Origin of the sequence: Exiguobacterium sp. s78, assembly GCF_018618985.1 — a bacterium.
GTDB lineage: Bacteria > Bacillota > Bacilli > Exiguobacteriales > Exiguobacteriaceae > Exiguobacterium_A > Exiguobacterium_A abrahamii.
Window position 1 is genome coordinate 1 of record NZ_JACSNB010000006.1, and the last position, 54,404, is coordinate 54,404.

Here is a 54,404-nt window from a genome sequence, read left to right on the forward strand (position 1 = left end):
GTTAAGCACTTGAACGCCGAAAGTAGTTGGGGGCTTCCCCCTGTGAGGATAGGACGTTGCCAGGCACTTGACCGATCTGCAGATTGCAGATCGGTCTTTTTGTGTTTTCTAAAAAGCCTTATCAGTTGCATTTCTTTTTTTAGATGATTACTATTAAATCAAACAATAGTCAAAGATGGTCAGAGAGGTGGTGCCAATGCAAAACATCACAGATATCATCGAAGCCTATTTAAAGCAAATTTTACACGACGAAAAGACGATTGAAATCAAACGTCAAGAAATTGCACAACGTTTTGACTGTGTTCCATCACAAATCAACTACGTCATCAATACTCGTTTTACGGTCGAAAAGGGTTATTTTGTTGAAAGTAAACGGGGTGGCGGTGGATACATTCGGATTCAAAAAATCGTTGTGCTCGATAGTCACGATCTATTAGACGAAGTCAGTTCATGGATTGGTGATCATTTGACGGAACAAGCTGCAGAAGATTATTTGATTCGTTTGATGAACGAACAATTATTGACGCGGCGGGAAGCTATTTTGATTCAATCGCTGTTGCAAAAAGAGAGTTTGCCAATGGCGGTCGAAGATCAACACCGGATGCGTGCCCACTTGATGCGGACGCTTCTTCAAACCATGAAGCGACTCTAGTCGTCGGACATTGGAGGAATGCATGATGCGTTGTCAACGATGTGGCGAACGAGAAGCAATCGTCCGTGTCAAACTTCCACAAGAATCGGAAACCGATGAGAAGTTCTTATGCTCGGTTTGTGTGCGGGAGTTAGCACGTGAATATCAAGGGACGGCGTGTCCGTCTTGCGGTATGACCCGTCAACAATTGCTTCATCTTCGTAAAGTCGGTTGCCCGACTTGTTATTCATTTTTTAAAGACGAAGTCGACGGCATGGTTCGTCAGTTCCAACACGGTCATACGCAACATTATGGCTCACGGCCTGATGAGGAATCCGTTGAAAAACGATTGAACCAGCAACTCAGTCGACTCAAAGAACAACTTAACCGCAAAATCTTAGCAGAAGATTATGAAGAAGCAGAAATCATAAAACAACAGATTGAGAGTGTCGAGGAGGATTTGCGTCATGTTTGAAGAGTTGCTCCAACACCCTTTAAGCGAATCGATGAATCAATCTTCTCCCTTTGACGACATCGTCGTTTCGACACGGATCCGGTTGGCGCGTAATACGACACGTTATCCGTTCTCAACGATGTTATCAGAAGCACAAGCTAATGCGCTCATTGAAGAGACCGAACGTCAACTAAACGGGATGAAAGGGTTCCGGTTTGGTCGCGTCGATCAAGCAGATGTCCTGACTCGAACCGCTTTAGTAGAAAAGCATCTGATCAGTCCAGCGTTAGCCAGTCATCCGCGGACAGGACTCTTCATTAGTGAGGATGAGCAGATCAGTGTCATGGTAAACGAAGAGGATCATTTCCGAATCCAGACGTTACTACCCGGACTTCAACTTGAAGAAGCGTTTCGGATCGCAAAACAAGTCGATCGCTTGATCAGTGAACGATTTAAAATTGCTTTTGATGATACGCTTGGTTATTTAACGACGTGTCCGAGTAACGTCGGAACAGGTCTTCGTGCTTCCGTGATGTTGCACTTACCGGGACTGGTCCTGACGAATCAGATTCAAGGCTATATCAAACACTTACGACAGCTCGGATTCGCGATTCGTGGGCGTTACGGCGAGGGAAGCGATGCTTCTGGTCGTATGTTCCAACTTTCGAACCAACGGACGCTTGGAGCAAGTGAGGATATGCTGATTACGGACTATCAATTTGCGGTCGAAGCATTAATTGAAGCAGAACAGGCAGCACGAAAAGGATTATTGGAGATGTATCAAGAAGAACTAGAGGACAGACTATATCGTTCCTATGGCATCCTGACATCAGCTCGACTGATTACAGCGCGGGAAGCAACGGAACGGTTATCGGATGTTCGCTTAGCGGACAGTCTGGGACTAGAGGTCAATCTACCTCCAAATCTTTTTCACCAACTGCTCGTCTCGCTACAAACAGGTTTTCTACAAAAGCATTTCGGGAAACAATTAACATCTAGAGAACGGGACATCGAACGGGCGAAACGAATCCGGACGATGTTAACCGAACAAACAAACAGGGATCACACACAAGGAGGTTTTGCATAATGATGTTTGGACGATTCACAGAACGTGCACAACGTGTATTGGCACTTGCTCAAGAAGAGGCAGTACGGTTGGGGCACCACAATATCGGAACAGAACACATTTTACTCGGACTTGTACGTGAAGGAGACGGAATTGCTGCGAAAGCATTAACAGCACTCGGTCTCAGTTCAGATAAAATTCAAATGGAAGTCGAAGCATTGATCGGTCGCGGACAAGATGGTGCAACGACGATTCACTATACACCACGTGCGAAAAAGGTCATTGAGTTATCAATGGATGAGGCACGTAAACTTGGTCACTCTTACGTTGGGACAGAACACCTCTTGCTCGGATTGATCCGAGAAGGAGAGGGCGTTGCTGCTCGTGTCTTAAATAACTTAGGCATCAGTCTTTCAAAAGCCCGTCAGCAAGTACTCCAGTTGCTCGGGAACAGTGAAACAACAGCAAACGCGTCGCAAGCAGGTTCAGGTGTCGCAACACCAACACTTGATGGTCTTGCTCGTGATTTGACACAACAAGCGCGTGAAACACGTCTTGATCCAGTTATCGGTCGTGCGAAAGAAATTCAACGCGTCATCGAAGTCTTGAGCCGCCGGACGAAAAATAACCCAGTCTTGATCGGGGAACCAGGGGTCGGTAAAACGGCTGTCGTCGAAGGTCTCGCTCAACAAATCATCAATAACGAAGTACCGGAGACGTTACGCAATAAACGTGTCATGGTACTCGACATGGGAACACTCGTTGCCGGTACGAAATACCGTGGTGAATTCGAAGATCGTTTGAAAAAGGTCATGGATGAGATTCGTCAAGCGGGTAACATCATTCTCTTCATCGATGAGTTGCATACATTGATTGGAGCGGGTGGAGCAGAAGGTGCGATCGATGCATCGAACATCCTTAAACCATCGCTCGCACGAGGTGAACTCCAGTGTATCGGAGCAACGACTCTTGATGAGTACCGGAAATACATCGAAAAAGATGCGGCACTCGAACGTCGTTTCCAACCGATTCAAGTCGCAGAGCCAACAACGGATGAAGCAACACAAATCCTATTTGGTCTTCGCGATCGTTATGAAGCACACCACCGTGTGACGATCACAGACGAAGCGATTCAAGAAGCGGTCACATTGTCAGATCGATACATTTCGGATCGTTTCCTTCCGGATAAAGCGATCGATTTGATCGATGAAGCGGCATCGAAAGTTCGGTTGCGTTCATACACAGCACCACCGAACTTAAAAGAAGTCGAAGCAAAACTCGAAGGTATCCGTAAAGACAAGGACGAAGCTGTCCAAAGCCAAGAGTTCGAAAAAGCAGCAAGCCTCCGCGATACGGAACAAAAATTACGCGATGAGCTTGAGCGTTTGAAAGAGGAATGGCAGAATAAACAAGGCAACGAAAAACTTGAAGTCACAAAAGATGACATCGCACAAGTTGTTGCCAACTGGACAGGTGTACCGGTCACGAAGATCGCGGAAGAAGAGACGGATCGTCTCCTTCGCCTCGAAGAAATCCTTCACGATCGTGTCATCGGTCAAAACGAAGCCGTTAAATCAATTTCAAAAGCCATCCGTCGGGCACGTGCTGGACTGAAAGATCCAAAACGTCCGATTGGTTCGTTCATCTTCCTCGGTCCTACTGGGGTTGGTAAGACAGAACTCGCACGTGCGGTTGCCGAGGCGATGTTCGGAGATGAGGATGCAATCATCCGGATCGACATGTCAGAGTACATGGAGAAACATGCAACGAGCCGTCTCGTCGGTTCACCTCCAGGATATGTCGGTTACGAAGAAGGCGGTCAATTGACTGAAAAAGTTCGCCGGAAACCATACTCGGTCATCTTACTTGATGAAATCGAGAAGGCGCACCCGGAAGTCTTCAACATTCTCTTGCAAGTACTTGATGATGGACGCTTAACAGACTCGAAAGGGCGGACGGTTGATTTCCGTAACACGATCATCGTCATGACATCGAACGTCGGTGCAAGTGCCCTTAAACGGAATAAATATGTCGGATTCGCTGTTTCGGAAGATACGGATCGCGAATACAAAGACATGAAAGATAAAGTTATGGAAGAACTCAAACGGGCGTTCCGTCCAGAGTTCTTGAACCGGATTGATGAAACGATCGTCTTCCACTCACTCGAGAAACAACACATCGAAGAGATCGTGAAGTTGATGGCGAAAACCCTTGAAAAACGTTTGGCTGAACAGGAAATTCATTTCGAATTGACACCAGCTGCCCTCTCGAAGATTGCCGATATCGGATACGATCCAGAGTACGGCGCACGTCCAATCCGTCGTGCCCTTCAACGGGAAGCGGAAGACCGGTTGTCAGAAGCATTGCTCGCAGGCGATATCCAAAAAGGAGAACGTGTTGCGCTTGATGTCGAAGAGAACGAATTCATCGTTCGCCGGAATCACGTGAGTTCTGCCGCAACGGAATAAGCACTGAGCACAGGGCCAGCTTTCGCACTTTCTGAGCGAAGCTGGTTCTTTTTTTGAAATAGAAAGGATGAATCGATTGGCTAAGTTAAAAACAAAATTCGTTTGTCAAAGCTGTGGGACCGAATCCCCGAAATGGATGGGACGTTGTTCAGGATGCGGGGAATGGAATACGATGGTCGAAGAAGTCGTCGAAGAAAAAAAAGGACGGCGCGGTGCCGCTTTCGTTCATACGACGACAAAACAATTGAAGCCAGAGCGCCTCGCGAACATCGTCTCGCAAGAAGAGAGTCGTGTCTTTACCGGAAGTGGTGAATTCGACCGTGTCCTCGGAGGCGGTATCGTTCCAGGTTCGATGGTGCTTGTTGGAGGAGATCCGGGGATCGGGAAGTCGACGATCTTACTGCAGACGAGCGCACGTCTTGCCCAACGTGGCGAAAAAGTACTCTACATCTCAGGGGAAGAATCGCTCAAACAAACGAAATTGCGTGCGGAACGGCTTGGCTTACCGACACAGGATTTGTTCGTCCTGAGTGAGACGGATATGAACATGATTGAACGTGTCGTCGATGAAGAACAGCCACGTTTTTTAATCATCGACTCGATTCAAACCGTCTACATTGATGAAATCCAGTCCGCACCCGGGAGCGTGACACAGGTACGTGAATGTACGGCGATGCTGATGAAAATTGCGAAGAGTCGCGGTATTGCGATCTTCATCGTCGGTCACGTCACGAAACAGGGTTCGATTGCTGGACCACGTTTACTGGAGCACATGGTGGATGCTGTCTTGTATTTCGAAGGCGAACGTCACCATACGTTCCGGATTCTGCGTGCCGTCAAAAACCGATTTGGTTCAACGAATGAGATCGGAATTTTTGAGATGCGGGAGTCTGGTCTTGAAGAGGTCTTGAATCCGTCAGAAATTTTCCTCGAGGAGCGGACGTCCGGTGTATCCGGTTCAACGATTGTTGCTTCGATGGAAGGGACACGGACGGTCCTCGTCGAACTGCAAGCACTGATTTCACCGACGTCATTCGGGAATCCTAGACGGATGGCGACCGGAATCGATCAAAACAAGGTTGCCTTATTGATGGCGGTCCTTGAGAAACGGTCGGGTCTTCTCCTTCAGACACAAGATGCCTACCTCAAGGCAGCCGGGGGTGTGAAGCTGGATGAACCCGCGATTGACTTGGCGGTTTGTGTTGCGATTGCTTCCAGTTTCCGTGACAAGCCGACGCGTCCGACGGATGTCGTGATTGGTGAAGTCGGATTGACAGGTGAGGTTCGTCGTGTATCGCGGATTGAACAACGTGTAGCAGAAGCAGCCAAACTCGGTTTCACACGGGCAATCATTCCGAAAAACAACTTAGGGGGTTGGACGTATCCGGACGGGATTACGGTCGTCGGTGTCGAGAGTGTGGACGAAGCATTACGTGAAACCATTCCGTTTTAAGCTGGAATGACGCAAAAAATGGGGGAACTGTAATGGATATGTAAACAGTTTCCCCTCCTTCCGGCGTAGGTAGTTCAAATCAGTACATGTTACAATGAACTTAAAATAAGCAAAGGAGGTGAGAAGATTGAAAATCGTCATTCGGGTATTTTTTGCATTACTCGGACTTGCCCTCGGGATCTTGTTGCTTCCTCAGTTCTTCCAATTAATTGAAACGGCAACGAATACGACATTCCCCGCGTGGTTGATGAGCGAATACGTAACTGGAACGATTGGTGCACTCATATTCTTATTAATTGGATTATTCATTACGGATTCGGTAATTCGACTTCTCCGATTTTTAGAAGAACGGCTCGTCAAAGCCCCAGTGGCAGATCTCTTTTTTGGAACATTTGGTTTGTTGATTGGGTTGGTACTGGCTTTCCTCGTCAGTACATTGATTGATTTGGTAGGTATTCCTGTCCTCAGTAACGTCTTAACGATCTTCGTGACCGCGTTATTCGGATATCTCGGCTTTACAGTCGGGTATCGTAAACGTCATGAATTGACGAAAATCTTCTTACGTAGCAACCAAAGTGAGAAAAAGACGGCACCTGAAGTCGTCGCCCCAGTTAAGTCAAACAGTAAGGTACTCGATACGAGCGTCATCATCGACGGGCGGATCACGGATATCACAAAAACCGGCTTCGTCGAAGGAAAGCTGATCGTTCCGCAATTCGTCATTGGGGAGTTGCAGTACATCGCGGATTCTTCCGATACGTTGAAACGAAACCGTGGACGTCGTGGACTCGATGTCTTAAAAGAGTTACAAGAGATTCCCGGTGTTGAGGTCGAAATTTACGATGGCGACTTCGAGGATGTACCGGAAGTCGATATCAAACTGATTAAACTCGCGGAACTCGTCAAAGGGATCGTCGTCACGAACGACTATAACTTGAACAAAGTCTGTGAAGTCCGACATGTTCCTGTTCTTAACATCAATGATCTGGCGAATGCCGTCAAACAAGTCGTCATTCCAGGTGAAGAGATGACCGTCCTTGTCATCAAGGAAGGAAAAGAACAAAAACAGGGCATCGCCTATCTCGAAGATGGGACGATGGTCGTCGTCGAAGGTGGAAAACACCTGATCTCGAAAACAATCGGCGTTGTCGTCACGAGCGTCTTGCAGACATCAGCTGGACGAATGATTTTTGCGAAACCACAAGAAAAATGAGACACTATGCCTAGAGAGACATCGAGAGGCATTCGGATAGACCCCGTAACGGATTCGATTTCATGATCGAGTCCGTTTTCGGTGTGATGGAATGGATCACGATGATCAGTGAGAGAGAAAAGAGGGAATGGGATGTCTACAGCCACATATCGCGTCGTCATCCCCGCTGCCGGTGCCGGTAAGCGGATGGGCGCAGATCGTAATAAATTGATGCTTGAACTAAGAGACCGTCCAATCATCGCTTGGACACTGGATGTCTTCGAGGCAGATCCGGCATGTACGGAAATCATCCTCGCGATCAATCCACTAGAACAAGAATGGTTTACAAGTATTATCGCGTCTTATAAGACATCGATTAGACTTGTCGCGGGTGGTGCCGAACGTCAGGAAAGTGTTCTCCGTGGTCTTGAGGCGTTAGAAGGCGAAGGGATCGTTCTGATCCATGATGGTGCCCGACCGTTCATTTCACAAGCAGCGATTCATGCGGTCGTCCAAGCGGCAGTCTTAGACAAAGCAGCGATTCTTGCCGTGCCGATTAAAGACACGGTCAAACGGATTGAAGCGAACCACATCAGCGAGACCGTCCCGCGGGAACACCTGATGGCAGCCCAGACACCACAAGCGTTTGATCTTGCGACGATTCGCATGGTTCATGAAAAAGCGGCAACGAAATACCTAGGAACCGATGATGCAAGTTTGATAGAATGGGACGGAGGAAAAGTAACGATCGTCCACGGTCACTACGAAAATATCAAGATGACGACACCGGACGATCTTTGGTTCGGTGAAGCGATTCTAATGAAACGAGGGAAATGATCATGATTCGAATTGGACAAGGTTTTGATGTACATGCCTTTGCAGAGGATCGGAAATTGATTTTAGGCGGTATCGAGATTCCGCATACGAAAGGATTGCTCGGTCATTCGGATGCAGACGTCTTGTTACATACGATTGCCGACGCGGCACTTGGTGCGATCGCAGCGGGGGATATCGGAAAACATTTTCCGGACACGGATCCGGAATTCAAGGATGCCGATTCAGCAAAATTGTTGCAGCATGTCTACGCGCTCGTTAAACAACAAGGGTATGAGCTTGGCAACCTAGATGCGACAGTCATCGCACAGGCACCAAAGCTTCGTCCGTACATCGACACGATGCGTGCGCGGATCGCGGAATTACTCGAAGCGGACATTGAACAGATCAATGTCAAGGCAACGACGACGGAATGGTTAGGTTTTACGGGACGAGAAGAGGGAATCGCTTGTCAAGCAGTGATTCTACTGAAACGAATCGAAGAATAAGGTATACTAGATAAGCGAATTTTAGTCGAAGGAGTGATTGGCAATGGCAGAAGTACGAGTACGTTATGCCCCAAGTCCAACAGGACACTTGCATATCGGGAATGCCCGGACTGCATTATTTAACTATCTGTTTGCGCGCCACTTAGGCGGTAAGATGGTATTACGAATCGAGGATACGGACCAAAAGCGGAACATCGCAGGCGGTGTCGAGAGTCAAATGAAGAACCTCGAGTGGCTCGGTGTCGATTGGGACGAAGGTCCAGGTCGCGGTGGCGAGTACGGTCCTTATTCACAAATGGAGCGTCTCGATATCTATCAAAAGTACACGGACGAGTTACTTGAAAAAGGACTTGCTTACCGTTGCTACATGACATCGGAAGAGCTCGAAGCAGAACGCGAAGCGCAAATAGCACGCGGAGAAGCACCACGTTATTCAGGGGCACACCGTAACCTGACAGCAGAACAAGAAGAAGCGTTCCGCGCAGAAGGTCGCACACCGTCAATTCGGATTCGTGTACCGGAAGATGTCACGTATACATGGAATGATATCGTCAAAGACGACGTCTCATTCGAATCAAAAGACTTCGGTGACTGGGTCATCGTCAAAAAAGATGGCATTCCGACGTACAACTTTGCCGTCGTCATCGACGATCACTTGATGGCGATCAGTCATGTCCTTCGTGGGGATGATCATATTTCGAACACACCGAAACAGATGATGATCTATGATGCGTTCGGTTGGGAATACCCGACGTTCGGTCACATGACATTGATCGTCAACGAATCACACAAGAAGCTCTCGAAACGTGATCACTCGATCATTCAGTACATCGAGCAGTATAAAGAGCTCGGTTATCTCCCGGAAGCATTGCTCAACTTCATCACGCTTCTCGGTTGGTCACCAGTCGGCGAACAAGAGATCTTCACGAAAGAAGAGTTCATCGAGATCTTTGACGCGGATCGTCTCTCGAAGAGTCCAGCTGTCTTCGACCAAAACAAACTAGCTTGGATCAACAGCCAGTACATGAAACATCAATCGTTCGAAGAAGTATTCGAAGCAAGTCTTCCGTTCCTACAAGAAGCAGGTCGCGTCGAAGCGTCACCTTCAGAAGAAGAGCTCGCTTGGGCACGTGATCTCGTTGCGTTATACCGCGAACAGATGACGCATGGCGCGGAAATCGTCAAGCTTTCAGAGATGTTCTTTGAGGACGAAGTGGTGTATGATGAAGAGGCAAACACTGTCTTGAGTGGCGAGACGGTTCCGACTGTACTTGCAGAATTCGCGAACCAATTACGTGCTCTCGAAGAGTGGACACCAGAAGCGATTAAAGCATCGATCAAAGCGACGCAAAAAGCGACTGGTCAAAAAGGAAAAAACTTGTTCATGCCAATTCGTGTCGCGACGACAGGACAGACGCATGGTCCAGAACTCCCGAACACGATTCAATTACTAGGAAAAGACCGTGTGCTTGCACGGCTTGAAGCAGAATAACGAAAGCGTAGACGAGGAAAGTAACGATGCGTCTTCTTCTCCAGAGACAAGCTCGAATGGTGCGAGGGCTTGAAGAAGCGAATCATGAAATGCCCCTCTGAGTGCTGCCCGAAATCCGTGAAAGTAGGCGCAGACGTATCTCCGGCGTTAACGGACGTCGAGAGGGATGAGTCAATCGTCCAAACAGAGTGGGACCGCGCTTCGTTAGCGTCTCTGTGCAGCAATGCATAGAGGCGCTTTTTCTTATGGAGAGGAGAACGTATATGACACGGATACGAGAAGATATCCGCAATGTGTTTGAGCAAGATCCAGCTGCCCGCAGCACGTTAGAAGTCATTTTGACATACCCGGGCTTACATGCGATTTGGATGCATCGCCTGGCCCATCGGCTCTGGAACGCAAAGTTTCGCTTGCTCGGTCGATTGATTTCGCAATTCAGTCGCTTTTTGACAGGCATCGAGATTCATCCAGGAGCGACGATTGGACGCCGATTCTTTATTGACCATGGGATGGGTGTCGTCATTGGTGAGACGACGATCATTGGCGATGACGTCACGTTGTTTCAAGGCGTGACACTCGGCGGAACGGGGAAAGAAACAGGAAAGCGTCATCCGACGATTGAAGACGGCGTACTTGTCTCTGCCGGTGCTCGTGTCCTAGGTGATATCACGATCGGGGCATACTCAAAAATCGGTGCCAGTTCCGTCGTCTTAAAACACGTTCCTCCAAATGCGACCGTCGTCGGCATTCCGGGACGTGTCGTCATTCAAGACGGCATGAAGGTCGAAGCACCACTTGATCATCGTTTCCCGGATCCGGTCAGCGATTGCCAAGAGCGGATTGAAATGGAACTAGAAGTATTAAAACAAGAAATTGAACGGATTAAAGGAGGGCGACGTCATGATTCAACTGTACAACAGCATGACCGGAAAAAAGGAACTATTTAAACCATTAGAAGAAGGAAAGGTCAAGATGTATGTCTGTGGCCCGACGGTTTACAACTACATTCATATCGGGAACGCGCGTCCAGCAATCGTTTTCGATACGGTCCGTCGCTACTTCACATACCGCGGATACGAAGTTAAATATGTCTCGAACTTCACGGACGTCGATGATAAGATCATCCGGACAGCGAACGAACTCGGAGAAGACTATCATGCGTTGACGAAACGTTTCATCGAGGCGTATCACGCGGATACGGGCGCCTTGAATGTCCAAAAAGCGGATATCCATCCACTCGTCACGGAAACGATGGACGATATCATCGCCTTCATCGAAGTCCTCGTCGAAAAAGGCAATGCCTACGCATCAAGCGGGGATGTCTACTTCCGGACGCGTAGTTTCAAGGATTATGGTCAATTGAGCCAACAGTCGATCGATGAATTGCGCGCAGGCGCACGAATCGAAGTCGGAGAGAAAAAAGAAGATCCGCTTGATTTCGTGCTCTGGAAAGCAGCAAAACCAGGTGAGCCGGCATGGACGAGTCCATGGGGCGAAGGACGACCAGGCTGGCACATCGAGTGCTCGGCGATGGCAAAGAAATACCTTGGAGAGACGATTGACATTCATGCTGGTGGACAAGACTTAAAGTTCCCGCACCATGAGAATGAGATCGCCCAGTCAGAAGCATGCAACTCACAGAAGTTCGCAAACTACTGGATGCATAACGGGTTCTTAAACATCGAAAACGAGAAGATGTCGAAGTCGCTCGGTAACTTCTTGACGGTTCATGAAGCAATCCAAGCGGTCGATCCGATGGTATTACGATTCTTCATGTTATCGGTTCAGTATCGTCACCCGATCAACTACAGTCGTGAACTGATCGATCAAGCAGCGAATGGTCTCGCACGGATTCGGGAATCGGTCGCAAACATCGAACACCGCCTTGAAATGACGGCCGATCTCGGAACAGGTGACGAGAAGTGGTTGAATCGTCTAGCGGCGATCAAGGAACATTTCATCACATCGATGGATGATGATTTCAATACAGCGAACGCTGTGACGGATTTATTCGATCTCTCGAAAGAAGCCAACTTGTACCTCGGAGAAGCACATGTGTCGAAACAGGTGCTCGAACAGTTCCTCGCACTCTTCTCGGAATTATCAGATGTCCTCGGTGTCACGTTGACAGTCGACAAAGGCTTACTCGATGAAGAAGTCGAACAGTTGATCGAAGAGCGGAACACAGCCCGTCAAAATCGTGACTTCGCACGAGCGGACGCAATCCGCGATCAGCTACGTGATCAAGGGATCTTGCTGGAAGACACAGCGCAAGGGATGCGGTGGAAGCGCGGATGAAGAACTACAAACAACTGAATGCACTCGCGTTAGCGTACATGGGCGATGTCGTCTATGAGATTCGTGTGCGGGAGCGATTGCTCGAACAAGGTTATGTGAAGCCGGGCGAGTTGCATAAAGCAGCTGTCCGGTACGTTCGGGCACAAGCACAAGCGACGGTCGTGACGCACTGGTTGAACACGGATGCGTTGACGGAAGAAGAGGCAGCGGTTGTCCGGCGCGGAAAGAACGCGAAATCCGGTTCTGTCCCGAAGAGCACGGACGTCCATACGTATCGCTACGCGACAGCATTTGAAGCATTACTCGGTTATATTTATCTTTCAGAAGGAGGGGATCGCCTTGAAGAACTCATCGGACAAGCGTTCGAACTACTCGAAGCCGAAAAAACAGACGAATCCTAAGGCTACCGGTGCGAAGCCGAAAACGAAGGCACAACGTCCAGCACAAGAGAAACGAAAAGCCGCTCCAGTCAAGGAACAGCCCATCGCGATCGAACCACTCGAAGAAGGACAAGATTTCTTGTCAGGTCGTAATCCGGTCCTAGAGGCATTGCGGAGTGGACGAGAGATGAACAAGCTGTTCTTGCAGGAAGGACAACAAAAAGGACCGCTCGCCGTCATCCATGCGATGGCGCAGGAAGCGGGCATTCAAATCCAGCTCGTCCCGCGTTCGCGGTTAACCGGTTTAGCTGGAACGGAAAATCACCAAGGTGTCGTCGCAGCGGTTGCTGCGTATGAATACGCCGAGATGGAAGACATCTTCGAGCTTGCACGTCAAAAGGATGAAACACCGCTCTTGATCATGCTTGATGAGCTCGAGGATCCACATAACCTCGGATCAATCTTGCGGACAGCAGATGCTGTCGGAGCACACGGGATCATCATTCCGAAGCGTCGCTCAGTCGGATTGACGCAAGTCGTCGCGAAGGCATCAACAGGCGCAATCGAACATATCCCGGTCGTTCGTGTGACGAACCTCGCTCGGACGATGGAGGATCTAAAGAAACAAGGCATCTGGTTCGTCGGAACGGATGCACGTGAAAGTGACGACTACCGGACACTCGATGGTACGATGCCGCTCGGAATCGTCATTGGAAGTGAAGGAAAAGGAATGAGCCGGCTCGTCCGTGAGAAATGTGACTTCCTCGTCCACCTCCCGATGGCAGGACATGTCACGTCGCTCAACGCATCGGTCGCGGCTTCGCTATTATTATATGAAGTCTACCGGACTAGAAAGCCGTATGCGCGATGAAATATGATCGCCTCATCGTAGATGGCTACAATATCATTGGCGCATGGCCAGAATTTCGGACGTTGCGGGAGCAAGACTTTGAATTAGCACGGGAACGGTTGATTCATGCGATGGCGGAGTACCAAGCCGTCACAGGGATCAGCGTTACGATCGTCTTTGATGCCTATCTGCAACCAGGGCGTGAGTCTCGGATGCTAAAAAGCGGAATCGATATCGTCTATACACGAGAAAACGAGACGGCGGACGAGTGGATTGAGAAAACGGCCGCTGACTGGCTGCAGGATATCCGGGTCAAGCTGACGGTAGCGACGAACGACTACACGGAGCAATGGGTCATCTTCACGCTTGGAGCACTCCGTATATCAGCGCAGGAACTCCGGCGTGAGTGGAAAGCAGCAGTTGCCGTCATCAAGCAACAAACGACGTCTGCGAAGACGACGGCTCAACCGCGCTCGAAGATTGATTTACCGGAAGATGTCGTCGCGCGCCTCGAAGCGATTCGTCGACGAAAGAATTCAGATACATGATATGAACCATTCGTATGAGCAATCCGCCGTTCTCCTTCATTCGAGAGCGGTGGATTTTTTTGTAGAAAAGATACATTTTGGATACAACAAAAGAGGTCATGCCAATTTTCATTGTCGTGCGACAGGTAATTATTGTATAATTAAAAACAATTGAACTATTCGTCAATGATGCTTGGAGGGATACAGGATGAGTTTGGTTTCGTTCGACCAGTTTGAGTGCATGACCGATGAAGCGCTTGTAGAACAAGCGAAAGAGTTCGATAACAGCGATGCGCTCGAATTTTTGATCGAGCGGTATCGAAATTTCGTACGTGCCAAAGCCCGTTCTTACTTTTTGATCGGGGCAGACCGCGAAGACATCATTCAAGAAGGAATGATCGGTCTCTATAAGGCGGTACGGGATTACCGAACGGATAAGCTCGCCTCGTTTAAAGGATTTGCCGAATTATGCATCACGCGACAGATGATCACTGCGATCAAGACGGCGACACGTCAGAAACATATCCCGTTGAACTCGTACATCTCGCTCGATAAACCGATCTATGACGATGAATCGGAGCGGACGTTACTTGATATCATCACGTCGACAGCACCTTCTGATCCACAAATCTTGATCATCAACCGGGAAGAATACGCAGACATCGAATCGAAGATGGATGAGATTCTGAGCGACCTCGAACGGAAGGTCCTCGCGCTCTATCTCGACGGACGGACGTATCAGGAAATCTCTGACGACCTCGATCGTCACGTCAAATCGATCGATAATGCCTTGCAACGCGTCAAGCGTAAGCTTGAGCGTTATCTCGAAGCACGAAAGATGACGGTCTAACAGAGAGGTAGATTGACCGTAATCCCTTCCTATGCTACTGTATAACTAGCGCCTTACTAGCGAGACGCCGCTCATAGGCGTTTTTTTTTACGCTCTTTTTCGGAAGGAAAGTACCTTAACAGAAGAGAAGAGTGGCAAAGAAGGAGGACTTTGAGATGGCGAAGAAAGTAGGCCTTGCTTGTGATAATTGCGGTGCCCGCGACTATACGACGATGAAAAAAGAGGACGTCACTGTCCGCTTGGAATTGAAGAAATTCTGCCGTCGTTGTAACGCGCATACGATTCATAAAGAAGCGAAATAAGGCTTCATCTGTCCCGATTTATTACATCCTGGAGGGAAAGTACGATGAAATTTTTGCGTGACGTATGGAATGAATTGAAAAAGACGAGCTGGCCAAAACGGAAAGAGCTGACGAAATACACATTGACGGTCATCGGTATGGTGATCTTCATGGGTGTCTTCATCTTCGGCGTCGATTCAGGGCTTAGCGCATTGATGAGCTGGTTGATTAAGTAAAAAGAAGAGGTGGCCTACCATGGAGAAACAATGGTTTGTCGTCCAAACGTATTCCGGATTTGAAAACAACGTCAAGGCGAACCTTGAACGTCGGATTGAATCCATGAACATGGACGAAAAAATCTTCCGTGTACTCGTTCCGATTGAAACGGTACAAGAAGAAGTAACGAACAAAAAGGGAGAAACGAAAATCAAGGAACGTGAAGTCAAGATCTTCCCGGGGTATGTCCTCGTCGAGATGGTCATGACGGATGATTCTTGGTATGTCGTCCGGAATACTCCGAACGTCACGGGCTTCCTCGGATCAGTCGGCGGCGGTTCAAAACCGACACCACTCCTTCCGGAAGAAGCAGAAAACATCCTTGGATCAATGGGTCTCGTCGATCTGAAGAGCCGTTACGACTTCTCACTCGGACAAATCGTCCGAATCAAAGAAGGAGCTTTCGAGAATCTCGAAGGTACGATCGAGGAGCTTGATACAGATGCTGAGAAAATGAAAGTCTCTGTTGATATGTTCGGTCGCGAAACGAAGGTCGAGCTTGATTTCGCACAGGTCGATAAAATCGATTAAGTTTCCTATTGCGAATGTTTTGTTTTAATGATACAATTTTTCGTGTTTGATGTTGTGCTTATTTCGATAAATAACTCGTCGAATAGAATGAGTGGGAGGACGCGCAACGTCCAATTAAACCACATTAAAGAATTAAGGAGGTGTGTCTCGTGGCGAAGAAGGTTATGAAACTCGTAAAACTTCAAATTCCTGCGGGCAAAGCAAACCCAGCTCCACCAGTTGGACCGGCACTCGGTCAAGCAGGTGTGAACATCATGGGCTTCTGTAAAGAGTTCAACGCTCGTACACAAGACCAAGCCGGCTTGATTATCCCTGTAGTCATCACGGTTTTTGAAGATCGTTCATTCACATTCATCACTAAAACTCCTCCAGCAGCAGTTCTCTTGAAGAAAGCAGCTGGAATTGAGAGTGGTTCAGGTGAACCGAACCGTAAGAAAGTAGCGACTGTCAAACGTGACAAAGTTCGTGAAATCGCTGAAACAAAAATGCCAGACCTTAACGCATCATCTGTTGAAACAGCAATGTTGATGGTTGAAGGTACTGCACGTTCTATGGGTATCGTAATCGAAGACTAATGTCTTTTTGATTACCATGAACAACGATGAGGGTCGCAGGCGGATAGTTTCTTGAAGCCTGCTACCCTTTCATTATGTGGGAGGATTTTCCGCACAACCACAAAGGAGGAACCTAAAATGGGTAAGAAGTACAAAGAAGCTGCTAAGCTTATCGATCGTACGGTTTCATACGAACTCGCAGAAGCTGTAGATTTGACTAAAAAATCTGCAACTGCGAAATTCGATGAGACTATCGAATTGGCTGTTCGTCTCGGAGTAGATCCGAAGAAAGCAGACCAACAAATCCGTGGAGCAGTCGTATTGCCACACGGTACTGGTAAAACACAAAAAGTTCTCGTCTTCGCGAAAGGTGAGAAATTAAAAGAAGCGGAAGCTGCTGGAGCAGATTACGCTGGTGATGCTGAGTACATCAACAAAATCCAACAAGGATGGTTTGATTTCGACGTTATCGTCGCGACACCAGACATGATGGGTGAAGTTGGTAAACTTGGTCGCGTTCTCGGACCAAAAGGCCTCATGCCAAACCCGAAAACAGGTACAGTTACATTTGACGTCACAAAAGCAATCAACGATATCAAAGCTGGTAAAGTTGAGTACCGTGTCGACAAATCAGGTAACATCCACGTTCCTGTCGGTAAAAAATCATTCGATAACGAGAAACTCGTTGAGAACATCAACACAGTTATCGAAACTCTCGTAAAAGTTAAGCCTGCTACTGCTAAAGGTGTATACCTTAAGAACATCGCGATCGCTTCTACAATGGGTCCTGGTGTAAAAGTATCTTCAGCTGACTTCGCGAAATAATTTCGTCTAAAACGAACTTGACAACGTTCTAAGAACGCTGTTACAGTATAAAACGTTGATATATTTCGACATACCGTAGACAGAAGGTGCTCACATGGGCATAAATCCTTCCGAGGTGTTCTTGCTCAGAGAGCCTGTTTGTTCAGGTATCCTTTTTGACGATTACGCCTCCTCTGCTCTGCAGACGGAGGCTTTTTATTTGAAATCGAGCAGCCCCTCGCACCGGTACATTTCATCTACCAGGAGGTGCAACAGAAATGGCAAACGAAAAAGTTATCGCTGTCAAAGCGGATCTCGTATCTGAGATCGCTGAGAAACTCCAAGCGAGCGCAGGAACAGTTGTCGTCGACTACCGTGGTCTCACAGTAGAAGAAGTCACTGAACTTCGTAAACAACTCCGCGAAGCGGGCGTTGAATTCAAAGTTTACAAAAACGGTCTCCTGCGCCGCGCGGCAGTTCAAAGCAACCTCGAAGGTCTTGATGAAGTCTTCACAGGTCCTAGTGCGATCGCCTTCAGCAATGAAGACGTTATCGCGCCAGCTAAGATCTTGAACGACTTCGCTAAAACGCACAAGGCTCTCGAACTTAAAGGTGGTATCATCGAAGGCAAAGTCACTTCAGTAGAAGATGTCAAAGCCCTTGCGGAACTTCCATCACGCGAAGGTCTCCTTTCGATGCTCCTCAGCGTGCTTCAAGCGCCAATCCGTGGACTCGCGGTGGCAACGAACGCAATCGCAGAGCAAAAAGAAGAACAATCTGCTTAATTTCTGCTTAGCGGGATAGGCAACCAACACAATTTTCACACCCCAACGTGGGCTAAATCAAAGGAGGAAAACCATAATGGCTTTCAACAAAGAGCAATTTATCGAAGACCTCAAGGGCATGACTGTTCTTGAACTTAACGAACTCGTAAAAACAATCGAAGAAGAATTCGGCGTATCAGCAGCAGCTCCAGTAGCAGTTGCAGGTGCTGGCGCAGGCGCAGCAGCTGAAGAGCAAACTGAATTCGACGTTATCCTTACTAACGCTGGATCTGGTAAAATCAACGTCATCAAAGCAGTTCGCGAATTGACTGGTCTCGGTCTTAAAGAAGCGAAAGCTCTCGTAGACGGAACTCCAGCACCAGTTAAAGAAGGCGTTTCGAAAGAAGACGCTGAAGCAATGAAAGCTAAGCTTGAAGAAGCTGGCGCTACTGTAGAAGTTAAGTAATTTTCTTCTTCCGTAGAAACAAAAGAAGCTCGCATTGCGAGCTTCTTTTGTTTTCATCTTTTACATGAGAGGGGAAGGAAGCATGGCGGATCATTATTATACGAATGACCCTTCATCGAAACGAGATCCGAAGACGTGGGAATATGTTCTGCGTGGTCAGACGCTCCGCTTTACATCGGATCATGGTGTCTTTTCGAAGAACGGAATCGATTTTGGTTCCCGTCTGTTGATCGAGGCATTCACGGAACCGGCTGTAGCGGGAGACATCTTGGATGTCGGTTGCGGATACGGACCGATGGGTATTGCGCTTTCGAAGTCGACTGGTCGTCCGGCACACTTGATCGATGTCAATGAACGGGCGCTCGAACTAGCGGCAGACAATGCGCGCGCGAACGGTGTTTCCGTGACGACCGGTGTGAGTGACGGGTATGATGGGGTAGGCGAATCGACATTCGCAGCGATCGTGACGAATCCACCGATTCGGGCGGGGAAAACGGTCGTTCATCGTATCCTCCGGGAAGCGTATGACCACCTCGTCGTTGGCGGCGAGCTTTGGGTTGTCATTCAAAAGAAACAAGGTGGACCATCTGCGAAGAAGTTGATGGAAGACGTATTCGGTATGTGTGAGACAGTTACCCGCGATAAAGGGTACTCGATATTTAAATCAATTCGGTCTTGACAAATCGAAGGATTTGTCGTTGACCGCATGTTGTGTCTATGATAGTATTATAAAATGCCATTGGAGTGATTTTTGGATAAGATGTTTGAAAGCAGCTGGCGTTCTCGACTACAGATGATTGAGTAGACAAGACGTCGCTTTTTTGCGCTTATCAATCAAAAAATGGCTTCAATGTTCGATATTACACCCGTCCTTCTCTATAAGAAGAAGTGGGTCTGAGAGGTGAATCAGTTGACTGGTCAACTTGTTCAGTACGGTCGTCACCGTCAGAGAAGAAGCTATGCACGTATCAGCGAAGTATTGGAACTTCCAAACTTAATCGAGATTCAAACGAATTCGTATGAGTGGTTCCTGCGGGAAGGTCTTCGTGAGATGTTTCATGACATTTCGCCGATTTCCGATTTCACAGGGAATCTCGTATTAGAATTCATCGACTACTCGCTCGGAGAGCCGAAGTATTCGATCGATGAATCGAAAGAGCGCGACGTGACCTATTCGGCACCACTACGCGTTAAAGTCCGTCTTCAAAATAAAGAGACGGGTGAATTGAAAGAACAAGAAGTCTTCATGGGTGACTTCCCGCTTATGACGGAGTCGGGAACATTCATCATCAATGGAGCGGAGCGCGTAATCGTTTCGCAGCTTGTTCGTTCGCCAAGTGTTTATTACAACAATAAGTTAGATAAGAACGGTAAGCGTGGATTCTCCGCGACAGTCATCCCAAACCGTGGTGCATGGCTCGAGCTCGAGACAGACGCGAAAGACATCGTTTATGTTCGCATTGATCGCACGCGTAAGATTCCAGTAACGGTTCTTTTACGTGCTCTTGGTTTCGGTACGGATCAGGAAATCATCGATCTTCTCGGTGATGATGAGTACCTCCGGAATTCACTTGAAAAAGATAATACGGAATCAACGGAAAAAGCCCTCATCGAGATTTATGAGCGTCTACGTCCGGGAGAGCCGCCGACAGTCGAAAACGCAAAAGCGTTACTCGTGTCGCGCTTCTTTGACCCGAAACGTTATGATTTGGCAAACGTTGGTCGTTATAAAATCAATAAAAAGCTTCATCTTAAGAACCGTCTCTTCGGTCAAAAACTTGCGGAAACGCTTGTTGATCCTGAGACAGGTGAAGTCATCGCGGAAGCAGGAACGGTCCTTGATCGTCGTATGCTCGATAAAGTCCTTCCATTCCTCGAAGGATCCGTTGGTTACATCGAAGCGACGCCTACAGGCGGCGTGACGCAAGGTGAGGCTTTCAACTTACAGTCAATCAAGGTGTTCGCACCGGACGATGCTGAAGGTGAACGCATCATCAATATCATCGGTAACGGTAACATCGATCGTGACATCAAGCACATCACGCCTGCTGACATGATTGCTGCCATCAACTACTTCTTCAACTTGTTGCATGAAGTCGGTACGACAGACGATATCGACCACCTCGGTAACCGTCGTCTCCGTTCAGTCGGTGAGCTGCTCCAGAACCAATTCCGGATCGGTCTCTCACGGATGGAACGTGTCGTTAAGGAACGGATGTCGATTCAGGATCAGAATGCGATCACGCCACAGGCATTGATCAACATTCGTCCAGTTATCGCATCGATTAAAGAGTTCTTCGGTAGCTCGCAGTTGTCTCAGTTCATGGACCAAACGAACCCGCTTGCAGAATTGACGCACAAACGTCGTCTTTCAGCACTAGGACCTGGTGGTTTGACACGTGAGCGCGCTGGTTTCGAAGTTCGTGACGTACACTACTCGCACTATTCCCGTATGTGTCCGATCGAAACGCCAGAGGGACCAAACATCGGTTTGATCAACTCGTTGTCTTCGTACGCGAAGGTCAATGAGTACGGCTTCATCGAAGCACCATATCGTCGTGTCGATCCGGAAACGGGTGTCGTCACGAATGAAATCCACTACATGACTGCAGACGAAGAGGATCTCTACGTCGTCGCACAGGCAAACATGTTGTTGACGGAAGAAAAGACATTCAAAGATTCACACGTCCTTTCACGTTTCCGTGGACAAAACTTGTCTGTTGAACCAGCACGTGTCGATTACATGGACGTTTCGCCGAAGCAGGTCGTATCTGCCGCAACGGCTTGTATCCCGTTCCTTGAGAACGATGACTCGAACCGTGCCCTCATGGGAGCGAACATGCAACGTCAGGCCGTCCCACTTCTGAACCCGGAATCTCCGATTGTCGGTACAGGAATGGAGTACGTGTCTGCGAAAGACTCAGGAGCCGCTGTCGTTGCGAAGCACGCAGGGATCGCTGAGCGTGTTACGGCGCGTGAAATCCTTGTCCGTCGTACGACGGAAGTCGATGGCAACATCGTTGAAGGTGAACTCGACCGTTACAAGATTCAAAAATTCATCCGTTCTAACCAAGGAACGTGTTATAACCAAAAACCAATCATCAAAGCAGGCGACCCAGTCGATAAAGGCGAGATCCTTGCAGATGGTCCATCGATGGACGGTGGGGAACTTGCGCTTGGTCGCAACGTACTCGTCGGTTTCATGACATGGGATGGTTACAACTATGAGGATGCTGTCATCATGAGTGAGCGTCTTGTCAAAGATGACGTCTACACATCGATCCACATCGAAGAATACGAATGTGAGTCGCGTGATACGAAACTCGGACCGGAAGAAATCACACGTGATATTCCGAACGTCGGTGATGATGCCTTGAAAAACCTCGACGATCGCGGAATCATCCGCGTCGGTGCGGAAGTCAAGGACGGCGATATCCTCGTCGGTAAAGTTACGCCGAAGGGTGTAACGGAATTGACAGCGGAAGAACGTCTTCTTCATGCGATCTTCGGTGAAAAAGCACGTGAAGTCCGTGATACATCGCTCCGTGTACCACACGGTGGTGATGGAATCATCCTCGACGTCAAAATCTTCGACCGCGATAATGGGGACGAGCTCTCACCTGGTGTCAACCAGTTGATCCGTGCTTACATCGTTCAGAAGCGTAAGATTCACGAGGGTGACAAAATGGCGGGTCGTCACGGTAACAAAGGTGTTATCTCGCGTATCCTTCCAGAAGAAGACATGCCGTACATGCCAGACGGTACGCCAATTGACATCATGTTGAACCCACTTGGGGTTCCATCACGGATGAACATCGGGCAGTTGCTCGAGCTTCACCTCGGGATGGCAGCACGTCAACTCGGCATCAAAGTCGCATCACCGGTATTCGATGGTGCGCGTGAGGAAGATGTTTGGGCAACGATTGAAGAAGCAGGTATGGATCGCGACGCGAAGACTGTCCTTTACGATGGTCGTTCGGGTGAAGCGTTCGATAACCGCATCTCTGTCGGTGTCATGTATATGATTAAACTTGCTCACATGGTCGATGATAAACTTCACGCACGTTCGACAGGACCATACTCACTCGTCACACAACAACCACTCGGTGGTAAAGCCCAGTTCGGTGGTCAGCGTTTCGGTGAGATGGAAGTATGGGCACTTGAAGCATACGGCGCAGCCTACACGCTCCAAGAGATCCTTACAATCAAGTCGGATGACACGATCGGTCGTGTCAAAGCGTATGAAGCAATCGTCAAAGGTGAGAATGTACCACAACCGGGCGTACCGGAATCGTTCCGAGTCCTCATTAAAGAGCTTCAATCCCTCGGTATGGACGTCAAGATGATGTCTGCTGATGATGAAGAAATCGAAATGCGCGACGAAGACGAGGACAATATCCCGAACGCGACTCCAGCACTCGAAGAAGTTCAAGCGCCTGTCGCACCAGTTGTTACTGAAGAGGAATAAGCGAAAGGGAGGTCCACCCCTTGGTAGATGTTAATAGATTTGAATATATGCAAATCGGCCTCGCTTCCCCCGAAAAGATCCGTTCATGGTCTTTCGGGGAAGTGAAAAAGCCGGAGACGATCAACTATCGTACACTCAAACCGGAGAAAGACGGTTTGTTCTGTGAACGTATCTTTGGTCCAACGAAAGACTGGGAATGTTACTGTGGTAAATACAAACGGATCCGCTATAAAGGAATCATTTGTGACCGCTGTGGCGTTGAAGTCACGAAGTCGAAAGTCCGTCGTGAGCGCATGGGTCACATCGAGCTCGCAGCACCGGTTTCGCACATCTGGTACTTCAAAGGAATTCCTAGCCGTATGGGACTCGTCCTCGACATGTCACCGCGTGCGTTAGAAGAGATCATCTACTTCGCGTCGTACGTCGTCACAGATCCAGGCGAATCGACACTTGAGAAGAAGCAACTCCTTTCAGAGAAAGAATACCGTGCCTATCGTGAGAAGTTCGGTCGTTCGTTCACTGCTGAAATGGGTGCGGAAGCAGTTCGTAAATTGCTCCGTGACGTGGAACTCGATAAAGAAGTCGCTGCATTACGTGAAGAGCTTCGTATGATTCAAGGACAACGTCGTACTCGTGCGATCAAACGCCTTGAAGTCCTCGATGCGTTCCGTAACTCAGGCAACAATCCAGAGTGGATGGTGCTTGAAGTACTTCCAGTCATCCCACCGGAACTTCGTCCGATGGTTCAACTCGATGGCGGACGTTTCGCAACGTCTGACTTGAACGACTTGTACCGCCGCGTCATCAACCGTAACAACCGTCTCAAGCGTCTTCTTGACCTTGGCGCTCCGAACATCATCGTTCAGAACGAAAAACGGATGCTTCAAGAAGCAGTCGATGCCTTGATCGATAATGGTCGTCGCGGTCGTCCAGTCACTGGACCAGGTAACCGTCCACTTAAATCACTTTCACACATGTTGAAAGGGAAACAAGGACGTTTCCGTCAAAACTTGCTCGGTAAACGTGTCGACTACTCTGGTCGTTCGGTTATCGTCGTTGGTCCAAACCTGAAGATGTATCAATGTGGTCTTCCAAAAGAAATGGCCCTTGAGCTCTTCAAACCGTTCGTCATGAAAGAACTCGTCTCTCGTGGCATCGCACCGAACATCAAGAGTGCGAAACGGAAAATCGAGCGCGTTCAACCTGAAATCTGGGATGTCCTCGAAGAAGTCATCCGTGAGCATCCGGTTCTCTTGAACCGTGCACCGACACTTCACCGTCTCGGTATCCAGGCGTTCGAACCAACGCTCGTCGAAGGACGCGCGATTCGCCTTCACCCACTCGTATGTACGGCATACAACGCCGATTTCGATGGTGACCAAATGGCGGTTCACGTACCACTTTCGGCAGAAGCACAAGCAGAAGCGCGTCTTCTCATGCTCGCTGCACAAAACATCTTGAACCCGAAAGACGGTAAACCTGTTGTTACACCATCGCAGGATATGGTCCTCGGTAACTACTACCTCACGCTCGAGCGCGAAAACGCGATCGGCGAAGGTAAAATCTTCTCGACAGTGAACGAAGCGCTCATCGCTTACCAAAATGGTTATGCGCACTTCCATACACGTGTTGCGATTCCAGCCGGCGTTCTGAAAAACCCGACATTCACGGAAGAGCAAAACGAGAAATTATTGATTACAACAGTCGGTAAGTTGATCTTCAACGAGATCCTCCCAACGACGTTCCCTTACTTGAACGAACCAACGATGACGAACCTTCAAGAAGCGACGCCAGACAAGTACTTCCTTGAAAAAGGAACAGATGTCGCGGCAGAACTGAAGAACCGTCCGATCATCGACCCGTTCAAAAAAGGATTCCTTGGAAATGTCATCGCGGAAGTCTTCAAACGGTTTGAGACAACAGAAACAAGCCGCATGCTCGACCGCATGAAAAACCTCGGATTCAAACACTCGACTCGTGCCGGTATCACGGTAGGGATCGCGGACATCATCGTTCTTCCGGATAAACAAGAAATTCTTGTTGAAGCGCAGGACAATGTCGACCGCGTCATGAAATCGTACCGTCGTGGTCTCATCACAGAAGACGAGCGCTATGAGCGCGTCGTTAAATCGTGGAATGATGCGAAGGATGAAATTCAGTCTCGTCTGATGAAATCCCTCAACCGTCTCAACCCGATCTTCATGATGAGTGACTCCGGTGCCCGTGGTAACGCGTCGAACTTCACGCAGCTCGCTGGTATGCGTGGACTCATGGCCGCTCCAAGTGGACGGATCATCGAGCTCCCGATCAAATCATCGTTCCGTGAGGGTCTAACGGTACAGGAATACTTCATCTCAACACACGGTGCGCGTAAAGGTCTTGCCGATACAGCCTTGAAAACGGCTGACTCAGGTTACCTGACTCGTCGTCTCGTTGACGTCGCTCAAGACGTCATCATCCGTGAAGATGATTGTGGAACGGATCGTGGTATCCGCGTCACAGCACTCCGTGAAGGAACGGAAGAGATCGAAAGCCTCTACGACCGCCTCGTCGGCCGTACTGCATTCGAAAACGTCGTTCACCCAGAAACAGGAGAAGTCCTCGTTTCAACGAACGAACTCATCGATGAAGACATCGCTCGTGCAATCACGGACGCAGGTGTCGATAACGTTGAGATCCGCACTGCCTTCACATGTAACACAAGCCATGGTGTCTGTAAGAAATGTTACGGACGCAACTTGGCAACAGGCAACGACGTCGAAGTCGGCGAAGCTGTCGGTATCATCGCGGCACAATCAATCGGTGAGCCAGGAACGCAGCTTACGATGCGTACCTTCCACACAGGTGGGGTTGCCGGGGATGATATCACACAAGGTCTTCCGCGTATCCAAGAGTTGTTCGAAGCGCGTAACCCGAAAGGTCAAGCGGTCATCTCGGAAATCGATGGTCAAGTCATCGACTTCACGGAATCGCGTGACAAACGTGAATTGACGGTCCAAGGACTCAGCGAAACACGCACATACACGATCCCATTCGGTTCGCGTCTACGTGTTCAGCTCGGGGACGAGGTCAAAGCCGGTCAAGTCTTCACGGAAGGTTCGATCGATCCGAAAGAACTCTTGAACGTTAAAGGTGTATCCGGCGTTCAGAACTACTTGCTCCAAGAAGTTCAAAAAGTATACCGGATGCAAGGGGTTGAGATCGGTGACAAACACGTCGAGGTCATGGTTCGCCAAATGATCCGTCGCGTACGTGTCATCGAGTCTGGTGAGACTTCACTCTTACCAGGTTCGCTCGTCGATATCAGCACGTTCAAGGAAGCTTGTAAAGAAGCGCTCCGTAACGGGAAAGCCCTCGCTTCGGCGAAACCAGTTCTTCTCGGTATCACGAAAGCGTCACTTGAAACAGATTCATTCCTATCGGCTGCGTCGTTCCAAGAAACGACTCGTGTCCTTACGGATGCAGCGATTAAAGGGAAGAGCGACTACCTTCGCGGCTTGAAAGAGAACGTCATCATCGGTAAGTTGGTTCCAGCTGGTACTGGGATGGCACGTTACCGTCAGATCGATCTCGAAGTAGCTGGCGAAGCACCTGTAGAAGCCGATTCTCCGGTAGAATAAAACGCCTTGACACGCCGGTATGGCGGTGCTACTATGATATAGTGTTGCCAACCGGCTGTGTTATTTTGGAGGATATCTTCATGTCTTACAAAAAAGTAGTCGGCGCAGATTTGAAGTTTGTCGGTCAAAAGCAAACGCTCAAAGCATTGCGATCTGGCAAGGCGTCGGAAGTGATCATTGCGGATGACGCAGATGAACACGTAAAACAAGCATTGCTCGATGCGGCGAAACAAGCTAACGTTCCAGTCGTGAATGTTCCTTCTAAGCAAGAGCTTGGAAAAGCTTGTGGAATCGATGTCGCAGCAACCGCTGTTGCCATTAAGAAAGTTTGATAATGCGTTTTGTGTGGCGATGGAATGCCTGAGCCACGCAAAACGTTTCATTATGACTTTCGATGAACCACCCGGCTCGGTGGTTTTGAAATTTGTCATGAATTCAGGAAGGGAGGATCTCAAAGATGCCTACTATCAACCAATTAGTCCGTAAAGGACGTCAATCAAAAGTTGTGAAATCAGATTCGCCAGCGCTGAACAAAGGGTACAACAGCTTCATTAAAGCTCGTACTGACATCAGCTCACCACAAAAACGTGGTGTTTGTACTCGTGTAGGTACAATGACTCCGAAGAAACCGAACTCGGCTCTTCGTAAATACGCACGTGTACGTTTGACGAACACAATGGAAGTAACAGCTTACATCCCAGGTATCGGCCACAACCTTCAAGAGCACAGTGTTGTTCTTATCCGCGGCGGCCGCGTAAAAGACTTACCAGGGGTACGTTACCACATCGTTCGTGGTGCGCTTGATACAGCTGGTGTTGACGGCCGTATGCAAGGTCGTTCGAAATACGGTACTAAACGTCCTAAAGTTAAAAAATAATCTAGATATCTTAAGATATCACCTCACTATATGAAAGGAGGGACTCGGAATGCCACGTAAAGGTCAAGCAGAACGTCGTGATGTAATGGCTGATCCGATCTACAACTCTAAACTCGTTACCCGCCTTATCAACCGTCTTATGTTAGATGGTAAAAAAGGTACTGCTCAACAAATCTTATACAAAGCTTTCGAAACTATCGCTGAACGTTCAGGTCGCGATGCAATGGAAGTCTTTGAAGAAGCGATGAACAACATCATGCCAGTTCTTGAAGTTAAAGCACGCCGTGTAGGTGGAGCTAACTATCAAGTTCCTGTCGAAGTTCGCCCAGAGCGTCGTACGACACTCGCACTTCGTTACCTCGTGAACTACTCACGTCTCCGTAACGAAAAAACTATGGATGCGCGCCTTGCTAACGAAATCATGGACGCTGCAAACAACACTGGTGCTTCTGTTAAGAAGCGCGAAGATATGCACAAAATGGCGGAAGCGAACAAAGCGTTTGCTCACTACCGCTGGTAATTCCGAAAATCACCACCTCATGCATGCCATTTTTAATGGAATTATGAGGTGGCTTTCGGGTATAGTCATGACGTGTGGCAACACACGACCACTAAACTAAAATGCGAAAGGAGAATGTTTAAAGATGGCAAGAGAATTCTCCCTTAAGAACACTCGTAACATCGGGATCATGGCTCACATCGATGCTGGTAAAACAACAACGACTGAGCGTATCCTGTATTACACGGGTCGTATCCACAAGATTGGTGAAACGCACGAAGGTGCTTCACAAATGGACTGGATGGAGCAAGAGCAAGAGCGTGGGATCACGATTACATCGGCAGCAACAACTGCTCAATGGAAAGGTAACCGCGTAAACATCATCGATACACCTGGACACGTAGACTTCACAGTTGAGGTTGAACGTTCACTTCGCGTACTTGATGGTGCGGTAGCAGTACTTGACGCTCAGTCTGGTGTTGAGCCACAAACTGAGACAGTATGGCGCCAAGCTACAACTTACGGCGTACCACGTATCGTTTTCGTTAACAAAATGGATAAAATCGGTGCAGACTTCTTGTACTCGGTCGGAACGCTTCGCGAACGCCTTCAAGCGAACGCACACGCGATCCAAATTCCAATCGGTGCGGAAGATGAATTCAAAGGAATCATCGACCTCGTCGAACAGAAAACATACATGTACGGTAACGATCTCGGAACTGACATCGAAGTGACTGACGGTTTCCCAGCTGATCTCGCTGATCAAGCTGAAGAACTCCGTGGATCATTAATCGAAGCAGTTGCGGATTACGAAGAAGAATTGATGATGAAATACCTCGAGGGTGAAGAAATCACAATCGACGAGTTGAAAGCGGCTATCCGTAAAGCAACTCTGACAGTTGACTTCTATCCTGTACTCGTAGGTTCGGCATTCAAGAACAAAGGTGTTCAGCTTATGCTTGACGCAGTTCTCGATTACCTCCCATCACCAATCGACGTAAAAGCGATCTCAGGTATCGACATGGATACGGATGAAGAAATCGTGCGTGAGTCTTCGGACGAAGCACCATTCTCTGCACTCGCGTTCAAAGTCATGACTGACCCTTACGTCGGTAAATTGACATTCTTCCGTGTGTACTCTGGTACAGCTTCGGCAGGATCGTACGTTAAAAACTCAACAAAAGGCAAACGTGAGCGTCTTGGACGTATCCTTCAAATGCACGCAAACAGCCGTGAAGAGATCCCGATGGTATACGCGGGTGACATCGCTGCAGCTGTAGGTTTGAAAGATACAACTACTGGAGATACGCTTTGTGCAGAGAAAGACAACGTCGTTCTCGAATCAATGACATTCCCAGAACCAGTTATCTCGGTCGCTATCGAACCAAAAACGAAAGCTGACCAAGATAAAATGGGTCAAGCCCTCGCTAAGCTTGCTGAAGAGGATCCAACGTTCCGCACTGAAACAAACCCAGAGACTGGTCAAACGATCATCTCAGGTATGGGTGAGCTTCACCTCGACATCATCGTTGACCGTATGCGTCGCGAGTTCAAAGTCGAAGCAAACGTTGGTGCTCCACAAGTAGCTTACCGTGAAACGATCCGCCAAGCGGCGAAGATCGATTCGAAGTTCGCTCGTCAATCTGGTGGTCGTGGTCAGTATGGTCACGTCGTCGTAGAATTCGAGCCGAACGAAGAAGGCGCTGGCTTCGAGTTCAACAACAAAATCGTCGGTGGTGTTGTTCCACGTGAATACATCCCAGCGGTTGAGCACGGAATCGAAGAAGCACTTCAAAACGGTATCCTTGCTGGTTACCCGGTCGTTGACGTAAAAGCTTCACTCGTCTTCGGATCGTACCACGATGTCGACTCAAACGAGATGGCATTTAAAGTTGCGGCTTCAATGGCAGTCAAACAACTCAAAGATAAGAGCGGCGCTGTTATCCTTGAGCCAATGATGAAAGTTGAAATCGTCATCCCAGACGAATACATGGGAGACATCATGGGTGATGTTACATCACGCCGTGGTCGCGTAGAAGGTATGGAAGCACGCGGTAACGCTCAAGTTGTCCGTTCAATGATTCCACTTTCTGAAATGTTCGGATACGCTACTGGTCTTCGTTCACGCACACAAGGTCGCGGAACGTACTCGATGCACTTCGATCACTACGAAGAAGTACCGAAATCAGTTGCAGAAGAAATCATCAAAAAAGCGAACGGCTAATCCTTCACAGGTTGTCACGCTTTTATGATTAGTGTAAGCTAAGGAAGGTGTACGTTATCTTACGACTCACCTTCCTAGTTATAAAAAATTATTAGACACATAGAGGAGGAATTCAGAATGGGTAAGGAAAAATTCGACCGTTCTAAACCGCACGTTAACGTTGGTACAATCGGCCACGTCGACCACGGTAAAACAACTTTAACAGCAGCTATCTCAGCTGTACTTGCAAAAGCACAAGGTAAAGCTGCAACTAAGTTTGACCAAATCGATGGTGCTCCAGAAGAGCGCGAGCGCGGTATCACAATCGCAACAGCTCACATCGAGTACGAAACAGAAAAACGCCACTATGCACACGTTGACTGCCCAGGTCACGCTGACTATGTTAAAAACATGATCACTGGTGCTGCACAAATGGACGGCGCGATCCTCGTTGTTTCTGCAACAGATGGTCCAATGCCACAAACACGTGAGCACATCTTGCTTTCACGTCAAGTAGGTGTTCCTTTCATCGTAGTATTCATGAACAAAGTTGACATGGTTGACGACGAAGAGCTTCTTGAGCTCGTCGAAATGGAAATCCGTGAGCTTCTTTCTGAGTACGACTTCCCAGGTGATGACCTCCCAGTTATCCAAGGTTCTGCTCTTGGCGCGCTTAACGGCGAAGCTAAATGGGAAGAAAAAATCATGGAACTCATGGCAGCTGTCGATGAGTACATCCCAGAACCAACTCGTGACACTGAAAAAGACTTCATGATGCCAGTTGAGGATGTCTTCTCAATCACTGGTCGTGGTACAGTTGCTACTGGCCGCGTTGAGCGTGGAGTTCTTAAAGTCAACGACGAGATCGAAATCGTTGGTCTTCACGAAGAAACTAAAAAATCAGTATGTACTGGTGTAGAGATGTTCCGTAAGCTTCTTGACTATGCTGAAGCTGGCGACAACATCGGTGCTCTTCTCCGTGGTGTATCACGTGACGACATCGAGCGTGGACAAGTTCTCGCGAAACCAAACACAATCACACCACACAAAAAGTTCAAAGCGCAAGTTTACGTTCTTTCTAAAGAAGAGGGTGGCCGTCACACGCCATTCTTCGCGAACTACCGCCCGCAGTTCTACTTCCGTACAACTGACGTAACTGGTATGGTTCAACTTCCAGAAGGTACTGAAATGGTTATGCCTGGGGACAACATCGAAATGACTGTTGAACTCATCGCACCAATCGCTCTTGAAAAAGAAACTCGTTTCTCAATCCGTGAAGGTGGCCGTACAGTAGGCGCTGGATCAGTTACAGAAATCGTTGAGTAATTTTTAAGACAAAGGTCTTCCGTCTCCCGTGGCGGAAGACCTTTTTTCATTTCTTTGAAAACAGTCTTGCAACATGGTCTGACATCTTATATACTGAGGAAAGTGTTTGTGCGAGTGGTGAGAGACTTGAATACATATTCTATTTTATTAGTGCTTGCATTCTTGCTGGTGATTCAGTATGATAGAATATGTTGGTCACAAACACAACGCGATGAAGCGGGAGGTTATGACACACCAGGCGGCATTGCCATGGCTAGTGTGGAAATTTCCGCGGAGAATGTCTATTTACAAAATAGGCGAAAAGGAGGGAAATAACATGGCAAATGAAAAAATTCGGATCCGTTTGAAAGCATACGATCACCGCGTGCTTGATCAATCGGCTGAGAAAATTGTCGACACAGCAAAACGTTCAGGTGCTACTGTATCTGGTCCGATCCCACTCCCAACGGAGAAAGCGGTCTACACAGTACTTCGTGCCGTTCACAAGTACAAAGATGCTCGTGAGCAGTTCGAAATGCGTACACACAAACGTTTGATCGACATCGTTAACCCAACACCGAAAACTGTTGATGCGCTTATGCGTCTCGAACTTCCATCGGGCGTTGACATCGAAATCAAACTTTAATTTTTCTTCTATAGATAGTTGATACTAGCCAGAAGATCAAAATCATTCAATATTAGGAGGTGTATCTCATGGCTAAAGGAATCTTAGGAACTAAACTCGGTATGACACAAATCTTCAACGAGTCAGGCGAAGTCGTCCCTGTTACTGTCGTTTCAGTCGAAGGTAACGTTGTTCTTCAATTGAAAACAACGGAAGTTGACGGTTACGAAGCAGTTCAACTCGGCTTTGGTGATATCAAAGAAGGTCGTCAAAACAAACCGCAAAAAGGTCACGCTGCGAAAGCAAACGCGACACCTAAGCGCTTCATTAAAGAAATCCGTACATCAGTAGCAGATTTCGAAATCGGTCAAGAGATTAAAGCAGATACTTTCGCTGCAGGCGAAATGGTTGATGTAACAGGTACGTCGAAAGGTAAAGGTTTCGCTGGTGCAATCAAGCGTCACAACCAATCACGTGGTCCAATGGCTCACGGTTCGCGTTACCACCGTCGCCCAGGTTCAATGGGTCCTGTTGCTCCTAACCGTGTATTCAAAGGGAAATTGCTCCCTGGACGCATGGGTGGAGAGCAAATCACTGTTCAAAACCTTGAAATCGTAAAAGTTGATGCAGAACGCGGCTTACTCCTCGTCAAGGGTGCTATCCCAGGCGCACGTAAGAGCCAAGTTGTCATCAAAACTGCGGTTAAAGGCAACTAATCCGTTTGCAAGGAAAGGAGGAATAACGAATGCCTAAAGTAGCTTTGCTTAACCAAACAGGTACACAAGTTGGAGACATCGAGCTCGCAGATGCCGTTTTCGGAATCGAGCCAAATGAAGCAGTCGTATACGATGCAATCGTCATGCAACAAGCTTCACGTCGCCAAGGTACACATGATACAAAAGGTCGCTCGGAAGTTCGCGGTGGCGGCCGTAAACCATGGAAACAAAAAGGTACTGGTCGTGCACGCCAAGGTTCGATCCGTTCGCCACAATGGGTTGGCGGTGGAACAGTCTTCGGTCCAACACCACGTTCGTACGCTTACAAACTTCCTAAAAAGGTTCGTCGTCTCGCACTTCGTTCAGCACTTTCTTCGAAAGTCGCTAACAACGAGTTCATCGTTCTTGAAGGATTGACAATCGATGCTCCTAAAACTAAGGACATGATCGCAGTATTCGCTGCTCTTTCAATCGAACGTAAAGTTCTCGTCGTTACTGCTGATTACAACGAGTCAGTCGTTCTTTCAACACGCAACATCCCAGGTGTCACAGTCGTTGACGCTGCAGGTGTAAACGTCCTTGATCTTGTCGCTCATGACAAAGTCATCATTACGAAGGACGCTGTTGCGAGAGTAGAGGAGGTGCTTGCATAATGGCACACACACACGACATTATCAAACGTCCTGTCATTACTGAACGTTCAGTAAACCAAATGGCTGAGAAAAAGTACACATTCGAAGTAGACGTGAAGGCATCTAAGACTCAAATCAAAGATGCAGTTGAAGCGATCTTCGGAGTGAAAGTTGACAAAGTCAACACATTGATCTCAAAACCAAAAGCAAAACGCGTAGGTCGTCACGCTGGTTACACAGCACGCCGCAAAAAAGCGGTCGTCACGCTTACTGCAGATAGCAAAGAACTCGATTACCTCGGTTAATCGGAACTCTGTAGAAAAGGAGGGAACTCTCGATGGGAATTAAAAAGTTTAAACCGACCACTAACGGTCGTCGTAATATGACTGCACTTGACTTTGCTGAGATTACGGCTTCACGTCCTGAAAAATCGTTAACTGAAAAGCTTTCGAAAAAGGGCGGACGTAACAACCAAGGTCGCTTGACAGTACGTCACCAAGGTGGCGGACACAAACGTAAATATCGTATCATCGACTTCAAACGGAACAAGGATGGCATCGCTGGTCGTGTCGCTACAATTGAGTACGATCCAAACCGCTCTGCTAACATCGCATTGATCCACTACATCGATGGTGAAAAACGCTACATCCTCGCACCGAAAGGCTTGAAAGTAGACATGCAAGTCATGGCTGGACCAGAAGCTGACATTAAAGTCGGTAATGCTCTTCCACTTTCAAACATCCCAGTCGGTACGTTGATCCACAACATCGAACTTAAGCCAGGTAAAGGTGGTCAGCTCGTTCGCGCAGCTGGTACTTCTGCTCAGCTTCTCGGTAAAGATGGTAAATACGCGATCGTTCGTCTTCAATCAGGCGAAACTCGTATGATCCTTGCTACTTGCCGTGCAACAGTCGGCGCTGTCGGTAATGAAGAGCACGAGCTCGTCAATATCGGTAAAGCTGGTCGTTCACGCTGGCTCGGAAAACGTCCTACAGTTCGTGGTTCTGTCATGAACCCAGTCGATCACCCACACGGTGGTGGTGAAGGACGTGCTCCAATCGGTCGTTCGGGCCCACTTACTCCTTGGGGTAAACCGGCACTCGGATACAAAACTCGTAAGAAAAACAAAGCGAGCGATAAATATATCGTCCGTCGTTCTAAAAAATAATTACATGATTTCTGGACGGTTCGTAGGAACCGTTCCTGAATCATGCCAAAGGGAGGTACAACTATGGGTCGCAGCTTGAAAAAAGGTCCATTCGCAGATCACCATCTGCTCGCTAAGGTTGATAAAGCCAACGAAGCTGGTGACAAACATGTCATCAAAACTTGGTCACGCCGCTCGACAATCTTCCCAGAGTTCATCGGTCACACGATCGCTGTCTACGATGGTCGTAAACACGTACCGGTTTACGTGACAGAAGATATGGTCGGTCACAAACTTGGTGAATTCGCTCCAACACGTTCTTACAAAGGACATGCTGGAAACGATAAGAAAACGAAACGTTAATCTGAGGGGAGGTACTCATTATGCAATCAAAAGCATCGGCTAATATGGTTCGCATTGCTCCTCGTAAGGCACGTCTCGTAGTAGACTTAATCCGCGGGAAGCAAATCGGCGAAGCACTTTCGATTCTTGCTTACACGAACAAGGCAGCAACGCCAATCGTTGAGAAAGTATTGAAATCGGCAATCGCGAACGCTGAGCACAACTTCGACATGAACATCGAAAACCTCGTAGTCACTGAGGCTTACGTAAACGAAGGTCCAACGCTCAAACGTTTCCGCCCACGTGCAATGGGTCGCGCAAGCCGCATCAACAAACGTACGAGCCACGTTCACATCGTGGTATCTGAAAAATAAGGAGGGATTACCGTGGGTCAGAAGATTAACCCAACTGGTCTTCGCGTAGGTATCATCAAAGACTGGGAATCACGTTGGTTCGCAGATAAAGACTATGCTGATCTCCTTCATGAAGACTACGTAGTTCGTGAATATATCGAAAAACGTCTTAAAGACGCTAGTGTCTCTAAAGTAGAAATCGAGCGCGCAGCTAACCGCTTGAACATCTCACTTCACACTGCTAAGCCTGGTATGGTTATCGGTAAAGGCGGTTCTGAAATCGAAACACTTCGTAAAGACATCACTAACCTTGCAAAAGGCAAACGCGTTCACGTTAACGTCGTTGAAGTGAAAAACCCGGATGCAGTTGCTAAGCTCGTCGCTGAGAACATCGCTCGCCAACTTGAAGGTCGCGTATCGTTCCGTCGTGCTATGAAGCAATCAATCCAACGCTCAATGCGTTCTGGTATCAAAGGAATCAAGACTGAAGTTTCTGGTCGTCTTGGTGGCGCTGATATCGCTCGTTCTGAGAAGTATTCGGAAGGAACAGTTCCACTTCATACACTCCGTGCAGACATCGATTACGGTACTGCAGAAGCTGATACAACTTACGGCAAAATTGGCGTAAAAGTATGGCTCCACCACGGTGAAGTGCTTCCTACGAAAAAAGCAGCAGCAAACGAAGAATAATCCACATCCGTCTAGGGAAGGAGGCAACACAACATGTTGTTACCAAAACGTGTAAAATATCGTCGTGTTCACCGCGGCAACATGCGTGGTAAAGCGAAACGTGGTACTACAGTACACTTCGGCGAGTTCGGTATCCAAGCTCAAGAAGCTAGCTGGATCACTAGCCGTCAAATCGAATCAGCGCGTATCGCGATGACTCGTTATATGAAACGTGGTGGTAAAGTGTGGATCAAGATCTTCCCACACAAGCCATACACTAAAAAACCTCTTGAAGTCCGAATGGGTTCAGGTAAAGGTGCTCCGGAGGGCTGGGTAGCAGTCGTCAAACCGGGTAAAGTAATGTTCGAAATCGCAGGAGTATCGGAAGAGATCGCACGCGAAGCTCTCCGTCTTGCATCACACAAACTTCCAGTAAAATGTAAGTTCGTAAAACGTGAAGAAAATGGTGGTGATACGAATGAAAGCAACTGATCTCCGTCAGCAAACAACTGAAGAGCTTAACGGTAAAGTCGGTTCGTGGAAAGAAGAGTTGTTCAACCTTCGTTTCCAACTCGCGACTGGTCAGCTTGAGAACCCTGCTCGTATCCGTGAAGTGCGCAAGTCGATTGCACGCGCGAAAACCGTTCTTCGTGAACGCGAACTCGGCATCAACAACGCATAATTCACTCGGATTCTGAGAGGAGGAACACTCAATGGAACGCACTAACAACCGCAAAGTGTTAACTGGACGCGTCGTTTCTGACAAAATGGACAAAACGATCGTAGTTACAGTTGAAACAAAAGTAAAGCACAAGCTTTACGGCAAACGCGTAAACTACTCTAAAAAGTACAAAGCGCATGATGAAAACAACACAGCTAAAATCGGTGATGTTGTACGCATTCAAGAAACACGTCCATTATCTAAGGACAAACGTTTCCGTCTCGTAGAAGTCATTGAAGAAGCAGTAATCATCTAAACTCTAATTAGTTCGGGTGAATAAACATCCGGAGGGAGGTACAATCGTATGATTCAACAAGAATCTCGCTTAAAAGTAGCAGACAACTCAGGAGCTCGTGAAGTCTTGACGATCAAAGTCCTCGGTGGTTCTGGTCGTAAAACTGCTAACATCGGTGACGTTATTGTTTGTACAGTAAAACAAGCAACACCAGGTGGCGTTGTCAAAAAAGGTGAAGTTGTACGCGCAGTAGTCGTTCGTACTAAACGTGGCGTTCGTCGTAAAGACGGTTCGTACATCCGTTTTGACGAAAACGCAGCAGTCATCATCAAAGATGACAAAAGCCCACGTGGCACACGTATCTTCGGACCAGTCGCACGCGAACTTCGTGAAAAAGACTTCATGAAGATCGTCTCGTTGGCACCGGAAGTACTTTAATTCCAAAGAATTCCTACAAGGAGGTGCTCTAACGATGCATGTCAAAAAAGGTGATAAAGTTCAGGTTATGACTGGTAAAGACAAAGGCAAACAAGGCGTTGTCCTTACAGCTATGCCTAAAAAAGATCGCGTAATCGTCGAAGGCGTTAACATGATCAAAAAACACTCAAAGCCTTCTCAACTCAACCCGCAAGGCGGAATTGTCGAGAAAGAAGCACCGATTCACGTATCGAACGTTATGCTCATCGACCCTAAGACAGGTAACCCAACACGCGTTGGTTTCACTGTGGTTGACGGCAAGAAAGTACGTATCGCTAAAAAATCGGGCGAAGCTTTAGATAAATAAGAAGATTTAAAGAAAGGAGGTCCACTTTCTGATGAACCGTTTAAAAGCGAAATACCAAGACGAAATCGTCAAAGTAATGATGGAGAAATTCAACTACAGTTCTGTAATGCAAGCGCCGAAAGTCGATAAAATCGTAATCAACATGGGTGTTGGTGACGCTGTTACGAACTCTAAGGCACTTGACATGGCAGTCGAAGAGCTTCAGCTCCTCACTGGTCAGAAGCCACTCATCACGAAAGCTAAGAAATCAATCGCTGGTTTCAAACTTCGTGAAGGTATGCCAATCGGTGCGAAGGTTACACTTCGTGGCGAGCGCATGTACGAATTCCTCGACAAGTTGATCAACGTGTCACTTCCACGTGTACGTGACTTCCGTGGCGTATCGAAAAAATCTTTCGATGGCCGTGGTAACTACACGCTAGGCGTGAAGGAACAATTGATCTTCCCAGAGATCGACTACGATCGCGTATCGAAAGTCCGTGGTATGGACATCGTTATCGTAACTACTGCTAACACGGATGAAGAGTCACGTGAGCTTCTCACAGCACTCGGCATGCCATTCCAAAAATAAGGGAGGTCGACAACATGGCTAAGAAATCAATGATCGCACGTGAAGTAAAACGTCAAGCACTCGTTGAGCGCTACGCTGAAAAACGCGCAGAATTGAAAGCACAAGGCGACTACATCGGCTTGAGCAAACTCCCACGTAACTCTTCAGCGGTTCGTTTACACAACCGTTGTAGTATCACTGGCCGTCCACACGGTTACATTGGTAAATTCGGTATCAGCCGTATTAAGTTCCGTGATCTTGCTCATAAAGGTCAAATCCCTGGTGTTAAAAAAGCAAGCTGGTAATTCATTAAAGTTGTGAAAGGAGGTACATCGCATGGTTATGACAGATCCGATTGCAGATATGCTTACACGCATTCGTAATGCAAACATGGTTCGCCATGAGAAGTTGGAAATGCCAGCTTCTACAATCAAACGTGAAGTCGCTGAAATCCTCAAACGTGAAGGTTTCATCCGCGATGTTGAATATCTCGAGGACAGCAAACAAGGTACGCTCCGCGTATTCCTTAAATACGGCGCAAGCAACGAGCGCGTCATCACTGGACTCAAACGTATCTCGAAACCAGGTCTTCGCGTTTACGCGAAAGCTGATGAAATCCCGAAAGTACTCGGTGGTCTCGGAATCGCTATCGTTTCAACATCTAAAGGTGTAATGACTGATAAAGAAGCTCGCCAACAAAAAGTCGGCGGCGAAGTGATCGCATACATCTGGTAATACACGCATAAAAAGAACGGAGGTGTCTTAAATGTCACGTATTGGTAAAAAGCCAGTCGTCATCCCAGCAGGCGTTACAGTAACAGTTGAAAACAACACGGTTACGGTAAAAGGTCCTAAAGGGGAACTCTCACGCGAGTTCAGCCCAGCTATGGCGATCAACGTAGAAGGTAATGAATTGACTGTCACTCGTCCGAACGACGAGAAAGCAAGCCGTACGATCCACGGAACGACTCGTGCGCTTATCGCGAACATGGTCGAAGGTGTAAACAACGGTTTCGCTAAGACACTCGATATCCAAGGTGTTGGTTACCGTGCACAAAAGCAAGGTAACAAAATCGTACTCAACCTCGGTTACTCACACCCAATCGAGTACACTCCGGAACAAGGCATCGAAGTCGAAGTTCCTACGAATACGCAACTCATCGTTCGCGGAATCAGCAAAGAACGTGTTGGTCACGTCGCTGCATTGATCCGTTCGTACCGTCAGCCTGAGCCGTACAAAGGTAAAGGTATTCGTTACAGTGATGAAGTCGTTCGTCGTAAAGAAGGTAAAACAGGTAAGTAATTCGCGAATGCGAATTGACCGGAAAGGAGTGGCATAAATGATCTCAAAGGCAGATAAAAACGCTACGCGTAAAAAACGTCATGGTCGTGTCCGTCGTACAATCATCGGGACAGCAACACGTCCACGTATGAACGTATTCCGTTCGAACAAGAACATTTACGTACAAGTCATTGACGATGCAACACATGCAACACTCGCATCTGCATCATCACTCGACCTTGAAAAAGGCAACACGACTGACGCTGCAACAGCAGTTGGTAAGCTTGCAGCTGAGCGCGCTCTTGAAAAGGGTATCGAAACAGTCGTTTTCGACCGTGGAGGATATCTCTATCATGGACGTATTAAAGCTGTAGCTGAAGCAGCTCGTGAAGCTGGTCTCAAATTCTAATAGAAAAGGAGGGAACCTCTACATGCGCCAGTTAGAAATTAACATGGATCAACTCGAAGAACGCGTTGTTACCGTAAACCGCGTCGCGAAAGTAGTAAAAGGTGGCCGTCGCTTCCGTTTTGCTGCACTCGTCGTCGTTGGTGACAAGAATGGTCACGTAGGTTTCGGTACGGGTAAAGCTCAGGAAGTGCCTGAAGCGATCCGTAAAGCAATCGAAGATGCTAAGAAAAACATGGTTAACGTCCCAATCGTTAACACAACAATTCCACACGAAGTCAACGGTGTATTCGGTGCAGGTCACGTCTTCTTGAAGCCTGCTTCTGAAGGTACTGGAGTCATCGCTGGTGGTCCAGTTCGTGCGGTTCTCGAATTAGCGGGAATCAACGACATTCTTTCAAAATCACTTGGATCAAGCACTCCAATCAACATGGTTCGTGCGACTGTTCAAGGTCTCACATCACTCAAACGTGCTGAAGAAGTTGCGAAACTCCGCGGTAAAACCGTCGAAGAACTTCGCGGTTAAGAAAGGGAGGGAAAACAGATGGCGAAACTCGCAGTTACCCTCACACGCAGCATGATCGGTCGTCCGGAGAACCAACGCGTTACTACTCGTACGCTTGGTCTCCGTAAGATGCACCAGACTGTTGTCGTACCTGACAACGCTGCTATGCGTGGGATGATTAACCACGTGTCACACTTAGTGACAGTTAAAGAAATTCAAGAGTAATAGTTCGATATAATTTTATGAGGAGGTGCCCCACTATGAAACTCCATGAATTGAAACCAGCTGCTGGTTCACGTTCAGAACGCAACCGTGTAGGTCGCGGTATGTCTTCTGGTAACGGTAAGACTTCTGGCCGTGGTCACAAAGGTCAAAAAGCTCGTTCAGGCGGTGGTGTTCGTCCAGGTTTCGAAGGTGGACAAAACCCACTTTACCGTCGTTTACCAAAACGCGGCTTCAACAACCCAACTCGTAAAGAGTTCGCGGTCATTAACCTTGACACACTCAACCGTTTTGAAGAAGGAACTGAAATCACTCCAGAACTTCTTGTCGAGACTCGTACAGTCAAAGGCATGAAAGACGGCGTTAAGATCCTTTCTAACGGTAAGATCGAAAAGAAACTAACAGTTAAAGCTCATAAGTTCTCCGAAGCTGCGAAGCAAGCGATCGAAGCTGCCGGCGGTACGGTTGAGGTGATCTAATGTTTCAAGCGATCTCCAATATGTGGCGCGTAGCTGACATTCGTCGGCGCATTCTCTTTACCTTGGCATTGGTCATCGTGTTCCGGATCGGAGCACATATCCCAGTGCCGATGGTAAACACGGAAGTGTTCAAGATCGACCAGAATGGTATTCTTGGTTTCTTGAACTCGTTCGGTGGGAATGCTTTGCAGAATTTCTCACTCTTTGCGATGGGAATCATGCCGTATATCACGGCCTCGATCGTTGTCCAACTCTTACAGATGGACGTTGTTCCAAAGTTTGCCGAATGGGCAAAACAAGGAGAGGCGGGCCGTAAGAAGTTAGCAACGGTAACGCGCTATGGAACGATCGTACTCGGCTTAGTCCAAGCGTTTGGAATCGCGCTTGGATTTAACCGTATCTACCCAGGTCTTGTCGACGAACAGTTCGGCACCTGGACATACGTTATGATTGCACTCGTATTGACAGCGGGAACAGCATTCTTGATGTTCATCGGTGAACTCATCACGGAGAAGGGCATTGGTAACGGGATATCAATGATCATCTTCGCTGGGATCGTCGCGGGCTTCCCGAATGCATTCCGCCAGATTTACGAAACGAAGCTCCAAAATGCAGGGGATGCTTTGTTTGTAAACGTGCTTTATATCGTACTCTTGCTTTTAATCATCATCGCGGTCATCGTCGGAGTCATCTATGTACAGCAAGCTGCACGTAAGATTCCGATTCAGTACGCTAAGCGTACGGTGAACCGGACACCAGTTGGCGGTCAATCGGCACACTTACCGATCAAATTGAACGCTGCCGGTGTTATTCCAGTCATCTTCGCGGTGTCGTTCATGGTGACGCCACCAACGATTGCGAGTTTCTTTGCAAGTCCGGAAACGGCAACGAAGATCCGTGACATCTTCGACTACACGAGTCCAATCGGTATGTCGATCTATGTGGCACTGATCATCGCGTTCTCGTACTTCTATACATTCGTTCAGGTTAACCCGGAACAAATGGCAGAGAACCTTCAAAAACAAGGCGGATACATTCCTGGTATTCGTCCTGGTAAGCAAACGGAGCAGTACATCACGAAGATTCTATACCGTCTGACATTCTTCGGTTCACTATTCCTCGCTGTCATCGCGGTGACGCCGACATTCTTCATTAAGTTTGCTGGCTTACCGAACTCGGTGCAGATTGGTGGAACGAGCTTGTTGATCGTCATCGGTGTAGGACTAGAGACGATGAAACAGATTGAAAGCCAATTGGTTAAACGACACTACAAAGGCTTTATCCGATAAGGCGGGAGGAAGGGGACCATCCCTTTCCTTTCTGTTGTGTCTATAGAGCTATAGAAGTGGAGGCTACCGACATGAATCTAGTATTGATGGGTTTGCCGGGTGCTGGTAAAGGAACGCAGGCTGCGAAAATCATCGAAGACTATGCGATCCCCCACATCTCGACAGGCGACATGTTCCGTGCGGCGATCAAAGATTCAACGCCACTCGGACAAGAAGCGAAATCATACATGGATAAAGGGGAACTCGTTCCGGACGAAGTCACAATCGGCATCGTACGTGAGCGTCTCGCCAAAGAAGACTGTGCAAATGGTTTTCTCCTTGACGGTTTCCCACGCACAGTGAAACAAGCAGATGCTCTTGAAGCATTACTTGAAGATCTGGGCAAACAAATTGATCACGTCATCCACATCGGTGTAGACCCGGAGAAACTTGTCCCTCGTTTGACAGGTCGCCGGATTTGCCCAACTTGCGGAGCAACGTATCATGTTCTCTACAACCCACCAAAAGTGGAGGGGATCTGTGATATCGACGGATCAGCACTTGTACAACGTGAAGATGACCAAGAGGAGACAGTACGTCGTCGCTTGGAAGTCAACGTCGCACAAGCGCAACCTTTGATTGACTTTTACGCAGAAAAAGGGTATCTTCGTAATTTGGACGGTGATCGTCCAATCAACGATGTATATTCCGATGTTCAGGCACTCCTTGGTGATCAGTAATGATCATCACGAAAGCGCCGCGTGAAATCGACATCATGCGTAAAGCAGGACAAATCGTCGCCCGGACGCATAAGGAGCTTCAAGCTCACATTCGCCCAGGTATCACGACGGGGCAACTCGACGCGATCGCTGAACGCTATATTCGAAGTCAAGGGGCAACACCATCGTTTAAAGGGTATAATGGTTTCACGGGTAGCATCTGTGCTTCCGTGAACGAAGAGCTTGTCCATGGTATTCCGGGAGATCGTGTACTTCAGGACGGTGACATCATCTCGATTGACATCGGAGCAGAGTACAATGGGTATCACGGAGATTCAGCCTGGACATATCCGGTAGGTACAATCTCTGAAGAGACGAAGCGGTTACTTGACGTAACTGAAGAATCTCTGTATAAAGGATTGGAGCGCGCCAAAGCTGGCGTGCACCTGACAGATATTTCGCATGCGATTCAGTCACATGTTGAAGCAGCGAATTTTTCTGTAGTCCGCGAATATGTGGGCCACGGCGTGGGACAAAATTTGCATGAAGATCCGCAAATTCCACATTATGGACCACCGGGGAAAGGGCCGCGCCTGAAAACCGGCATGACACTGGCAATTGAGCCAATGGTCAATGTCGGGAAACGCTATGTTCGCACACTATCCGACAATTGGACGGTAGTGACGGTGGACGGTAGCATGTGCGCCCACTTTGAGCACACCATCGCCATCACAGACGACGGCTACGAGATCTTAACGGTCGATGCAGAGTGAGCTGTGCGCGTTATTGGTGTCACCTTTCTATAAGCCAGTATCCACTCGTGTTTGTGACCGATGATCTCTCAATGGCTCTTGTAGAAAGCCCCTAGCGCTACAAATCGTCTGGGCTCCCAATCAACTTTATAGAGAAAGGGGTATAATTGATGGCGAAACAAGATGTAATCGAAGTGGAAGGTACGGTTATCGAGCCGCTTCCAAACGCGATGTTTAAGGTGGAGTTAGAAAACGGCCACACGGTCCTCGCGCACGTCTCAGGAAAAATTCGGATGCACTTCATTCGGATCTTGCCAGGAGATAAAGTAACGGTTGAGTTGTCACCATACGACTTGACTCGCGGACGGATCACATACCGTTTCAAATAAAAACTCCGATTTTTTCAGGAGGAGGTATTCACAATGAAAGTAAGACCTTCGGTTAAACCGATCTGTGAAAAATGTAAAGTTATCCGCCGTAAAGGCAAAGTAATGGTTATTTGCGAAAACCCTAAGCATAAACAAAAACAAGGGTAATTAAACAAGGAGGTGCACACATGGCACGTATTGCTGGTGTAGATATTCCACGTGAGAAACGCATCGTCATCTCACTCACTTACATCTATGGTGTTGGTAAAACGACTGCTCAAAAAGTCTTGAAAGAAACTGGTATCTCTGAAGATACTCGTACTCGCGACTTGACTGAGGAACAATTGAACCAACTTCGTGATGGTTTAGACAAAATCAAAGTTGAGGGTGACCTTCGTCGTGAAATCTCACTCAACATCAAACGTTTGATCGAAATCGGTTGCTACCGTGGTGTTCGTCACCGTCGTGGTCTTCCAGTTCGTGGTCAAAACACTAAAAACAACTCGCGTACTCGTAAAGGTCCACGCCGTACAGTAGCGAACAAGAAGAAGTAAGGGAGGGTAAACTAAGATGGCAAAACGCAAACAGAACGTTCGTAGTAAACGTAAAGTCAAAAAGAATATTGAATCTGGTATCGTGCATATCCGTTCAACATTCAACAACACGATCGTTACGATCACTGATATGCAAGGGAATGCAATCTCTTGGGCAACTGCAGGTAACATGGGCTTCAAAGGCTCACGTAAATCGACTCCTTTCGCTGCACAAATGGCATCTGAAACAGCTGCTAAAACAGCAATGGATAACGGTATGCGTACTGTAGAAGTTAACGTTAAAGGTCCTGGTGCAGGTCGTGAAGCAGCTATCCGTGCTCTTCAAGCAATCGGTCTCGAAGTCACTGCAATCCGTGACGTTACTCCAGTACCGCACAACGGTTGCCGCCCTCCAAAACGTCGTCGCGTGTAACCCGTCTTGTACTGCAGAGCGGGGATTCGAGTAGACTTTTGTTGATCGTTTGACCAAGCAAGGCAGTAGAAACGTACACAAGGCGGTTGGCGATTGAACGCGATGGCCAACATGACGATATTCAAGGAGGGGTTCAGATGATCGAAATCGAAAAACCGAAGATTGAAACGATCGAGTTAAGCGAGAACGCTACGTTTGGTAAATTCGTAGTTGAGCCGCTTGAGCGTGGATTCGGTACAACGCTTGGTAACTCATTGCGTCGTATCCTATTGTCTTCACTTCCGGGTGCTGCAGTCACTGCAGTCCAAATCGATGGCGTTCTTCATGAGTTCTCGACGATTGATGGCGTTGTAGAAGACGTTACCCAAATCATCTTGAACCTTAAGAAACTCGCCCTCAAAGTGTACTCGGAAGAAGAGAAAACGCTTGAGATCGATATTCAAGGCGCTGGTGTTGTCACTGCTGCGAACATTACGCATGACAGCGACGTCGAAATCCTCAACCCAGAACTTCACATCGCAACGCTTGCAGAAGGTGCATCACTTCATATGCGTCTTACAGCACGCCGTGGTCGTGGGTATGTTCAGGCTGAAGATAACAAACGGGACGATATGCCAATCGGTGTAATCCCAATCGACTCGATTTACACGCCAATTCAACGTGTAAATTATCAAGTTGAAAAAACACGTGTCGGTCAAGATGCGAGCTTCGATAAGTTGACGCTTGATGTTTGGACGGACGGTTCAATCCGCCCTGAAGAAGCAGTGTCACTCGGTGCGAAAATCATGACAGAACACTTAAACATCTTTGTTGGTCTTACGGACGAAGCGCTCCATGCTGAAATCATGGTCGAAAAGGAAGAAGATCAAAAAGAAAAAGTACTCGAAATGACGATCGAAGAACTCGATCTCTCAGTTCGTTCGTACAACTGTTTGAAACGCGCTGGTATCAACACGGTTCAAGAACTCGCGAACAAGAGCGAAGACGAGATGATGAAAGTCCGTAACCTCGGACGTAAATCACTCGAGGAAGTTCAAGCGAAACTCGACGAACTCGGACTAGGCTTGCGCAAAGAAGACTAATACTATTAATTGCACGAAGGAGGGAATCCATCCATGGCATACTCGAAATTAGGCCGTACAAGCTCACAACGTAAGGCACTTTTGCGTGACCTTGCGACTGATCTCATCATCAATGAGCGTATCCAAACTACAGAACAAAAAGCGAAGGAACTTCGTCCAGTCGTAGAGAAACTCATCACTTTAGGTAAACGCGGTGATCTCCACGCTCGTCGTCAAGTTGCATCGTTCGTTCGCCGTGAAGCTGCTGGTCAAAACGCAGAGGGCAAAGCACAAGACGCGATCCAAAAATTATTCGCTGATGTGGCTCCACGTTTTGCTGAGCGTCAAGGTGGTTACACACGCATCATGAAAATGGGACCACGTCGTGGTGACGGCGCAGAAATGGTCATCATCGAACTCGTTTAATCCTCATTAAATGATTCGCCATAAAAGGGCAGTGCGTATCCCGCTTCTGCCCTTTTGCTACAAAATGAAAGTATTGATTTGATGAAGGAGGAGAGATCATGGACAAGCTGATTGAACTGGAACAGGTCACCTATCGGTATCCGGAACAGGAGCAAGCAGCCTTACACGAGGTCTCTCTGACGATTCGTTCAGGTGAATGGGTCGCCATCGTTGGTCACAATGGCTCTGGAAAATCAACGCTGACGAAATTGTTTAATGGATTGTTGTTACCGGAGACAGGGACCGTTACGGTTGCTGAGCGCTTTTCAAGTGCGAATCCGGAGCAACTGTGGGAGATGCGTCGAGCAATCGGCATCGTCTTCCAAAATCCAGATAATCAATTCGTTGGCACGACCGTGCGCGACGACGTGGCATTTGCTCTAGAAAACTGGGGTGTGCCACGCGAGGAAATGGTTCGTCGTATCGACGACAGTCTAGCGCGCGTTGGCCTTACGGATTTTGTTGATCGAGAACCCCATCAACTATCCGGCGGACAGAAGCAGCGTGTCGCAATCGCTTCGGCGCTTGCGATGCGCCCTGATGTTCTCGTGCTCGATGAAGCTACATCGATGCTTGATCCATTAGCACGACAAGAGGTCATGTCGACCGTTCAAGAACTCCATGCGAGCCACCCAATGGCGGTCATCGCGATTACACACGAATTAGACGAAGTATTACGGGCTAGTCGTGTCATCGTCATGGATGCCGGGAAAATCGTATTAGAAGGATCCCCTCAGGAAGTCTTTCGTCATGCATCGTTCTTAGAAGACATCGGACTCGATGTTCCATTCGTTGTTCGGGTACAAGAACGTTTACGGGCGCAAGGTCTCTCACTCGAGGAGACGATACTAGATGAAAGAGAATTGGTGAACCGTTTATGCCAATCTTAATCCAGGAATTAAATTATACGTATCAACTCAATAGTCCGTTCGAACGAGTCGCGCTACGTGATGTGAATCTTGAGATTCCGTCAGGGGCGCTTGTTGCGTTTGTAGGGCACACCGGATCCGGGAAATCGACGCTCGTGCAGCACATCAATGGGTTGCTCAAGCCGACAGCGGGGAAGGTACAAGTCGATGACATCATCGTCGAACCGAAGAAAAAACAAGACCTCAAGCCATTAAGACGTCGCGTCGGGCTTGTTTTTCAATATCCGGAATATCAATTGTTCGAAGAGACGGTCTTAAAGGATGTCATGTTCGGTCCGATGAACTTCGGTCATGACGCCGCGACGGCTGAGCAATTAGCGAAAGAGGCATTACGGACTGTCGGACTCGATGAAGTCTTTTGGAGTCGTTCGCCGTTTGACCTGTCTGGTGGGCAAATGAGGCGTGTTGCAATTGCCGGCGTACTCGCTAGTCAACCAGACGTGTTGATCGTCGATGAGCCGACGGCAGGACTCGATCCACAAGGACGCAAGCATATGCTGAGTCTGTTTGCCCGGCTTCATGCTGAAACCGGTATGACGTTGCTCCTGATCACGCACGACATGGATCAGGTGCTTGAGTATGCCGAGCGTGTCATCGTTATGGAAGACGCCCAGGTGGCGTTTGACGGGCTACCGCTTGATCTGTTTAAAGAAGAGACTTTGCTTGAGCAATTCCATCTCGATCTTCCACATGTCTTATCGCTTGCTTGGCAAGTCGCTGATCGGCGGGGACTGGAACGACCGGACATCCGGACGGAGACCGAATTGATCGAGTGGTTGATGACGAAAGGGGTGAGCGAATGATCGTCGGACAACATATTCCCGGTCAGTCGTACTTGCATCGCTCGTCAGCACTCGCCAAGATCATCTTTGCTTTCTGCTTCATTCCGCTCGTCTTTCTCGCAAACAATGCAGCAACGAACATCTTTTTACTCATTTTTACGTTTCTCGCACTCATGAGTAGTCGCTTACCGCTTCGTTATGTTCTAAAGGGACTACGCCCGATTCTGTTCCTGATCGTCTTTACGTTCGTCATCCAACTGTTCTTCACGCGCGAAGGTGCCGTCCTCTTTGAGTTCGGCTGGCTCCGGATCTACGAAGAAGGACTTCGACTCGCGATCATCGTCTCATTACGCTTCTTCTATCTCGTCTCGATCACGACGCTCGTCACGCTGACGACCTCACCGATCGAATTGACAGATGCGATTGAATTGTTGTTGAAGCCGTTCAAGGTCGTCCGTGTCCCGACGCATGAGATCGCGCTCATGTTATCGATCTCGCTACGGTTCTTACCAACCTTAGCGGAGGAGACGGAGAAAATCATGAAGGCACAGCAAGCACGTGGTGTTGATTTATCGGCAGGACCGATCAAGGAACGTTTACGGGCGATCATTCCGTTATTGATTCCGTTGTTCATCTCCGCCTTTAAGCGGGCAGAGGATCTTGCGACAGCAATGGAAGCGCGGGGATACCGTGGAGGAGAGGGACGGACACGTCTACGGGAGTCCAAGTGGACGATGCGGGATACGGGTCTGATGATCTTGCTCGTCCTCCTGACGATCAGTTTAGTAGGATTGCGAGGGATCGGGTAATGCGTCGTTTAAAATGTACGATTCAATATGATGGAACCGGCTACGCCGGGTATCAGGTGCAACCAAACGGATTGACGATTCAAGAAGTGATTGAAACGACGCTTGCGCGGATGCACAAACATCCCGTCAAGGTCATCGGGTCGGGGCGGACGGATGCGAGAGTGCATGCCTACGGACAAGTCATTCATTTTGATACGGAACTAGCGATTCCTCCGGAGAACGTCGTCAAGGCACTGAATACGCTCTTACCAGCGGATATTCGTGTCCGGAGCTGCGAGGAGGTCGAACCGACCTTTGAAGCGCGTTACGATGTCGTAGGGAAGGAATACCGCTATTTCGTCCGCCGCGAAGAAAATGCGTTTCGTCGAAATCTATCGGTTCATATTCCGTATCCGCTCGATCTCGAGCGCATCCGTCAAGGGATGGCACATCTCGTCGGTACGCACGACTTCAGTTCGTTCTGTGTCGCGAAGACGGAAACGGATAACCGGGTCCGGACGATTTACGAGGCAGAGTTGATGACGATCGGTGACGAACTCGTCTTTCGGTTCCATGGCAGTGGTTTTCTCTATAATCAAATCCGGATCATGGTCGGGACGTTACTTGACGTCGGACGCGGTCGTTTTGCACCAGAGGACATTAAAAAAATGTTGCTGGCAAAGGACCGGAACGTTGCAGGCGTGACGGCGCCTCCTCATGGACTCTATCTATGGGAAGTTTTCTATCCGGAGTGAAAAAAGGCAATTGACATTGGCTATTAAAAAACATACAATGTTTATTGGCATTTCATTTATTATGAAACCACAATCTTAGCCCCGTACACCTAAGATTATGATAGATTCACCTAGTGAATAAATGAAAAATCAAAAACAGAACTTTTAATTCCTTAGGAGGTATTTTACATGCGCACAACTTTCATGGCGAAAGCTACTGATGTAGAACGCAAATGGCTCCTTATCGACGCTGAAGGTAAAACACTCGGTCGCCTTGCGAGCGAAGTTTCATCACTTCTCCGTGGTAAGCACAAGCCTACGTTCACACCACACGTTGACTGTGGGGATAACGTTATCCTCATCAACGTTGAGAAAATCGTTTTAACTGGTAACAAACTCGACAAAAAAGTCTACTACCGTCACTCTGGTCATCCAGGCGGCTTAAAGCAGACTGTTGCACGCGATATGCTTGCTAACAAACCTGAGCGCATGCTTGAACTCGCGATCAAAGGGATGCTTCCAAAAGGTAGCCTCGGTCGTCAAATGTTCAACAAACTCCACGTCTACGCTGGAGCTGCACACAAGCACGAAGCACAACAACCAGAAGTTTACGAACTTCGCGGTTAATACGAATTTAGGAGGAACTACACGATGGCAGATGTACGTTACTACGGCACTGGTCGCCGGAAACACGCGGCAGCGCGCGTTTTCCTCGTTGCTGGAGACGGTAAAGTCACAGTTAACGGTCGCGATATCAGCGAATACTTCGGTTATGAGACATTGATCATGACTGCAAAAGAACCACTCGTAATCACAGAAACAGAAGGCAAGTACGATGTAATCGTAACGGTCAAAGGCGGCGGCTTCACTGGTCAAGCAGGCGCTATCCGTCACGGTATCTCACGTGCTCTTCTTCAAGCGGATCCAGAATTCCGCGGCGCACTCAAAGCGAAAGGCTTCTTGACTCGTGATGCTCGTATGAAAGAGCGTAAAAAATACGGTCTTAAAGCAGCTCGTCGTGCACCACAATTCTCGAAACGTTAATTCTTTTCGAATCCCTCTCACCCTTGTGGTGGGAGGTTTTTTTATGCACTAAAAAACCGCTCTCCTGACGAGGTGTCAGAACAGCGATTCAAGTCAAGTCGATTTAGTGGAGCGTAATCGGTGCAATACCGTCAGAAGAAGATAGAGGATGACGATCGTCAGCGGGATGCTCCAAACAAAGAGAGATTGTATGAATTGGGTAGGTGTATGTGCCGTCGTTTGACCGACATGTCCCGTAAAAGAGGTTTCTTCACTTAAGACGGTTGCATTGTCCGGTAACTCCGTCTTGGTAGCGACAGTCGGTTGCAGCGTCAGATACAGGACGAAGCTAAGATGTAAGAGACAGGTGACGCCAAGTGTCCAAATGATGCGTTTTTTCATAGCATGCTCCTTTTGATATGAGTTAAAATCATTCTGCATTCCATAAGTATAGCGGATTTTGTTTTCGGGAACAGGAAACAAAGGGAGTGAGCGTAGATGGCATTATCGATCAGCTGGTTACTTGAGCGAGCGAATCGGAAATTGAATGCTTCGGGACTGTCACGAGAAGTCGCTAAACGAACGCAAGAGGTCATTCGGGAGATGCATGCACAAGGGATTTATGTGGGCGTCGCACAAGGGTACCGATCGATCGCAGAACAGAATCGGTTGTACGCACAGGGACGGACACTACCGGGACCAATCGTAACGAATGCACGCGGGGGACAATCGAATCATAACCGTGGAATTGCCGTCGACCTCTTTCAATATTCCCAAGACGGTACACAAGCGCTATTTCGAAATGACCAAAGCTTTCAAAAGATTGTTGCTGCGATGAAACGACGTGGCTTTTCTTGGGGTGGGGACTGGACGAGCTTTAAGGATTATCCACACTTTGAATTACTAGGAGTGTCTGAAGAAACGACGAATCGCTCTCGTGCGATCGTTCCGTATCCAGGTCGTCCGTTGTATCAAGGAGCAGCCAATATGAATCCACGGGATATCGAACGAATCCAGCGTGCAGTCAAAGCAACCGTGACTCGGCGCTTTGATGCAGAGACGGCTCAGAAAGTGCGTGCCTATCAAACACGTCAAGGACTTGATGTCGATGGTGTCGTGGGTCCTCGTACATGGAATCGAATGTTCTAAAACGAGCGAATGATCGAGTAAAATGATGAAAACCGACACTGGACATGGAAAAGTCATCCTTTCCGGTGTCGAAATGTGCAAGCGCTCTCTTATTTTTGTTATACTAATAAGGATTAAATCGAACGTTTTCAGGGGGAAGGCACTATGTTGAATGAACAAGAAATTCGCGAGGTAGTCGGAACGCTCGTCGATCCGACGATTGACCGCCCGCTTGCAGATACGAACGGCATTCGTGACGTCCGGATTAAAGGTGATTATGTCAGTCTGAAAATCGCTTTAGCTCAATCTGGTTCTGGGGAGCAACTCGTGCTCCAACAGCAAATCGTCAAGGAACTAAAAGAAAAAGGATTCAAGACGGTTGGACTCCGTTTTGAGGCACTTGGTGATCATGGGATTCAAGCAGCGACGACACCGTCGATCCTCAAACCAGAATCGGGTACGACGTTCATCGCGATCGCTTCTGGTAAAGGGGGCGTTGGGAAATCAACGGTTTCCGTTAACTTAGCAGTCGCCCTCGCACGAGCAGGGAAGAAAGTCGGGTTGATTGATGCCGATATCTACGGCTTTAGCGTTCCAGACATGATGGGAATCGAAACACGTCCGACTGTCGTGAACGACCGAATCGTTCCACCAGAACGCTTTGGTGTCAAAGTCATCTCAATGGGCTTCTTCGTTGAAGATAATGCACCAGTCATCTGGCGGGGACCAATGCTCGGGAAGATGCTCAACAACTTCTTCGCAGACGTCGAATGGGGCGATCTCGATTACTTGTTGCTTGATCTTCCACCGGGGACAGGAGATGTCGCACTCGACATTCATTCGATGCTCCCGAGCTGTCAGGAAGTCATCGTTACGACACCTCACGCGACTGCCGCTTTCGTTGCAGCACGAGCAGGAGCAATGGCGATCAAGACGAACCATCGTCTCCTCGGAATCGTCGAGAACATGGCGTACTTTGAAAGTAAAGTGACAGGCGAAAAAGAATATGTCTTCGGTAGTGGTGGCGGAGAGAGGTTGTCAGAAGCGTTAAAAACCGATATTCTAGCTAAGATTCCACTTGGACAACCATATGCGAACGATGCGGATTTCGCCCCATCGATCTATCGCGATGAACATCCATTTGAGACGTACTATAATGAACTCGCCACGCGTGTCATCGAAAAAGTAGAGGGATAAGAATGAAGATTAAAGGATTTTTGAAGCTGTTTTGGATGACGCTCCTAATCGGAACGCTCGCCGGCTTCGTGTTTAACTTGGTAGCGGAACCTGGATATATCCGAAATCAATCGATTAGCGGATATGTGACGGCTCTCTCCTACAGTAGTACGTGGACAGCCATCAGTTTGATGGGATTCTTCTCGTACTTGATCTTACATCGCGTCGGACTCGATTTATTCCGCGGCGCAAAGCTTTGGAATCGTGTCCAGGTCGTCTTGATCGCATTTGCACTATTTGATGGTGTTTATCTACGCGGATTAGCATACGGCTTTGATAAGACGAGCCTTTATATTGGTGAGATGGTCGTCTTGCTTGTAATAGCGTTCTTAGTCGCGCGGACGAAAGCACGGGAAACGAACTTTACAGCGTTCATTCCGACATTGTTCCTCATGACAGTGATCACGTTGATCGAATGGGTACCTGCTTTGCAGGCAACACAAGATAAGCGGATGTTATGGGCGGCGCTTGCGACACTTTTAATCTGTAATGCGTATCAGATTCTAATGCTGCATCGCTTGCAAGAAAAGCCAGCTTCTCAAGGACAATCTCAAAAACAGGCGTAACGAAAAAGACCCGCGAACGGGTAGTGTTTTACCGGTTCAAGCGGGTCTATCTTTTTTCTAAAGTTTTTTTAGAAAAACAGTTGACGAGAAAAACAAGAGTTGATATATTAATACATGTCGCTGAGGCACACGCCAAACGCGAGCGTCACAGATGAAAAAAACTTCAAAAAAGTAATTGACATCACATATTACTTTACTGTAAGATTTAAAAGTCGTCAAATGACATATTGGACTTTGAAAACTGAACGATGAGGCAAAAATCGTATTCTACGGAATACAAAAACGAATGAAGCGCAAGCTTCGTCAATCGTGACTTCGGT

The 54,404-nt window shown here is 48.1% G+C and carries 70 protein-coding genes and 2 other annotated features; of the genes, 69 read left to right on the forward strand and 1 reads right to left on the reverse strand.

Features of this window, described 5'->3' with window-relative positions; genetic code table 11:
* Window positions 1-196: 196 nt before the first annotated feature.
* From KNQ18_RS16140 to rpsI, 66 genes are all read left to right on the forward strand, one after another.
* Complete coding sequence (locus KNQ18_RS16140; RefSeq protein ID WP_023466578.1) at window positions 197-652, forward strand: CtsR family transcriptional regulator; 456 nt, start codon at window positions 197-199, stop codon at window positions 650-652.
* A 25-nt stretch (window positions 653-677) separates the two neighbouring features.
* On the forward strand, window positions 678-1,106 hold the full coding sequence (locus tag KNQ18_RS16145; RefSeq protein ID WP_029343073.1) for a hypothetical protein: 429 nt from the start codon (window positions 678-680) through the stop codon (window positions 1,104-1,106).
* The gene (locus KNQ18_RS16150; RefSeq protein ID WP_023466586.1) at window positions 1,099-2,172 is read left to right on the forward strand and encodes an ATP--guanido phosphotransferase; all 1,074 of its coding nucleotides are present in this window, start codon (window positions 1,099-1,101) and stop codon (window positions 2,170-2,172) included. Before KNQ18_RS16145 ends, KNQ18_RS16150 begins: the two co-directional genes overlap by 8 nt.
* Window positions 2,172-4,619, forward strand: a complete 2,448-nt coding sequence (gene clpC / locus KNQ18_RS16155; protein ID WP_023466588.1) for an ATP-dependent protease ATP-binding subunit ClpC — start codon at window positions 2,172-2,174, stop codon at window positions 4,617-4,619. Before KNQ18_RS16150 ends, clpC begins: the two co-directional genes overlap by 1 nt.
* A gap of 76 nt (window positions 4,620-4,695) precedes the next feature.
* Window positions 4,696-6,072: a DNA repair protein RadA gene (gene radA, locus KNQ18_RS16160; protein ID WP_029343076.1), complete on the forward strand. Its 1,377-nt coding sequence runs from the start codon at window positions 4,696-4,698 to the stop codon at window positions 6,070-6,072.
* Window positions 6,073-6,199: 127 nt separating this feature from the next.
* On the forward strand, window positions 6,200-7,285 hold the full coding sequence (locus KNQ18_RS16165) for a PIN/TRAM domain-containing protein (protein ID WP_050677148.1): 1,086 nt from the start codon (window positions 6,200-6,202) through the stop codon (window positions 7,283-7,285).
* 132 nt (window positions 7,286-7,417) lie between these two features.
* Window positions 7,418-8,101 carry a 2-C-methyl-D-erythritol 4-phosphate cytidylyltransferase gene (gene ispD, locus KNQ18_RS16170; RefSeq protein ID WP_215085605.1) on the forward strand — a complete coding sequence of 228 codons (684 nt, stop codon included), beginning with the start codon at window positions 7,418-7,420 and terminating at the stop codon, window positions 8,099-8,101.
* A 2-nt stretch (window positions 8,102-8,103) separates the two neighbouring features.
* Window positions 8,104-8,586, forward strand: coding sequence for a 2-C-methyl-D-erythritol 2,4-cyclodiphosphate synthase (ispF, locus tag KNQ18_RS16175; protein ID WP_029343079.1), 483 nt, complete (start codon window positions 8,104-8,106; stop codon window positions 8,584-8,586).
* Window positions 8,587-8,629: 43 nt separating this feature from the next.
* Window positions 8,630-10,078 (forward strand): glutamate--tRNA ligase, encoded by a 1,449-nt coding sequence (gene gltX / locus KNQ18_RS16180; RefSeq protein ID WP_023466595.1) that lies wholly within the window; start codon window positions 8,630-8,632, stop codon window positions 10,076-10,078.
* Window positions 10,078-10,296: a binding site (T-box leader), on the forward strand. (Overlaps the previous gene by 1 nt.)
* Window positions 10,297-10,305: 9 nt before the next feature.
* Entirely contained in the window at window positions 10,306-11,025 is a 720-nt protein-coding gene (epsC, locus tag KNQ18_RS16185; RefSeq protein ID WP_353049779.1) for a serine O-acetyltransferase EpsC, read from the forward strand.
* Entirely contained in the window at window positions 10,979-12,376 is a 1,398-nt protein-coding gene (cysS, locus tag KNQ18_RS16190) for a cysteine--tRNA ligase (protein ID WP_215085607.1), read from the forward strand. Before epsC ends, cysS begins: the two co-directional genes overlap by 47 nt.
* Complete coding sequence (locus KNQ18_RS16195; protein ID WP_023466600.1) at window positions 12,373-12,777, forward strand: Mini-ribonuclease 3; 405 nt, start codon at window positions 12,373-12,375, stop codon at window positions 12,775-12,777. Before cysS ends, KNQ18_RS16195 begins: the two co-directional genes overlap by 4 nt.
* Window positions 12,778-12,943: 166 nt before the next feature.
* The gene (gene rlmB, locus KNQ18_RS16200; RefSeq protein WP_412767687.1) at window positions 12,944-13,627 is read left to right on the forward strand and encodes a 23S rRNA (guanosine(2251)-2'-O)-methyltransferase RlmB; all 684 of its coding nucleotides are present in this window, start codon (window positions 12,944-12,946) and stop codon (window positions 13,625-13,627) included.
* Window positions 13,624-14,154 (forward strand): NYN domain-containing protein, encoded by a 531-nt coding sequence (locus KNQ18_RS16205; RefSeq protein WP_050677145.1) that lies wholly within the window; start codon window positions 13,624-13,626, stop codon window positions 14,152-14,154. Before rlmB ends, KNQ18_RS16205 begins: the two co-directional genes overlap by 4 nt.
* A gap of 187 nt (window positions 14,155-14,341) precedes the next feature.
* A complete protein-coding gene (sigH, locus tag KNQ18_RS16210; RefSeq protein ID WP_029343084.1) occupies window positions 14,342-14,983 on the forward strand; it encodes an RNA polymerase sporulation sigma factor SigH in 642 nt (213 codons plus the stop codon).
* A gap of 155 nt (window positions 14,984-15,138) precedes the next feature.
* Window positions 15,139-15,285, forward strand: coding sequence for a 50S ribosomal protein L33 (rpmG, locus tag KNQ18_RS16215; protein ID WP_023466603.1), 147 nt, complete (start codon window positions 15,139-15,141; stop codon window positions 15,283-15,285).
* Window positions 15,286-15,329: 44 nt separating this feature from the next.
* Window positions 15,330-15,500, forward strand: coding sequence for a preprotein translocase subunit SecE (gene secE, locus KNQ18_RS16220; protein ID WP_023466605.1), 171 nt, complete (start codon window positions 15,330-15,332; stop codon window positions 15,498-15,500).
* A 19-nt stretch (window positions 15,501-15,519) separates the two neighbouring features.
* Entirely contained in the window at window positions 15,520-16,071 is a 552-nt protein-coding gene (gene nusG, locus KNQ18_RS16225; protein WP_023466607.1) for a transcription termination/antitermination protein NusG, read from the forward strand.
* A gap of 149 nt (window positions 16,072-16,220) precedes the next feature.
* Window positions 16,221-16,646 (forward strand): 50S ribosomal protein L11, encoded by a 426-nt coding sequence (gene rplK / locus KNQ18_RS16230; protein WP_023466609.1) that lies wholly within the window; start codon window positions 16,221-16,223, stop codon window positions 16,644-16,646.
* A 117-nt stretch (window positions 16,647-16,763) separates the two neighbouring features.
* On the forward strand, window positions 16,764-17,450 hold the full coding sequence (gene rplA, locus KNQ18_RS16235; RefSeq protein WP_023466610.1) for a 50S ribosomal protein L1: 687 nt from the start codon (window positions 16,764-16,766) through the stop codon (window positions 17,448-17,450).
* A gap of 55 nt (window positions 17,451-17,505) precedes the next feature.
* Window positions 17,506-17,657 (forward strand) — a sequence feature (ribosomal protein L10 leader region).
* A 50-nt stretch (window positions 17,658-17,707) separates the two neighbouring features.
* Window positions 17,708-18,214, forward strand: coding sequence for a 50S ribosomal protein L10 (gene rplJ / locus KNQ18_RS16240; RefSeq protein WP_023466611.1), 507 nt, complete (start codon window positions 17,708-17,710; stop codon window positions 18,212-18,214).
* A 76-nt stretch (window positions 18,215-18,290) separates the two neighbouring features.
* Window positions 18,291-18,659, forward strand: coding sequence for a 50S ribosomal protein L7/L12 (gene rplL, locus KNQ18_RS16245; RefSeq protein WP_023466613.1), 369 nt, complete (start codon window positions 18,291-18,293; stop codon window positions 18,657-18,659).
* 82 nt (window positions 18,660-18,741) lie between these two features.
* Window positions 18,742-19,338 carry a class I SAM-dependent methyltransferase gene (locus tag KNQ18_RS16250; protein ID WP_023466614.1) on the forward strand — a complete coding sequence of 199 codons (597 nt, stop codon included), beginning with the start codon at window positions 18,742-18,744 and terminating at the stop codon, window positions 19,336-19,338.
* A 231-nt stretch (window positions 19,339-19,569) separates the two neighbouring features.
* A complete protein-coding gene (rpoB, locus tag KNQ18_RS16255; protein ID WP_050677149.1) occupies window positions 19,570-23,127 on the forward strand; it encodes a DNA-directed RNA polymerase subunit beta in 3,558 nt (1,185 codons plus the stop codon).
* Between the two features lie 20 nt (window positions 23,128-23,147).
* Window positions 23,148-26,747 carry a DNA-directed RNA polymerase subunit beta' gene (gene rpoC / locus KNQ18_RS16260; protein WP_050677143.1) on the forward strand — a complete coding sequence of 1,200 codons (3,600 nt, stop codon included), beginning with the start codon at window positions 23,148-23,150 and terminating at the stop codon, window positions 26,745-26,747.
* A gap of 80 nt (window positions 26,748-26,827) precedes the next feature.
* A complete protein-coding gene (locus tag KNQ18_RS16265; RefSeq protein ID WP_023466620.1) occupies window positions 26,828-27,079 on the forward strand; it encodes a ribosomal L7Ae/L30e/S12e/Gadd45 family protein in 252 nt (83 codons plus the stop codon).
* A 125-nt stretch (window positions 27,080-27,204) separates the two neighbouring features.
* The gene (gene rpsL / locus KNQ18_RS16270; protein ID WP_023466621.1) at window positions 27,205-27,624 is read left to right on the forward strand and encodes a 30S ribosomal protein S12; all 420 of its coding nucleotides are present in this window, start codon (window positions 27,205-27,207) and stop codon (window positions 27,622-27,624) included.
* Window positions 27,625-27,673: 49 nt separating this feature from the next.
* Window positions 27,674-28,144, forward strand: coding sequence for a 30S ribosomal protein S7 (gene rpsG / locus KNQ18_RS16275; protein ID WP_023466623.1), 471 nt, complete (start codon window positions 27,674-27,676; stop codon window positions 28,142-28,144).
* Between the two features lie 124 nt (window positions 28,145-28,268).
* Entirely contained in the window at window positions 28,269-30,347 is a 2,079-nt protein-coding gene (fusA, locus tag KNQ18_RS16280; RefSeq protein ID WP_050677142.1) for an elongation factor G, read from the forward strand.
* 117 nt (window positions 30,348-30,464) lie between these two features.
* Window positions 30,465-31,652, forward strand: coding sequence for an elongation factor Tu (gene tuf / locus KNQ18_RS16285; protein ID WP_023466627.1), 1,188 nt, complete (start codon window positions 30,465-30,467; stop codon window positions 31,650-31,652).
* A gap of 316 nt (window positions 31,653-31,968) precedes the next feature.
* Window positions 31,969-32,277: a 30S ribosomal protein S10 gene (rpsJ, locus tag KNQ18_RS16290; RefSeq protein WP_029343090.1), complete on the forward strand. Its 309-nt coding sequence runs from the start codon at window positions 31,969-31,971 to the stop codon at window positions 32,275-32,277.
* A 68-nt stretch (window positions 32,278-32,345) separates the two neighbouring features.
* Entirely contained in the window at window positions 32,346-32,972 is a 627-nt protein-coding gene (gene rplC, locus KNQ18_RS16295) for a 50S ribosomal protein L3 (RefSeq protein ID WP_023466629.1), read from the forward strand.
* 29 nt (window positions 32,973-33,001) lie between these two features.
* Window positions 33,002-33,625, forward strand: coding sequence for a 50S ribosomal protein L4 (gene rplD / locus KNQ18_RS16300; RefSeq protein ID WP_023466630.1), 624 nt, complete (start codon window positions 33,002-33,004; stop codon window positions 33,623-33,625).
* On the forward strand, window positions 33,625-33,909 hold the full coding sequence (gene rplW, locus KNQ18_RS16305; protein WP_023466631.1) for a 50S ribosomal protein L23: 285 nt from the start codon (window positions 33,625-33,627) through the stop codon (window positions 33,907-33,909). Before rplD ends, rplW begins: the two co-directional genes overlap by 1 nt.
* Window positions 33,910-33,941: 32 nt before the next feature.
* On the forward strand, window positions 33,942-34,772 hold the full coding sequence (gene rplB / locus KNQ18_RS16310) for a 50S ribosomal protein L2 (protein ID WP_023466632.1): 831 nt from the start codon (window positions 33,942-33,944) through the stop codon (window positions 34,770-34,772).
* A 63-nt stretch (window positions 34,773-34,835) separates the two neighbouring features.
* Window positions 34,836-35,114 carry a 30S ribosomal protein S19 gene (gene rpsS / locus KNQ18_RS16315; RefSeq protein WP_012369013.1) on the forward strand — a complete coding sequence of 93 codons (279 nt, stop codon included), beginning with the start codon at window positions 34,836-34,838 and terminating at the stop codon, window positions 35,112-35,114.
* A gap of 20 nt (window positions 35,115-35,134) precedes the next feature.
* Window positions 35,135-35,467: a 50S ribosomal protein L22 gene (gene rplV / locus KNQ18_RS16320; RefSeq protein ID WP_012369014.1), complete on the forward strand. Its 333-nt coding sequence runs from the start codon at window positions 35,135-35,137 to the stop codon at window positions 35,465-35,467.
* A 12-nt stretch (window positions 35,468-35,479) separates the two neighbouring features.
* Window positions 35,480-36,136: a 30S ribosomal protein S3 gene (rpsC, locus tag KNQ18_RS16325; RefSeq protein WP_023466633.1), complete on the forward strand. Its 657-nt coding sequence runs from the start codon at window positions 35,480-35,482 to the stop codon at window positions 36,134-36,136.
* Between the two features lie 33 nt (window positions 36,137-36,169).
* On the forward strand, window positions 36,170-36,607 hold the full coding sequence (gene rplP / locus KNQ18_RS16330; protein ID WP_012369016.1) for a 50S ribosomal protein L16: 438 nt from the start codon (window positions 36,170-36,172) through the stop codon (window positions 36,605-36,607).
* Window positions 36,594-36,797: a 50S ribosomal protein L29 gene (gene rpmC / locus KNQ18_RS16335; protein WP_012369017.1), complete on the forward strand. Its 204-nt coding sequence runs from the start codon at window positions 36,594-36,596 to the stop codon at window positions 36,795-36,797. Before rplP ends, rpmC begins: the two co-directional genes overlap by 14 nt.
* Before the next feature lie 31 nt (window positions 36,798-36,828).
* Window positions 36,829-37,092 (forward strand): 30S ribosomal protein S17, encoded by a 264-nt coding sequence (gene rpsQ / locus KNQ18_RS16340; protein WP_023466634.1) that lies wholly within the window; start codon window positions 36,829-36,831, stop codon window positions 37,090-37,092.
* Window positions 37,093-37,140: 48 nt separating this feature from the next.
* Window positions 37,141-37,509: a 50S ribosomal protein L14 gene (gene rplN, locus KNQ18_RS16345; RefSeq protein ID WP_012369019.1), complete on the forward strand. Its 369-nt coding sequence runs from the start codon at window positions 37,141-37,143 to the stop codon at window positions 37,507-37,509.
* 34 nt (window positions 37,510-37,543) lie between these two features.
* Window positions 37,544-37,855 (forward strand): 50S ribosomal protein L24, encoded by a 312-nt coding sequence (rplX, locus tag KNQ18_RS16350; protein WP_012369020.1) that lies wholly within the window; start codon window positions 37,544-37,546, stop codon window positions 37,853-37,855.
* A 31-nt stretch (window positions 37,856-37,886) separates the two neighbouring features.
* A complete protein-coding gene (gene rplE, locus KNQ18_RS16355; RefSeq protein ID WP_023466635.1) occupies window positions 37,887-38,426 on the forward strand; it encodes a 50S ribosomal protein L5 in 540 nt (179 codons plus the stop codon).
* Between the two features lie 14 nt (window positions 38,427-38,440).
* Window positions 38,441-38,710 (forward strand): 30S ribosomal protein S14, encoded by a 270-nt coding sequence (gene rpsN / locus KNQ18_RS16360; protein ID WP_023466636.1) that lies wholly within the window; start codon window positions 38,441-38,443, stop codon window positions 38,708-38,710.
* A gap of 31 nt (window positions 38,711-38,741) precedes the next feature.
* Window positions 38,742-39,140, forward strand: a complete 399-nt coding sequence (gene rpsH / locus KNQ18_RS16365; protein WP_012369023.1) for a 30S ribosomal protein S8 — start codon at window positions 38,742-38,744, stop codon at window positions 39,138-39,140.
* Window positions 39,141-39,171: 31 nt separating this feature from the next.
* Window positions 39,172-39,708 carry a 50S ribosomal protein L6 gene (rplF, locus tag KNQ18_RS16370; protein ID WP_215085609.1) on the forward strand — a complete coding sequence of 179 codons (537 nt, stop codon included), beginning with the start codon at window positions 39,172-39,174 and terminating at the stop codon, window positions 39,706-39,708.
* 37 nt (window positions 39,709-39,745) lie between these two features.
* Window positions 39,746-40,096, forward strand: coding sequence for a 50S ribosomal protein L18 (gene rplR, locus KNQ18_RS16375; RefSeq protein WP_029343092.1), 351 nt, complete (start codon window positions 39,746-39,748; stop codon window positions 40,094-40,096).
* A gap of 22 nt (window positions 40,097-40,118) precedes the next feature.
* Entirely contained in the window at window positions 40,119-40,619 is a 501-nt protein-coding gene (gene rpsE, locus KNQ18_RS16380; RefSeq protein ID WP_050677141.1) for a 30S ribosomal protein S5, read from the forward strand.
* Between the two features lie 18 nt (window positions 40,620-40,637).
* Window positions 40,638-40,823 (forward strand): 50S ribosomal protein L30, encoded by a 186-nt coding sequence (gene rpmD / locus KNQ18_RS16385; RefSeq protein ID WP_023466640.1) that lies wholly within the window; start codon window positions 40,638-40,640, stop codon window positions 40,821-40,823.
* Window positions 40,824-40,858: 35 nt separating this feature from the next.
* Entirely contained in the window at window positions 40,859-41,299 is a 441-nt protein-coding gene (rplO, locus tag KNQ18_RS16390) for a 50S ribosomal protein L15 (RefSeq protein WP_047390602.1), read from the forward strand.
* Window positions 41,299-42,588 (forward strand): preprotein translocase subunit SecY, encoded by a 1,290-nt coding sequence (secY, locus tag KNQ18_RS16395; RefSeq protein WP_023466642.1) that lies wholly within the window; start codon window positions 41,299-41,301, stop codon window positions 42,586-42,588. The genes rplO and secY overlap by 1 nt, the downstream gene beginning before the upstream one ends.
* A gap of 71 nt (window positions 42,589-42,659) precedes the next feature.
* The gene (locus KNQ18_RS16400; protein WP_023466643.1) at window positions 42,660-43,307 is read left to right on the forward strand and encodes an adenylate kinase; all 648 of its coding nucleotides are present in this window, start codon (window positions 42,660-42,662) and stop codon (window positions 43,305-43,307) included.
* A complete protein-coding gene (gene map / locus KNQ18_RS16405) occupies window positions 43,307-44,059 on the forward strand; it encodes a type I methionyl aminopeptidase (RefSeq protein WP_023466644.1) in 753 nt (250 codons plus the stop codon). The genes KNQ18_RS16400 and map overlap by 1 nt, the downstream gene beginning before the upstream one ends.
* A gap of 149 nt (window positions 44,060-44,208) precedes the next feature.
* A complete protein-coding gene (infA, locus tag KNQ18_RS16410; RefSeq protein ID WP_012369032.1) occupies window positions 44,209-44,427 on the forward strand; it encodes a translation initiation factor IF-1 in 219 nt (72 codons plus the stop codon).
* A gap of 33 nt (window positions 44,428-44,460) precedes the next feature.
* Window positions 44,461-44,574 carry a 50S ribosomal protein L36 gene (gene rpmJ / locus KNQ18_RS16415; protein WP_003156543.1) on the forward strand — a complete coding sequence of 38 codons (114 nt, stop codon included), beginning with the start codon at window positions 44,461-44,463 and terminating at the stop codon, window positions 44,572-44,574.
* 20 nt (window positions 44,575-44,594) lie between these two features.
* Window positions 44,595-44,960: a 30S ribosomal protein S13 gene (rpsM, locus tag KNQ18_RS16420; protein ID WP_023466646.1), complete on the forward strand. Its 366-nt coding sequence runs from the start codon at window positions 44,595-44,597 to the stop codon at window positions 44,958-44,960.
* Between the two features lie 16 nt (window positions 44,961-44,976).
* Window positions 44,977-45,372, forward strand: coding sequence for a 30S ribosomal protein S11 (gene rpsK / locus KNQ18_RS16425; RefSeq protein WP_023466647.1), 396 nt, complete (start codon window positions 44,977-44,979; stop codon window positions 45,370-45,372).
* Window positions 45,373-45,509: 137 nt separating this feature from the next.
* Window positions 45,510-46,454 (forward strand): DNA-directed RNA polymerase subunit alpha, encoded by a 945-nt coding sequence (locus KNQ18_RS16430; protein ID WP_023466648.1) that lies wholly within the window; start codon window positions 45,510-45,512, stop codon window positions 46,452-46,454.
* Between the two features lie 33 nt (window positions 46,455-46,487).
* Window positions 46,488-46,859: a 50S ribosomal protein L17 gene (rplQ, locus tag KNQ18_RS16435; protein WP_023466649.1), complete on the forward strand. Its 372-nt coding sequence runs from the start codon at window positions 46,488-46,490 to the stop codon at window positions 46,857-46,859.
* A gap of 98 nt (window positions 46,860-46,957) precedes the next feature.
* On the forward strand, window positions 46,958-47,788 hold the full coding sequence (locus KNQ18_RS16440; RefSeq protein WP_215085611.1) for an energy-coupling factor ABC transporter ATP-binding protein: 831 nt from the start codon (window positions 46,958-46,960) through the stop codon (window positions 47,786-47,788).
* A complete protein-coding gene (locus KNQ18_RS16445) occupies window positions 47,776-48,630 on the forward strand; it encodes an energy-coupling factor transporter ATPase (RefSeq protein WP_215085613.1) in 855 nt (284 codons plus the stop codon). Before KNQ18_RS16440 ends, KNQ18_RS16445 begins: the two co-directional genes overlap by 13 nt.
* Window positions 48,627-49,418, forward strand: coding sequence for an energy-coupling factor transporter transmembrane component T family protein (locus KNQ18_RS16450; RefSeq protein ID WP_029343097.1), 792 nt, complete (start codon window positions 48,627-48,629; stop codon window positions 49,416-49,418). Before KNQ18_RS16445 ends, KNQ18_RS16450 begins: the two co-directional genes overlap by 4 nt.
* Entirely contained in the window at window positions 49,418-50,152 is a 735-nt protein-coding gene (gene truA, locus KNQ18_RS16455; protein WP_215085615.1) for a tRNA pseudouridine(38-40) synthase TruA, read from the forward strand. The genes KNQ18_RS16450 and truA overlap by 1 nt, the downstream gene beginning before the upstream one ends.
* A 168-nt stretch (window positions 50,153-50,320) precedes the next feature.
* Complete coding sequence (gene rplM / locus KNQ18_RS16460) at window positions 50,321-50,758, forward strand: 50S ribosomal protein L13 (RefSeq protein ID WP_023466654.1); 438 nt, start codon at window positions 50,321-50,323, stop codon at window positions 50,756-50,758.
* 24 nt (window positions 50,759-50,782) lie between these two features.
* Window positions 50,783-51,175 carry a 30S ribosomal protein S9 gene (gene rpsI, locus KNQ18_RS16465; RefSeq protein ID WP_023466655.1) on the forward strand — a complete coding sequence of 131 codons (393 nt, stop codon included), beginning with the start codon at window positions 50,783-50,785 and terminating at the stop codon, window positions 51,173-51,175.
* A 93-nt stretch (window positions 51,176-51,268) separates the two neighbouring features.
* On the opposite strand, the gene KNQ18_RS16470 is transcribed toward rpsI, so the two are convergent.
* Window positions 51,269-51,556, reverse strand: coding sequence for a hypothetical protein (locus KNQ18_RS16470; RefSeq protein ID WP_215085617.1), 288 nt, complete (start codon window positions 51,554-51,556; stop codon window positions 51,269-51,271).
* Window positions 51,557-51,652: 96 nt separating this feature from the next.
* Here KNQ18_RS16470 and KNQ18_RS16475 point away from each other — a divergent pair, with 96 nt between their 5' ends.
* The 3 genes from KNQ18_RS16475 to KNQ18_RS16485 all read left to right on the forward strand — a co-directional run bounded on the left by KNQ18_RS16475 (window position 51,653) and on the right by KNQ18_RS16485 (window position 54,084).
* Window positions 51,653-52,303 (forward strand): M15 family metallopeptidase, encoded by a 651-nt coding sequence (locus KNQ18_RS16475; protein ID WP_133208752.1) that lies wholly within the window; start codon window positions 51,653-51,655, stop codon window positions 52,301-52,303.
* Between the two features lie 144 nt (window positions 52,304-52,447).
* On the forward strand, window positions 52,448-53,479 hold the full coding sequence (locus KNQ18_RS16480; protein WP_023466657.1) for an Mrp/NBP35 family ATP-binding protein: 1,032 nt from the start codon (window positions 52,448-52,450) through the stop codon (window positions 53,477-53,479).
* 2 nt (window positions 53,480-53,481) lie between these two features.
* Window positions 53,482-54,084 (forward strand): KinB-signaling pathway activation protein, encoded by a 603-nt coding sequence (locus KNQ18_RS16485; RefSeq protein ID WP_064300977.1) that lies wholly within the window; start codon window positions 53,482-53,484, stop codon window positions 54,082-54,084.
* Window positions 54,085-54,404: the final 320 nt, after the last annotated feature.

What these genes read in the sequence shown, in the direction of transcription:
- KNQ18_RS16140 (WP_023466578.1), top strand. Translation starts at nt 197, where the DNA reads ATGCAAAACATCACAGATATCATCGAAGCCTATTTAAAGCAAATTTTA.
- KNQ18_RS16145 (WP_029343073.1), top strand. Translation starts at nt 678, where the DNA reads ATGCGTTGTCAACGATGTGGCGAACGAGAAGCAATCGTCCGTGTCAAA.
- KNQ18_RS16150 (WP_023466586.1), top strand. Translation starts at nt 1,099, where the DNA reads ATGTTTGAAGAGTTGCTCCAACACCCTTTAAGCGAATCGATGAATCAA.
- clpC (WP_023466588.1), top strand. Translation starts at nt 2,172, where the DNA reads ATGATGTTTGGACGATTCACAGAACGTGCACAACGTGTATTGGCACTT.
- ispD (WP_215085605.1), top strand. Translation starts at nt 7,418, where the DNA reads ATGTCTACAGCCACATATCGCGTCGTCATCCCCGCTGCCGGTGCCGGT.
- ispF (WP_029343079.1), top strand. Translation starts at nt 8,104, where the DNA reads ATGATTCGAATTGGACAAGGTTTTGATGTACATGCCTTTGCAGAGGAT.
- gltX (WP_023466595.1), top strand. Translation starts at nt 8,630, where the DNA reads ATGGCAGAAGTACGAGTACGTTATGCCCCAAGTCCAACAGGACACTTG.
- cysS (WP_215085607.1), top strand. Translation starts at nt 10,979, where the DNA reads ATGATTCAACTGTACAACAGCATGACCGGAAAAAAGGAACTATTTAAA.
- KNQ18_RS16195 (WP_023466600.1), top strand. Translation starts at nt 12,373, where the DNA reads ATGAAGAACTACAAACAACTGAATGCACTCGCGTTAGCGTACATGGGC.
- rlmB (WP_412767687.1), top strand. Translation starts at nt 12,944, where the DNA reads ATGAACAAGCTGTTCTTGCAGGAAGGACAACAAAAAGGACCGCTCGCC.
- KNQ18_RS16205 (WP_050677145.1), top strand. Translation starts at nt 13,624, where the DNA reads ATGAAATATGATCGCCTCATCGTAGATGGCTACAATATCATTGGCGCA.
- sigH (WP_029343084.1), top strand. Translation starts at nt 14,342, where the DNA reads ATGAGTTTGGTTTCGTTCGACCAGTTTGAGTGCATGACCGATGAAGCG.
- rpmG (WP_023466603.1), top strand. Translation starts at nt 15,139, where the DNA reads ATGGCGAAGAAAGTAGGCCTTGCTTGTGATAATTGCGGTGCCCGCGAC.
- secE (WP_023466605.1), top strand. Translation starts at nt 15,330, where the DNA reads ATGAAATTTTTGCGTGACGTATGGAATGAATTGAAAAAGACGAGCTGG.
- nusG (WP_023466607.1), top strand. Translation starts at nt 15,520, where the DNA reads ATGGAGAAACAATGGTTTGTCGTCCAAACGTATTCCGGATTTGAAAAC.
- rplA (WP_023466610.1), top strand. Translation starts at nt 16,764, where the DNA reads ATGGGTAAGAAGTACAAAGAAGCTGCTAAGCTTATCGATCGTACGGTT.
- rplJ (WP_023466611.1), top strand. Translation starts at nt 17,708, where the DNA reads ATGGCAAACGAAAAAGTTATCGCTGTCAAAGCGGATCTCGTATCTGAG.
- rplL (WP_023466613.1), top strand. Translation starts at nt 18,291, where the DNA reads ATGGCTTTCAACAAAGAGCAATTTATCGAAGACCTCAAGGGCATGACT.
- KNQ18_RS16250 (WP_023466614.1), top strand. Translation starts at nt 18,742, where the DNA reads ATGGCGGATCATTATTATACGAATGACCCTTCATCGAAACGAGATCCG.
- KNQ18_RS16265 (WP_023466620.1), top strand. Translation starts at nt 26,828, where the DNA reads ATGTCTTACAAAAAAGTAGTCGGCGCAGATTTGAAGTTTGTCGGTCAA.
- rpsL (WP_023466621.1), top strand. Translation starts at nt 27,205, where the DNA reads ATGCCTACTATCAACCAATTAGTCCGTAAAGGACGTCAATCAAAAGTT.
- rpsG (WP_023466623.1), top strand. Translation starts at nt 27,674, where the DNA reads ATGCCACGTAAAGGTCAAGCAGAACGTCGTGATGTAATGGCTGATCCG.
- fusA (WP_050677142.1), top strand. Translation starts at nt 28,269, where the DNA reads ATGGCAAGAGAATTCTCCCTTAAGAACACTCGTAACATCGGGATCATG.
- tuf (WP_023466627.1), top strand. Translation starts at nt 30,465, where the DNA reads ATGGGTAAGGAAAAATTCGACCGTTCTAAACCGCACGTTAACGTTGGT.
- rpsJ (WP_029343090.1), top strand. Translation starts at nt 31,969, where the DNA reads ATGGCAAATGAAAAAATTCGGATCCGTTTGAAAGCATACGATCACCGC.
- rplC (WP_023466629.1), top strand. Translation starts at nt 32,346, where the DNA reads ATGGCTAAAGGAATCTTAGGAACTAAACTCGGTATGACACAAATCTTC.
- rplD (WP_023466630.1), top strand. Translation starts at nt 33,002, where the DNA reads ATGCCTAAAGTAGCTTTGCTTAACCAAACAGGTACACAAGTTGGAGAC.
- rplW (WP_023466631.1), top strand. Translation starts at nt 33,625, where the DNA reads ATGGCACACACACACGACATTATCAAACGTCCTGTCATTACTGAACGT.
- rplB (WP_023466632.1), top strand. Translation starts at nt 33,942, where the DNA reads ATGGGAATTAAAAAGTTTAAACCGACCACTAACGGTCGTCGTAATATG.
- rpsS (WP_012369013.1), top strand. Translation starts at nt 34,836, where the DNA reads ATGGGTCGCAGCTTGAAAAAAGGTCCATTCGCAGATCACCATCTGCTC.
- rplV (WP_012369014.1), top strand. Translation starts at nt 35,135, where the DNA reads ATGCAATCAAAAGCATCGGCTAATATGGTTCGCATTGCTCCTCGTAAG.
- rplP (WP_012369016.1), top strand. Translation starts at nt 36,170, where the DNA reads ATGTTGTTACCAAAACGTGTAAAATATCGTCGTGTTCACCGCGGCAAC.
- rpmC (WP_012369017.1), top strand. Translation starts at nt 36,594, where the DNA reads ATGAAAGCAACTGATCTCCGTCAGCAAACAACTGAAGAGCTTAACGGT.
- rpsQ (WP_023466634.1), top strand. Translation starts at nt 36,829, where the DNA reads ATGGAACGCACTAACAACCGCAAAGTGTTAACTGGACGCGTCGTTTCT.
- rplN (WP_012369019.1), top strand. Translation starts at nt 37,141, where the DNA reads ATGATTCAACAAGAATCTCGCTTAAAAGTAGCAGACAACTCAGGAGCT.
- rplX (WP_012369020.1), top strand. Translation starts at nt 37,544, where the DNA reads ATGCATGTCAAAAAAGGTGATAAAGTTCAGGTTATGACTGGTAAAGAC.
- rplE (WP_023466635.1), top strand. Translation starts at nt 37,887, where the DNA reads ATGAACCGTTTAAAAGCGAAATACCAAGACGAAATCGTCAAAGTAATG.
- rpsN (WP_023466636.1), top strand. Translation starts at nt 38,441, where the DNA reads ATGGCTAAGAAATCAATGATCGCACGTGAAGTAAAACGTCAAGCACTC.
- rpsH (WP_012369023.1), top strand. Translation starts at nt 38,742, where the DNA reads ATGGTTATGACAGATCCGATTGCAGATATGCTTACACGCATTCGTAAT.
- rplF (WP_215085609.1), top strand. Translation starts at nt 39,172, where the DNA reads ATGTCACGTATTGGTAAAAAGCCAGTCGTCATCCCAGCAGGCGTTACA.
- rplR (WP_029343092.1), top strand. Translation starts at nt 39,746, where the DNA reads ATGATCTCAAAGGCAGATAAAAACGCTACGCGTAAAAAACGTCATGGT.
- rpsE (WP_050677141.1), top strand. Translation starts at nt 40,119, where the DNA reads ATGCGCCAGTTAGAAATTAACATGGATCAACTCGAAGAACGCGTTGTT.
- rpmD (WP_023466640.1), top strand. Translation starts at nt 40,638, where the DNA reads ATGGCGAAACTCGCAGTTACCCTCACACGCAGCATGATCGGTCGTCCG.
- rplO (WP_047390602.1), top strand. Translation starts at nt 40,859, where the DNA reads ATGAAACTCCATGAATTGAAACCAGCTGCTGGTTCACGTTCAGAACGC.
- secY (WP_023466642.1), top strand. Translation starts at nt 41,299, where the DNA reads ATGTTTCAAGCGATCTCCAATATGTGGCGCGTAGCTGACATTCGTCGG.
- KNQ18_RS16400 (WP_023466643.1), top strand. Translation starts at nt 42,660, where the DNA reads ATGAATCTAGTATTGATGGGTTTGCCGGGTGCTGGTAAAGGAACGCAG.
- map (WP_023466644.1), top strand. Translation starts at nt 43,307, where the DNA reads ATGATCATCACGAAAGCGCCGCGTGAAATCGACATCATGCGTAAAGCA.
- infA (WP_012369032.1), top strand. Translation starts at nt 44,209, where the DNA reads ATGGCGAAACAAGATGTAATCGAAGTGGAAGGTACGGTTATCGAGCCG.
- rpmJ (WP_003156543.1), top strand. Translation starts at nt 44,461, where the DNA reads ATGAAAGTAAGACCTTCGGTTAAACCGATCTGTGAAAAATGTAAAGTT.
- rpsM (WP_023466646.1), top strand. Translation starts at nt 44,595, where the DNA reads ATGGCACGTATTGCTGGTGTAGATATTCCACGTGAGAAACGCATCGTC.
- rpsK (WP_023466647.1), top strand. Translation starts at nt 44,977, where the DNA reads ATGGCAAAACGCAAACAGAACGTTCGTAGTAAACGTAAAGTCAAAAAG.
- KNQ18_RS16430 (WP_023466648.1), top strand. Translation starts at nt 45,510, where the DNA reads ATGATCGAAATCGAAAAACCGAAGATTGAAACGATCGAGTTAAGCGAG.
- rplQ (WP_023466649.1), top strand. Translation starts at nt 46,488, where the DNA reads ATGGCATACTCGAAATTAGGCCGTACAAGCTCACAACGTAAGGCACTT.
- KNQ18_RS16440 (WP_215085611.1), top strand. Translation starts at nt 46,958, where the DNA reads ATGGACAAGCTGATTGAACTGGAACAGGTCACCTATCGGTATCCGGAA.
- KNQ18_RS16445 (WP_215085613.1), top strand. Translation starts at nt 47,776, where the DNA reads ATGCCAATCTTAATCCAGGAATTAAATTATACGTATCAACTCAATAGT.
- KNQ18_RS16450 (WP_029343097.1), top strand. Translation starts at nt 48,627, where the DNA reads ATGATCGTCGGACAACATATTCCCGGTCAGTCGTACTTGCATCGCTCG.
- truA (WP_215085615.1), top strand. Translation starts at nt 49,418, where the DNA reads ATGCGTCGTTTAAAATGTACGATTCAATATGATGGAACCGGCTACGCC.
- rplM (WP_023466654.1), top strand. Translation starts at nt 50,321, where the DNA reads ATGCGCACAACTTTCATGGCGAAAGCTACTGATGTAGAACGCAAATGG.
- rpsI (WP_023466655.1), top strand. Translation starts at nt 50,783, where the DNA reads ATGGCAGATGTACGTTACTACGGCACTGGTCGCCGGAAACACGCGGCA.
- KNQ18_RS16470 (WP_215085617.1), bottom strand. Translation starts at nt 51,556, where the DNA reads ATGAAAAAACGCATCATTTGGACACTTGGCGTCACCTGTCTCTTACAT.
- KNQ18_RS16475 (WP_133208752.1), top strand. Translation starts at nt 51,653, where the DNA reads ATGGCATTATCGATCAGCTGGTTACTTGAGCGAGCGAATCGGAAATTG.
- KNQ18_RS16480 (WP_023466657.1), top strand. Translation starts at nt 52,448, where the DNA reads ATGTTGAATGAACAAGAAATTCGCGAGGTAGTCGGAACGCTCGTCGAT.
- KNQ18_RS16485 (WP_064300977.1), top strand. Translation starts at nt 53,482, where the DNA reads ATGAAGATTAAAGGATTTTTGAAGCTGTTTTGGATGACGCTCCTAATC.